The sequence below is a fragment of the Streptomyces sp. CNQ085 genome (assembly GCF_022614595.1).
Classification (GTDB): Bacteria; Actinomycetota; Actinomycetes; order Streptomycetales; family Streptomycetaceae; genus Streptomyces.
The window spans coordinates 1-42407 of sequence record NZ_JAJFAU010000023.1; the positions used below are offsets into that span (position 1 = coordinate 1).

A 42407-nucleotide genomic window follows, 5' to 3' on the forward strand; every position below is an offset into this window, starting at 1 on the left:
TCCTCTCCCATCTGCCACAGCATCCAGCATGTACTCGCCTGGTCCCTATGGCGAAGAAAAAGCCAAGCCCGAACCCGCATCAGTCACTACAGACGCAGGCAACGTCACGGAGTGTCGTTGCAGTAGTAGGACATGTTGGCCTGGAGCGCCAGGTACCACATCAGGGCGTCCTTGACCTGCGGACTGTTCGACAGCCGGGCCAGGCCGGTGACCGCCTGCACCTGTGTGGCGACCTGGTCCGAGCCGTCCGTGCCGTAGCGGTGACGGGCCTGCAGGAGCGTGGTGGTGGCCCCGAGGTAGAGGTTGCCCGCGGCCCGCCACTTGCCGTTCCCCGGCATGAGCATTCCCAGGCTGCAGGCCACGCGCGTCGCGTGCAGGGCCAGAGTGGTCCGCCTGCCGCTCACGGCGCTGGTGAGCTTCTGGACGGCGGGAATCCTGCTCTCCGGGGTCTGCTTCATGATCTCCCAGTCGTTGAGACCACCCGGACCCAGATTCCGATGCTGGTGAAGATATTCCAGGGAGGAGGAGAGACTGGAAAGGGCGGCGAGACGCTCTGATACGCCTATCGCGCGGTCCCTGGAAATCGGAATCGGTGAGAACAGCGAAGAAGAGATCTTCTTTAGCATCTTCATGCCGAGGCTTTCCTCTGCGTCGAGCCGGCCGAGGGTAGGATCGCGAGGGCTGCCGGGCCGCGATTCCGCCGCGGCCCGACAGCTCTCTCAGCTCCCGGGGAACGGCCCCCGGAAGTATCCTTCAGAAGCCCGTGGGGCCTCCGAACAGATGGTGCTCAGCGGCAGAGCGGGTCAGCCCGCGGTCGGCCGGCCTCGTACGCCTGGACGGTGACCCACGCGGCGCCGGCGCCGCTGGCGAACCCGACGCCGAAGGCGACCAGGCCCGGGGTGGCCTGGATGGGCATCATCGCGCCGAACTCACCGTGGGTCTCGTCCGTCAGCTCCTCGGGGGTGACGGCGACGACGCTCTCAACGATCTTGCTCATTGCGTTCTCCTTCGGGAATCGACTGTCGTACGACAGGTCAGCCGACGACGCGGCCGGTGACGTAGGCGCCCACCACGGAGCCGGCGCCGAAGACGGCACCGCCGACGTACCAGCAGGTGGCGACGGCGCCGGGGGTGGCCAGCACCGGGGCCGGGGTGTCGTCCTGGTAGCCCTGCTCCAGCGGACCGAAGTCCTGCTCGTTCATGAAGGCGGCGACCTTCTGCTCCATTTCTTTCCTCCTGTTTCTCAGACTTACGTGGAATACACTCGGGATGTTGCACGGTGGTGCTTCCGGACCGATGAACGGGTCCGGTCGTGCCCGGCGGAAAACACCGGGCAGATCATGGAGGGAGACACGACTCCCGATATCCGGCGGAAAGTATCCGAGCAGCACCGCACCCCGGACGCTACGCGCGTCACACACGGGAAAGAGAAAATTCCACCCATGCGTTCGCAACCCAGGCAGCGGATGAAGCGGAAATTGATCCCGTCTCTGCCGCGGGCGAATCACATCGCCGCCGGAAATGGAATACCCTGCGAAATGCCCGCAAGGCGCGCAGCCGGCACCGGCCCTCGGCGGCAGGGGCCGCGCACGCGTGCGGCACCCCAGGGACCGTGAGGCCGGTCGAACGGGCAGGACGGAACTCGGCGCAGACCGGGGTGGCGCTCGCCCGCCACCGGGGGAACCGGTGGCTCACAGAAGGGCAGGACCGCCCGGCAGCACGGCCGAGGGACTCGGAAAGAGGCTCTCGTTCACTTCCGGCCGGGCGGTCGGGCCCGTCCGGTGGAACCAACATCGGCACAGAAGGACCTCTGTCGCCGGTACTTACTTCTCGCATGCTTCCCCCTGGCCGGTTTCCATATGCCTGCTTTACGGTTCCGAGGATTATCCACTGCTCCCTGCCGGTCGCGCAGGGACCGCAACATGCTTGCCTTTCGGGATATACACACGCGTCACAGAATAACCAGGGGAAAGGAAAGGAATGTTCGATTCCTCTTCTCGGTCGAAAAGGTCATGACGCCTCCGGCGGAGGCCGGCCACCCGAGGCAAAAATTTGGCCACTCCACACCGAAGACGATTACCTGAGACACCGTCCGCCATCTTCGACCGAAACCCTCAAATACGAATCGAAGACATTTTGCCACTATGCCCGTCTTGTCGATTTCCGGTGCCCGTCCGCGGCATTCCCTCCCCCGGCCCGTGGATCCCGGGCCCACGGGCGCCCGCGGGTGACGGGCGTCATGTCGCAGGTCACGGCCGCCTTCCGGGAGGATGACCGGATGCGCGTGCTCTTCGTCGGCGACTCCATGACCATCGGCAGCGCCGGTGAGCACACCTGGCGCCACCGCATGTGGCGGCATCTGGAGCGCGCCCGCGGGCCCCACGGCGCCGCGTACGAGATCGTCGGCCCGCGCGAGGCGCTGTACGACAAGGCCGTCGGCGCCCCTCTCTCCCACGACTACGCCGACCCCGCCTTCCCCGCCGCCGCCCGCCGTCATCTCGCCGGCTGGGGCGAGGGCTGGCTGCACATGGCGCCGGTGATAGCCGGCGCGGTGCGCGAGCACCGCGCCGACACCCTGCTGGTCTTCCTGGGCCTGATCGACCTCGGCTTCTACACCGGCTCCGACGCCACCGCCGCCAGCGTCCGCCACTTCGTCGCCGAGGCACGCTCCGCCGAACCGCGGGTGCGGATGGTGCTGCTGCCGGTGATCCCCAACACGAGGGCGCGGCACGACATATTCTTCGCCGCCGAGTGCGAACGCTTCAACGAACTGCTGACCGAGGCCGTGGCCGAGCTGTCCACCCCCGCCTCGCCCCTGCTGACGGCCACCCCGCCGCACGACTGGGACCTGGCCCACGACACCTACGACGGCACCCACCCCACCGCCCGTGGCGAGCACCGCATCGCCGCGGCCTTCGCCGACGCGATGCACCGGGCCTGGGACGTGGGCGGCCCGTACGCCGCGGGCGTGGTGGGGGCTCAGCCGGGCACGCTCCGCGCCCGCCGCCCGGCCGGGCGGGCCGCCGCGGGGTGACGGGGCACGCTGCCGCCCCCGCCGCTCCCCCGCCCCCGGCTCAGGTCGTGTACTGGGAGTTCAGGCGCACGTATCCCTCGGTGAGGTCGCAGCCGTAGACGGTGAAGCGGCCTTCCCCGATGCCGAGGTCGATGCCGATCACGACCTCCTCGCTGCCCTTCAGGTAGGCGGCCACCGACTCGCGGCGCCGGTCCTCGTCCGGCCCGGGCGGGTAGACGCCGATGTCACCGAACCGCACGGTGACATGCTCCGGGGCGATGTCCAGGTCCTCCTGGCACTTCCCGATGGCCATCACGACCCGTCCCCAGTTCGGGTCGGCTCCGTGGACGGCCGTCTTGACCAGCGGGGAGTTGACCACCGTCTTCCCGACGCGCTTGGCCTGCGCCGTGTCGCGGGCGCCCTGCACCTCGACCTGGATCAGGGTGGAGGCCCCTTCGCCGTCGGAGGCGATCATCTTCACCAGTCCCAGTGCGACCGTGTGGAGAGCCTGTTCGAAGGCCTCGGGATCGACCGGACCGGCGAGCCCGTTCGCGAAGAGGGCGGCGGAGTCGGAGGTGGAGGTGTCGGTGTCGATGGACACGGCGTTGAACGTGGTGTCCATGACCCGCTTGAAGACCGCCTTCAGTGTCTCCCCGTCCAGCTCGGCGTCGGTGACGAAGAAGGTCAGCAGGGTCGCCATGTCGGGCTCCAGCATGCCGACGCCCTTGGCGATGCCGGTCAGGGTCGCGTCGCCGATCCGTGCGGTCAGGCACTTCGGGTGGGTGTCCGTGGTCATGATCGCCCGCGCGGCCGCCTCCATGTCCCGCGATCCGGTCGGCGGCGGCCACGTGAGCCCGTCCAGGTGACCGACGATCCGCTCCATGGGGTACTGGCGCCCGATGACCCCGGTGGAGGCGATCAGCAGTTCGTCGGGGGCGATCCCGAGGGCGCGTGCGGTGGTGTCCCGCACCACGGCGGCGTTCCGCGCCCCCTGCGCGCCCGTGGCGACATTGGCGTTGCGGGCGATGACGACCACACCGCGCGCCACGCCGTCCTCCACCGCGGCACGCGAGAGGGCCACGGACGGACCGGCGAACCTGGACCGGGTGAAGACCGCCGCGGTGCGGGCCGGGACGTGCGAGGCGATGACGCACAGGTCGTCACGCCCGTCGTCGTCGATTCCGACGGGAGCGGTGTGGATGTTGAATCCGCGGGGTACGGCGCCGTGCATGGCGAGATCCGCCTTTCGATATCGGTTCGGGCACCCGAGTGGTGTGCGACGACGGGGCGGGCAGGAGGCCCGCGGCCCGTCGTCCCATGCCCTTGGTACCAGACGACGCGTGCGTCGCACTCCCGGAAACGTGCGCCGTGTGGCAGGTATGCGCCCCTCCCCGCCGCGCCGGGGGCGGCCCCGACGGGCGCGCCCTCCCGCCCGCTACACGGAGCCCTCGTCCACGACCGACAGCACCGCGTAGTCGTACATCCCGTATGCCGGGGACATCCTGACGTTCGCGGCCCTCCGCCCCCGGAACACGACCGATTTGACGTACATGTAGGGGCACATGACGGCCTCGTCCATGGCGGCACGGTCCACGGCGGCCCAGATCCGGGCCCGCTCCTTGTCGTCGCGCGTCGCCGCGCCGGCGTCGAGGAGCGCGTCGATCCGCGGTGAGGCGAGCTCTCCGAGGTTCTGGTTCCCCCTCTCCTTGATCGCCCGCGAGTCGGCGATCTGCTGGAGGAAGCCGTAGCCGTCGGGGAAGTCGGCGGCCCAGCCGAACATCACGATCCCGATCCCGTGTTCCCGCACGTACTCGGGGACGCCGACCGCCTTGGTGAAGTAGTCACCGGAGGAGAACGGGATCACCTCGGCACGGATGCCGGCGCGCGCCAGCCCGCGTGACAGGGCGAGCGCGGCGTTCCACTCCTTGGTGCGGTCCTCACGGGCGGCGATCCTGGTGGTGAAGCCGTCCGGGAGGCCGGCACGTGCCAGCTCGCGCCGGGCCGCCTCCAGGTCCCCCGTGCCGTCGGGGCCGACCGGGTAGCGGTCGAAGGGGTCGTACCCCACCACGGAGGCGGGCAGGAGGGTGGTGGCGATCTCCCCCGCGGCGTCGCCCCCGTAGGCGGCGAGCATCGCCGCCTTGTCAGTGGCGTACTGCACGGCGCGCCGGGCGTGCACGTTCTTCAGCGGGCCGATGTTCTGGTTGAGGCAGTAGAGCCAGACGAAGCCCGTCCGCGGATTGTCCACCCGCTGCCGCAGCTCCGGATCGGACAGGATCAGCGCCTGGGTCTCGGGCTGCACTCCGACGCCGGCGAGGTCGATGTCCGCCTCTCCGTCGAGCAGGACGCGGTCGACCTCCGGGCCGCTCATGCCGAGCCGGACCGTGATCCGGTCCGGCAGGCCCGTCCGTACGGGATCGGTCGCGGCCTCCCAGTGCGGGTTGCGGTGGAGCGTGAGCCGGGCGCCAGGTGTGTAGGTGTCGATGCGGTACGGGCCCGAGGACACCGGGTGGCGGTGGTACTCGGGGAAGCTGTCGCGCTCACGCGGCACCGCTATCGTGGTGGGCAGCGCGGCGAGGTAGTCGAAGGCCGCGAAGGGCTCGCGCAGCCTGAAGACGATGGTGCGGTCGTCCGGGCACTCCATCCCCCCGGGACCGGTGAGGTACTGGCGGAAGTACGCGGGGCCCCCGCGCGTGGCCGGCGCGCCGTAGACCTCCTCGGGGTAGGCGGCCCGCAGCACCGCGTACCTCACGTCCTCCGACGTGACGGGCGTGCCGTCCTCGAACCGGATCCCCTCCCGCAGCCGGTAGGTCCAGGTGCGTGAGTCCTCGGACGCCTCGCCGAGTGCCTCCGCCAGGTCCGGCACGAGGCGCGGGCCGCCCTCCGCGTCGGTCGTGTAGCCGACGAGCGGACGCCCGATGAGCCGGATGAAGTTCCAGGTGTACGCGTAGTACGTGTCGGCGGGATCGAGCGAGTCGAAGTCGTCGGTGCGGACGTATCTGAGCGTCCCGCCCCGGTGGTCGGACGGGTTCACGGTGTCGTGGGCTTTCGCGTTCGGTGCCACGGGGGTCCCAGCGCCTCTCTCGTCGTACGGGTGGTGTGGAAGGCTCGTGCGCCCGGCCTAGCTCTCCCCGTCCGCGTCCGGCGGCCGGCGGATGCTCAGTTCCCACATGCTCCGCGTGCCGGCGTGGGCGAACCCGAAACCGGCGTTGATGCGGAGCATGTGCGCGTTGTCCGACGCGTTCCAGGTGTCCACCTGGGCCAGCCGGGGCTCGGCGGCCCTGCACACGGCCAGGTTGTGCGCCTTGACCAGCAGTCCCAGGCCCCGTCCCCGGTAGGCGGGGTCGACCACGGTGACGGCCTGGAGTGCGTTGTCCGGGTTGCTCCGCGTCATGGACAACGCGGTCCAGGCGGCCATCTGCCCCGTACGGGTGTCGATGATGCCGCACTGGTAGGCGCGTCGGCCGCGGGCGATGCGCATCCGCTCGAAGTCACGGATACGGCTCACCGCGCTCGGCTGGGGTTCCCAGCCGAGCTGTCCGGTGGGGGCGTCGGAGGAGAGTGTGGCCTCCAGCCGGGCGGCCTGCACCACCAGGTCATCGGGAACCGTCGATCCCCAGAAGCGGAGACTCAGGGGTTCGGGGAGCGGGGCGGGGGCGGGTGCGGCGTCGACATGGAGCCGCAGATGCTGGAAGGAGGCGAGGTGCCGGGCTCCCAGGCCGGTGGCGAAGCGGTGCCCGGGGGTCGCCGCGGGGTCGCCCGGCCCGGCGTCCCCGACCAGCAGGATGCGCGAGCGGCCGTGAGCGGTGGCGCGCTCCCGGACGAGCTCCGCGACCCGTGCCCCCACGCCCTGTCCGCGGAAGGCGGGATGGACGAGGAGGACGCTCGCGGTGACGGTTCCGGAGTTCTCCTCCAGCGGGAACTCCAGGCGCAGGGACGCGACGCAGTGCCCGTCCGCGTCGTAGGCCGCCCACTCCTCGATCCCGGTGGCCGGGGGGGCGACGGAGAGGGAGCCCTCCAGGTCGGCCGGGCAGGGAGGAGGCAGATGGGGGAGGTCGGCGGCGTGTCCGGCCAGGCGCAGGCCGTGCACGTCACCGACCGCGCGGCGGTCGGCGGGGTCGACGGCTGTGAGGGATATCTTCATCGGGCCACTCCCATTGCCTGGACGTCGTACAGACCGAACGCGGGATGCACGTAGGCATCGGTGACGTCGGGGTGCCGGTAGTGCAGTGTGCGGTCGTGGGCCATCGGGAGGATGACGGCCCGCTCCATGACCGTCTCCTCGACGCGTTGCCAGAGCCGGCTCCGGGCGACGGGGTCGGCGAGGGCCTGGGCCTCGTCGATGAGGCGCCGGACGAGCGGGTCGTCGAGTTCGGCGAAGTTGAAGTTGCCGCCGCCGTGCTTGATCTGGCGTCCGTCCACCAGGGGGGCCAGGAAGCCGTACTCGGTGGGGTAGTCGGCTCCCCAGTCGGTGACGCCGAGGCCGAGACCGAGAGCACGCACGGTCTCGGGGTGGCCCAGGCCGGAGCGGTAGTACGAGGCGGTGTCCAGGACTTCGACGTGGGCGCGGATGCCCACCCGGGCGACGGCGTCGGCGAGGGTCCGGGCGACGAGCTCGAACTTGCCCGGCTGGGTGGCGATCCTGGTCTCGAAGCCGTCGGGAAGTCCCGCGGCGGCCAGTTCGGCGCGGGCGGCGGCCAGGTCGCCGGTGGAGTCCGCACCGCAGGGGTAGCGGTCGTGGCCGGTGTGGGAGGGCAGGGTGGGGGGGATCAGGCTGGTGGCGAGCGACCCGCCCACCCCGTCCCCGCCGCGTGCCTCCAGGAGTGCGGCCTTGTCGGCGGCGTAGAACACGGCGCGTCTGGCGTGGACGTCGCCGAAGGGGGGCACGCACGTCTGCACGGTGATGTACTGGAGGAAGCCGGTGGCGGGGTTGTCGGCCCGGGCCCGCAGCACGGGGTCGGCGAGGATCATGTCGCGTGCGGCGTGCTGGATGCCGCGGCCCTCGACGTCGATGTGGAACTCGCCGGCGATGAGGCGGCGGTCCATCTCGTCGACGTCCACTCCGAAGGTGACGGTCATGTCGTCCGGCAGTGCGGGGCGGACGGGGTCGGTGGCGCGGTCCCACACCGGGTTGCGTACGAGGTGGAGGAAGTCTCCGGCGCGGTAGTGGCCGATGCGGTACGGCCCGGAGCACACCGGCGCCTTCTCGTAGTCTTCCCGGGTGTCGTGACGGGCCGCCACCGGTGCCGTGTTGGGCTGCGCCATCACGTAGTCGAAGTCGGCGAACGGCCGCTTGAGGCGGAAGCGGAGAGTGCGGTCGTCCGGGACCTCGACGGCCCGGCAGCGCTGCCCGTCGTAGGGGCCCCGGTAGCCGCCGTGGTCGAGCAGGTCGAGGAGGTAGGTGGGGCCGCCGGGGAGGGTGTCCTGCGCGAAGACCCGCTCCACGGCGTGGGCGATGTCACGGGCGCGGACGAGCTCACCGGTCTCGAACCGGACGCCGTCGCGTATCCGGTACGTCCACGTCAGACCGGCGTCCGACACCTCGCCCGGGCCGGTCGCCAGGTCCGGTACGACCCCGGGGGTGACCGGATCGGTGCCGAAGGCCATGAGGGTGCGGTGCATGGTCCGCTGCAGCAGCCAGGACCACACGTAGTAGGTGCGGGCGGGATCGAGCGAGTCGACGTCGGCCGAGGCCACCATGGCCAGCCGGCCTCCGGGCTTGCCTCCGGGGTTCGCCACGGCCCTGACGGCGCCGTTCCAGCCGGACATCAGCTGAGCTCCTTCACATACAGGTACTGCGCGGAAAGGGAGCATCCGCGGGACACCTTGGCGTCCGTGGAACCTATGCCGTGGTGGACTGTCCTGACACCGTGTCGCGGAGCGTGGTCGGCGAGCGTGTAGTACAGCAGCTCGTAGTAGAGGGGCAGCTTGCCCACGGCCTCGTAGTCGAAGCCGGCGCGGTGGGCGAACCAGGCGCGGTCGTGGGAGAGGACCAGGGCGAAACCCACGACGGTCCCGTCCAGTACGGCCCTGGACACGAGCGCGCCGTCGCCGAGGCGCTCCGCGGCGGCCCGCAGGACGGCCTCGGAGCGTTTCGGGTCCCAGCCCGTCATGCCGTACTTGGCGAACAGCCTCGTCTCCAGGGCGGCGAGCCGGGGGATGTCGGCGGCGTCCAGGGGGGCGAGGGTGATCCCGACGTCCGAGGCCTCGATGCGGCGCCGCTCGGCGCGCACCCGGCGCGAGCGCCGGGCGGGGAGTGCGAGGGCGTAGTCCATGAAGCCCTCGCCGGGCAGGGCGAGGGAGGCGAACTGCCCGGACAGGTGGGAGATGTAGCCGCGTTCGCGGAGCACGTCGCGCTGGATCCGGTCGGACGCGTCCACGTACGGCAGGCAGATCGACCGGCATCCGTCGCGGGAGGCGAGGCGCTCGGCCTGTTCGAGGACCTGGTGCGCCGTTTCCGCGCCGGCGTCGGGGTGCAGCATCAGCCGGGTCCGGCCCAGGTGCCGGCCGCCGCACATCATCGACGGCATGAGGCGCTCCACCTCGCCGAGTCCGGTGAGGATCCCCGCGGCGCCGTCCATGCCCTCCTCGGCGCAGTGCCGGATCAGCAGATCGGTACGGCCCAGCGACCAGGGGGAATCACGGGTGGCCCGCACCATCGGCAGCGCCGCCAGCACACGGCCGTCCGCCCGGGCGGTGAGGTACCCCATCCACGCTCCGGCGGAGTCCTGCAGAACACGCATCCAGTCGGGGCGGAGGAAGAAGTCCTCCGCCCCGACGAGCGCGTCCCAGCCGGCTTCACGCGCCTCCTCGGGCGTCTGCCATTGGTTGATCACAGCTCCACCGCTCACAGAGCAGATGCTCGGGCGTGGTGGTCTCCGCCCACTCTCGACGCACTCCCTGATAGCCGCTGGAGAGAAAGGCGAGAGAGCTCCGCCGCAGGGTTCTTCCTGCCTTTCGTCGTCCCGTGAACAGGAGACCCGTCCCATGTCCCGTGTATCCACCGGCCCGAGTGGGCAGCCGACCACCGCACACGCCCTCCTCAAGCGCCTGCGCGAGCACGGTGTCGAGAAGGTGTTCGGCGTCGTCGGCCGTGAGGCCGCCTCGATCCTGTTCGACGAGCAGGACGGCATCGAGTTCGTCCTGACCCGCCACGAGTTCACCGCCGGGGTCGCCGCCGACGTGCTGGCCCGCATCACCGGCCGTCCCCAGGCATGCTGGGCCACCCTGGGGCCCGGCATGACCAACCTGGCCACCGGTATGGCCACCAGTGCCCTCGACCGCTCCCCGGTCATCGCGATGGCGGCCCAGTCGGAATCGCACGACATCTTCCCCAACGACACCCACCAGTGCCTCGACCTGGTCAGGATCGCCGAGCCGGTCTCGAAGTACGCCGTCGAGCTGCAGCGCCCGCGCGAGATCACCGACCTGGTCGACTCGGCCGTCACGACCGCGATGACCGAGCCGGTCGGCCCCTCCTTCATCAGCCTCCCGGTGGACCTCCTGGGCTCCTCCGAGGGCATCGACCTCGACGAGGACCACGGTCCCGCGCTCACCCCCGGCAAGCCGATCACCGCGGTCCAGCCCGGCTGGGAGGAGCGCGCGGACCAGGCCGTCGCCCTCCTGCGCGAGGCCGCCAACCCGGTGTTCGTCGTCGGCGCCGCCGCGATCCGTGCCGGAGCGGTACCCGCGATCCGGGCACTCGCGGAGCGCCTCAACGTCCCCGTGATCACCACGTACATCGCCAAGGGCGTGCTGCCGCACAAGCACGAGCTGAACTACGGCGCCGTCACCGGCTACATGGACGGAATCCTGTCGTTCCCCGCGCTGGAGTCCCTCTTCGGCCCGGCCGACGTCATCCTCACCCTGGGCTACGACTACGCCGAGGACCTGCGCCCCTCGATGTGGGAGCGGGGCAGGGAGAAGCGGACCGTCCGGGTCTCCCCGACCGCCAACCCCGTTCCGCGGATCTACCGGCCGACGGTGGACGTGGTCACGGACGTGCTCGCCTTCGTCGAGCACCTGGACGCCGGCACCGCGGACGTGCGGCCGAAGGACCGGCACGAGATCACGGCCGTGCGGGAGCGGATCGGTGAACTGCTGTCCGACCCGAAGGCGTACGACGACGGCATGCGCGTCCACCAGGTGATCGACTGCATGAACACCGTCATGGACGAGAGCGCGAACGACAGCGAGGGAACGATCGTCTCGGACATCGGTTTCTTCCGGCACTACGGCGTGCTCTTCGCCCGCGCCGACCAGCCGTACGGGTTCCTCACCTCGGCCGGCTGTTCCAGCTTCGGCTACGGCATCCCCGCCGCCATCGGCGCTCAGCTGGCCCGGCCCGGTCAGCCGACGTTCCTGATCGCCGGCGACGGCGGTTTCCACTCCAACAGCGCCGATCTGGAGACCATCGCCCGGCTCGGCCTGCCGATCGTCACGGTCGTGGTGAACAACGACACCAACGGCCTCATCGAGCTGTACCAGAACATCGGACACCACCGCAGCCACGATCCGGCGGTCAAGTTCACCGGGGTGGACTTCGTGCAGCTCGCCCAGGCCAATGGTGTTGAGGGGGCCAGAGCGACGACACGTGACGGCCTGGTCGCCGCGCTGCGCAAGGGCGTCGAGCTGGGCCGGCCCTACCTGATCGAGGTCCCGGTGAACTACGAGTTCGCCGCGGGCGGCTTCGATGCGCTGAAGATCTGACATGACCCAGACCGACCTTCCCGCAGCCTTCGGTTTTCTGGCCTCCGCCCACACCGGCGGAGGCCCGATCCCCACGGCGGTGTTCGCCACGCGCGGCCGGCACACCCGGTTGTCCGAGCGGTTGCGCGCGCAGACCGTGGACGCCGTTCTGGTCCATCCCGACGCCGGTCCGCGCGGGGCGCACGCTTCCGACGGGGACATCCTGGTGCTGTTCGCCGGGGAGATCTACAACCGTGACGAGATCGACGGGACTCTGAGCTCCTCCTCGAACGCCTCGGAGGTCTCGGACGCCGAGCTGGTCTCCGCCCTGTTCGAGAAGTACGGTCCCCACGCGTTCCGGATGATCAACGGCCGGTACGCCGCGCTGCTCGTCGCGGGCACCCGCGTGCTGGCGGCCACGGACCACGCGGGATCGGTCCCGCTGTACGTACGCCCCGAACCGGGGCACGTGCTGGCCGCCACCGAGGTGAAGGTGCTGGCTTCGGCCGGTGCGGCGGTCCGCGGTGCCCCGGTCCCGGGGGCGCGCCGCATCCGGGGGCTTCCGGGGCTCCACCAGGTTCCCGCCGGGGCGGTGTTCGACATCCGTGCGGACACCGGTGAGGTGACGGTGCACCGGACCTGGACACCCCCGGTGCACCGGCTCCTGGCCGAGGAGGGCGAGGCCGTCAACAGTGTCCGCGCGGCGCTGGAGAAGGCCGTGGTCCGGCGCCTCCGCGGCGGCAGGCCGCTGGTGGTCCTGTCGGGAGGAATCGATTCCTCCGCCGTGGCCGCGCTGTCCGCCGGCGCGGCCACGGCGGGGATCGACACCCTGTCGATGGGGACGGACGTCTCGGACGAGTTCCCCCAGGCCCGGGTGGTCGCGGAGCATCTGGGCTCACGGCACCGGGAGATCACCGTCGGCTCCGGGGACCTGCTGGCCCTGCTTCCGCACACCGTTCACGCCGCCGAGTCCCTGGACCCGGAGGTCATCGAGTACCTTCTGCCGCTGACCGCGCTGTACCGCCGGATCCACGGATCACCGCGGAGAGTGCTCACCGGGTACGGAGCCGACATCCCTCTGGGCGGCATGCACCGGGAGGACCGGCTGCCGGACCTGGACACCGCGGTGGCGGTCGACATGGACACCTTCGACGGGCTCAACGAGATGAGCCCGGTGCTGTCGGCGACGGCCGGCCACTGGTCCACCCATCCTTACTGGGACCGCGAGGTACTGGAGTTGCTGACCGTGCTGGAGGCCGGTCTGAAACGCAGGTACGGGCGGGACAAGTGGGTGCTGCGCACCGCCATGTCCGACCTGTTGCCCGCCGAGACCGTCAACCGTCCCAAGCTCGGTGTGCACGAGGGCTCCGGGACGACCACGTCCTTCTCCCTGCTGGTCCGCCGGGCGGGCGCGGCTGAGGACGAGGTCGCGGCCGTCAAGGCGCGGGTCGTCCAGCGGTTGTTCGACCTGACCGTGGTGGGCCGTGTGCACCCGGACGATGTCGAGGTCGAGCAGATCATCGGGAAGATTCTGGCCGAGGGCGGACGATGACCACATACGAGCGGTTCCGGGGCAAGCGGCTCGCCGTCGTCGAGTCGATGCTGCACGACGCCTTCTACTCCGGCATCCACCGCGCACGGGACTTCGGCTGCGAGGTGTGGCTGCTGGTACAGGGAGAGGAGTGGTACACCGGGGGCACGCGGCCGTTGGCCGAGCATCCGCTGGGCCGGGTCGACCGCGTGCTGCACGTCGACACGCACGACTGGCGTGCCGTGACCGATGCCCTCACCGACGAGGAGGGCAAGCCCCTGGTGGACGGGGTGCTGTCGTTCTCCGACTACCACACGGAGGTGACCGCCCGCGCGGCCGAGGCCCTGGGGCTGCCCTCCCAGGGGCTGGAGGCGGTGCGCGCGGCCAACCACAAGCACCTGCTGCGGGCCGCACTGGACGGGGACCCGGCCAATGTGCGGTGGCGGCTGGTGACCCGCGCCGGGGAACTGGACGAGGCGATGGCCCATGTCGGGTTGCCCCTGATCGCGAAACCCCCCTCCGAGGCCATCTCCTACGGGGTCCGCAAGTGCGCGACCCGCGAGGAGGCGGTCGAGGCGTGGCGGGAGCTGTCGGGCATCCGGCAGTCCCTGCGGGGGCAGCCGCGCCCCGGGCACGTGCTCCTGGAGGAGTACGTGCGGGGCACCGAGATCAGTGTCGAGTCGATGACCGTGGGCGGAGTCACCCACTTCTTCGGCGCCACGTCCAAGTACCTGCACGGACGGACCATGCTGGAGGAGGCCCACTCCTTTCCGCTCGCCCTCGAAACCGGTGTCTGGGACGGGATCCGGTCCTGCGTGGACCGGGCCCTGCGGGCGATCTCCTACCGGCAGGGCCCGGCCCACACCGAAGTGATGATCACCGAGGACGGGCCGCGCGTCATCGAGGTGAACCCGCGTCTGCCGGCCCACATGATCTCCACGATGGTCACCGACGTCTGCGGGACCAACCCCCACCTGGACGCGAAGCTGCTCGCCCTCGGTCTGGAGTGCGTGCCCAAGGGCGCTCCCGGCCGGGGTGTGGCGGGGGGCGCCGCCGTGGTGGTGCTCTTTCCCGACGAGAGCGGCGAGTTCACCCGTATCGACGGCCTGGACGAGGCCGAACGGCTCGGTGCTTCGGTCCGCCTCCACCACGAGCCGGGCGATCTGGTCGCCGAGAGGCTGGACAACTCGGCCTCCGTGGGCTTCGTCTACGCGCACGGCCGCACCGCCGAGGACGCACTGGCCAGGGCCCGGCACGCGGCAGGACGCATCCGCATCCACACCCGGAGGGCTGCACCGTGAGCGGTCAGATCAACTCGAGTGTCTCGCCCCGGTACGCGCAGGTCCCGACGTTCATGAGGCTTCCGTACGATCCGGCCCCCGAGGGGATGGACGTCGTCGTGGTCGGGGCCCCCTACGACGGCGGCACCAGCTATCGTCCCGGCGCGCGTTTCGGGCCCCAGCAGATCCGCTGCGAATCCGGGCTCATCCACGGGGTCGGCATCGACCGCGGCCCCGGTGTCTTCGACCTGATCAGGGTGGTGGACGGCGGCGACATCAACCTGACGCCCTTCAACCAGCACATCGCGATCGAGGCGGCGCGGGACCACTTGTCGGCGCTGCTCGCGAACAACTCGGCCTTCCTCATGCTCGGCGGCGACCACTCGCTCACGCTGTCCGCGCTGCGTGCCGTCCACGGCCGTCTCGGCCCGGTGGCCGTGCTCCACCTCGACGCGCACTCGGACACCAACCCCGCGATGATCGGCGGGGAGTTCCACCACGGGACACCCTTCCGGCACGGCATCGACGAGGGGCTCGTCCAGGCGGACGCCATGATCCAGCTCGGTATCCGCGGACACAACCCCAGGCCCGACAGCCTGGACTACGCGCGCGGCCACGGGGTGCGCATCGTCACCGCGGACGAGTTCGCCGACCTGGGGGTGAAGGCCACATCGGACCTGATCAAGGAACGGCTCGGAGACCGCCCGGTGTACGTCTCCGTGGACATCGACGTCTTCGACCCCGCGTTCGCCCCCGGTACGGGCACGCCCGCGCCGGGCGGCCCCACCAGCCGGGAGGTGCTCGCCCTGCTGCGCACGGTGGGTGAGCTGAACCCGGTCGGATTCGACGTGATGGAGGTGTCGCCCGTCTACGACCACGCCGGGATCACCAGCGTACTGGCCACCGAAGTCGGCGCGGAGCTGCTCTTCCAGTATGCCCGCGCGCACCGGACCAAGAAGGAAGAGGAGAGGTAGCATGGCCACTCTGGACGCCACCGAGCACCGGGAACACCTGTCGTCGCTCGCGTCACAGCTTCCCGCCGTCCCCCGTCAGGACATGTACGGCTTCCTGGACTCGGCGCACAAACTCGCGCAGCAGTTGCCGTACGAGATCAGCGACGCTCTCGACGCCTTCAACCGGGTCGGCAACGAGGACGGGTACCTGCTGCTCCGCGGACTTCCGGTCGAGGCGGACGACGAACTGCCCCCGACGCCGACGAGCACGCCGGCTCCCGTCGAGCGGGGGCGTCTCTGCATGGAGGCGTTTCTCGCGATCATCGGCCGGCGCCTCGGCCTGCACACCGGATACGCGGAGCTGCGTTCGGGGACGGTCTTCCACGACGTGTACCCCTCGCCGGGCGCGCACCACCTGTCGTCGGAGACCAGCGAGACCCTGCTGGAGTTCCACACCGAGATGGCCTACCACACGCTGCAGCCCAACTACGTCATGCTGGCGTGCTCCAGGGCCGACCACGAGCGCAGGGCCCAGACCCTCGTGGGTTCGATACGCAAGGCCGTCCGGCTCCTGGACGAGGAGACGATCGACCGGCTCCATGACAACAGGCAGCCCTGCGAGGTCGACGTGGCGTTCCGCGGCGGGGTCGAGGACCCGGGGGCCATCGCGCAGGTGAAGCCGCTGTACGGGCCCAAGGACGACCCCCTCCTGGGGTACGACCGTGAACTGCTCAAGCCCGTGGAGGGGCCGGACACCGAGGCCGTGGCGAAGCTGTCCCAGGCGCTCGACGATGTCACCGAGGGGATCTTCCTCACCCCCGGCGATGTCCTGATCATCGACAACTTCCGCACCACGCACGCGCGTACGCCCTTCTCGCCGCGCTGGGACGGCAGGGACAGGTGGCTGCACCGGGTGTACATCCGCACCAACTCCTACGGCCAGCTCCCCACCGGCGGCGAGCGCGCCGGTGACGTCATCACCTTCACCCCGCGCCGGTAGGTCCGCCGTGAGGACGTCCCGTCCGCTGCGGGCCGGGCCTGCGGCGGACGGGACCACCGGCATCGCCCCGGTTCGCGTCGCGGCGAAACACCACCGCACGCGGCCGGAAGCCTGTGATTCTCGGATCTCCCGTCCTGAAGGGACGCCAAGGGGCCGAGCGGAGGGGCGGGGGGCATGACGCACCGGGCACCGCCCGGTGCGTCATGCCCTCACGACCGCCATGCCCTCACGACCGCCATGCCCTCACGACCGCCATGCCCTCACGACCGGCTCCGGGGCCGTGAACGGACGGCCGGGGAACGGGAACCCGCTCAGGAACGGGGTGCGGACAACGCCGTGTGCGGGGGCGGCTGGTTCGTCGCCGGCCGGGGTGCCAGCCTGCTGTCCTGGCGGAGGATCGCCTGGGCCAGGGTGCGCAGTCCGGGCCCCGGGTCGATGCCGAGCTCCTCGGCGAGGGCCTGCCGCACGTCGTGGAAGACCTTCAGGGCGTCCGCCTGACGGCCCGAGCGGTAGAGCGCGAGCATGAGATCGGCGTGGAGACTCTCCCGCATGGGGTAGTGGTCGACGAGTTCGAGCAGGTCGGGGATGACCTCCTCGTGCCGCCCGAGCTGTAGTTCGAGGGAAGCCCGGTACTGCAGCGCGACGGCGTGTTCCTCCTCGAGCCGGGCGGCCCAGCCACGCAGACCCCGATGTGTGATGTCCACGAGGGCGGGGCCGCGCCACAGCTCGTGGGCCGATCGCACGAGCCGCACCGCCTCGTCGAGCCGGCCTCGTCGCTGCATGGCGCGGGCGTCCGCGATCTTCGTGCGGTAACTCGTCACGTCGACCGAACACAGCTCACTGTTCAGCCGGTATCCGGTGGCACACGACTGAACCGCCTCCGCCGGGCCTCCGGCGTTGACGAGGGCCGTCCGGAGCATCCAGATGCCGGTCTGCACCTGGCCCATCGCGGTTCGGGGAGGCTTGTCGTACCAAACGGCTTCGATCAGGTGGTCGGTGGCGACGATGCGCCCCGGCTGAAGCGCCAGAGTGGCTAAGATCCCCCGCTGACGGTGGCCCGGCACGGTCACGGGTTTCGGACCGACTCCGACCTCGAGCGGGCCCAACACAGCGATGCGGACGGGTCGAGATGTGTCATCTCTGTCATCTGTGAACATCCTGGGATCCTTCACGTGGTGACGCGCGTCGACTTTTGGTCGGACTGTGCGTCAGAAGTAGACGGAAGGCGTAAGGGTTGTGTCAATGGAGGCCTCAGCCTGCGGGTTGATTGGCTGGTTTCACTCAGAACTTCACGTTCGCCCCCGCGGCACCGGATGGCGGACACCGCTCACACAGGAGCGGACGCCCGGCACGGGACGCGGCGTTCGCCGGCCGGCGTCGCGGAGCCGGCGGGCGACCGCGCGGAGCGACACGCATGGAGCGCGGATACGGTTCGCGTCCGGAAACGGCCACGGAAGACACCCCGAGTCCCCCACCGCGGGCCGCGCGCCGGCGCCGGACGGACCGCGGCAGCCCTCTCTCCCCGAGGACGGCCGGAGCGAAGGCCAGTACTTTTTCGGACATTCGACGGCCCGAGTCGCAACCAAAGGTGCGCTTCCCGCGCACCACCCCGGCACATACACCGCACCCCACGCCGATTCCTGTTCGAACCCCGGGCTTCGAATCGGGTCGCGAGCGCGTCTCTTCGCCCGTGGACCAGCGAGAAAACCGGGCCGCGTGGATGTATTTCATGTTTTATGAGGAGGTGGTGTGTCTCTCTCACCCTGCGACGCGTATGACCGGAAACCACAGCCTCCCACCGCACTCTGTGTACCTTCTCGGTTTCAGGTTGTCATCAAGGGAGGGTGTGTGCAGCGGCGACGGCGGATGCTCCTCGGGAGCGCGGTGGCGATCGGCTCGTCGGGGCTGATGGGGCGAAGCGAGCCGAAACACGTCGGCGCCCGCGCCCGGCGCCCCTCCCTGGAGGGGCTGTTCCTCCAGTGGCTCGGGGTGGCCGGCTGGGAACTCGGTTTCGGGGACATCAGGTTGCTCTTCGACCCCTACCTGAGCCGTATGCCCTTCCAGGCGTCCGACGGGTCCCTCGACCCGTCGCTCCCCCTGCGGCGGGACCCGAGGACCGTCGCGGCCGTGGCGGATCGTAACCTATCGGGTCCTCCGGCCCTGATCCTGGTCAGCCACGGACACTTCGACCACCTGGCGGACGTGCCGCAGCTGCTGGCCCACCGGGGGTGGGACGGGCACCGGATCCGCACCCTGTGTGACGAGACGTCCCACCACCTGCTCGCCGCCATGGGCACCCCGGACCGCAGGCTGGCCGATGTGATCCGGGTCCGGGGCGGGGAGTACCTGAGGTTTCCAGGCTTCACCGTCGAGGTGCTGCGCAGTCTGCACAGCCAGTCCGGCGACCACGGCTACTTCGCGCCCGGAACGCACACCGGCCCGCCCCGGACACCGCGGACGATCGGGGATCTGGTCGAGGGCCTGACCCTGGCCTACGTGGTGTCCTTCGACGACGGGCCGTCGGTCTACCTCTCCGGCACCAGCAACCTCGCCGAACGGGAACTCACCGGCCTGCGACCGGACGTCGCCATCGTGGGCATGACCTCGCACAGCGCCGTCCACCGGTACCTGGACCGGCTGCAGAACGCGCTGGGCGAACCGGCGGTACTGTTGCCGAGCCACCACGACGACATGGTCTCCCCGCTCCTCGGGGCGGGCGCCGCGCAGCGGACGGGTGAAAGCACCGGCCGTTCGGCGGCCGCCGTCACACTGGAGAACGCGGCAGCGGCGCGCGGGGCGCGGGGGACGAGGGTCGTCGACCCCGCCCCGCTGCGTCCCTTCGACCTGGCCGCCCCGGCCGGGGGCTGACGGACGGGCCGCGCCCGGCCCGCTGTGACCGGCGGGCCCCGCGAGGAGCCGGCGGATTCACCCGCCCCCGCCGGGCACACCACCGGATTGGTCCCCTCCCCTTCCGTCGCTTCGCCGGGCGACAGTGCCCCGGACACGGAGGTGCTCGCGGGCAGGCTCTTGCCGAACTCTCCGTCGGCTCTCGCTTCGCCGGGCTCACGGCGCCGCACGACACTCGCTCCAGGGCGATGACCTGCGTGAACGCTGGGAACAGCTCAGCGCACCGCCTCGCGGGAACGTTGCGGGGCAGGCGCGGGACGCATAACTTCTGCACGTCCCGACGCCTCCCCCTCCGCGGTGCCCGACCCCCACACGACTTCACGGCGGTGCCATGCAGTTCAGCAAGTTCCGCAGCGGTGTGCCCCGAACGGCCCGGCCGCCCGGGCGGTTCCCGGGTCTCCGTCAGCTGCTGTTCGCACACTCGCTGAGCCAGGCCGGATTCGTGGTGCTGAACCTCGCGATGCCACTGCTCGCGGCGACCAGCCTGCGGGCCACGCCCTTTCAGGTGAGTCTGGTGTCCGCCTCGCAGACGGTCGCCTTCCTCCTGATCGGACTGCCCGTCGGCGTCTGGGTCGACCGGATGCGCAAGCGTCCGACCATGATCGTGGCCGACCTCGTCCGGGCCGCGGTGCTCACCGCGGTGCCCGTCCTGTGGATGCTGGACGCGCTCACCGTCACCCATGTGTGCGCGGTCGCGTTCGTGGTGGGCCTCGCCACCGTCTTCTTCGATGTCGCGGATCAGAGCTACCTTCCCCATCTGGTCGGCTCCAAGGGGCTGGTGACGGCCAACTCGCGCCTGGTCGTCGTGGACCAGACGGCCGCGGTGGCCGGGCCCGGCGTCGCGGGCCTGATCGTGCAGGCCATCACGGCGCCGCTGGCCGTGGTGGTGTCGGCGTTCGCCTATGTGGGCTCGGCCCTCTGCGTGGCACGCATCGAGGACCGGCGGCCCGAGGCGGTCGACCGCGGGCCGCGTGAGCCCCTCGGCCGCTCGGTCCTGCGGGGCGTCCGGTATCTGTGGGACCACCCGGTACTCCGCTGGCTGGTGGCGTGTTCCACGACCATGACGTTCTGCTGGAGCATGGGCTACGGCATGCTCCTGGTCCTGCTGGCCCAGGACCTGGGAGTGTCCGCCGTCACCATCGGGCTCCTGTTCACGGCAGGGGGCGTGGGGGGCCTGTGCGCGACCATGCTGGTGCGGCCCATCGTCGAACGGCTCGGCGACGGACGTGCCGTCGTCCTGAGCGTGACCCTGACCGCCCCGTGCACCCTGCTGGCGGGGCTGGCGGAGTCCGGGGCACGGCTCGCGTTCGTGGTGTGCGCGCAGTTCGCCTTCGCGGCGGGGCTGGTCGTCTACAACGTCGCACAGGTGAGTTACCGCCAGCGAACGGTGCCCACGAACCTGCTGGGCCGGGTGAACGCGACGGTTCGCTTCTTCGCCTGGGGGGCACGCCCGCTGGGCATGCTCCTGGGAGGTGTCCTCGCGGAGTTCCACGGCGCCCGGTCCGCCGTCTGGGCGGGAGCCGTCGGGACGGCCCTCGCCTCCCTCTGGCTCCTCTGCTCCCCGCTGCGCGGCATGCGCGTGCTCGCGCGGCCCTCGTCCGACTCCGACTCCTCCGTCACCAAGGAAGTCCTGTGAACGACAACCTCGCCGAACCCTCCGTGCCGCCGAAGCTGGTGTGGATCACCACCCCCGACAACTACGACCCGCACCTGCAGGAGCGGCTGCGGCGCAAGGGCTCCGAGCGCGTCGACACGCTGCGCGCGGCGGGCTTCGACGTGCGCATCGCCCACTCCTGCGACATCGTCCCGGTCTGGAACGGCTCCCCGCGCCTGCTGTGGGAGAAGGAGGACCTGCTCGCCGAGTACGCGGGGTTCCTGGTCACCTCCTGGTCCTGGGATCCGGCCATCATCCGGCACATCGAGGCCATCACACGGACCATCAGGGCCTCCGACTGCGTCCTCCTCACCGACGGGACCCGGGATCCCGAAGTCCTCGGCCTCGACAAGCTGGCGATGTACCACCACGCGGCCGCGCAGGGCGTCCCCGTGCCGCCCACCGTCTCGGTTCCCTTCGGACGCTACGCCCGGCGTGCTCTGGAGGCCGTGCGCACGGAGCTGCCGGCCGGGCCGTACGTGGTGAAGCCGCGCTCCATGGCCATGGGTTTCGGAGTGCTCAAGGCCGACACCTCCCAGCACCTCTCCTCCACGATCGACCTGCTGACGCCCGGCGGGCTGGGCTGCCTGATCCAGCCCCACGTGCCCAACGACGGCGACGTGCGGGTCTACGTGCACGAGGGCAAGGTGATCGCCGCACTGCTGCGCGAGCCGGCCGGGAAGTCGTACCTGGCCAACGTGAGCCGGGGCGGAAGCGGTTCCGGCTACGAGCCACCGGCCGACGTGGTCGAGTCGAGTGAGCGGCTGGCCCGGAGTCTGGAATCGGACTACCTGTGCGTGGACTGGCTGCTCACCGGGGACGGCCACGTGTTCAACGAGTGGATGACCGTCTCGGCCGCCTACGAGGACCTGCCCGAACCGGACCGGCGGCGTGTCGCGGACGCCCTGGTTCAGTACATACGCGGTCGTCTCGACGAGGGGGCGCGCCGTCCGCTGTGACGCGCGGAGCGCCGCTCCCGGCGCTGCTCGGCAGCCGCCCCGGGCCGGGGCGGAAACGGCGGGGGCGTCGCCTCCCGCTCGCCTCGGAAGCCGAGCGGAAGGCGACGGCCCGGGGCACAGGTCCGTCACCTCACCACGCGAAGGCCTCGGGAGACGGTCCGGGACCGGGGAAGATCTCGTCCAGCGAGGCCAGCAGCTCCTCGCCCAGCTCCAGCTCCACCGCGCGCAGCGCCGAGTCGAGCTGCTCACGCGTGCGCGGGCCGATGATCGGGCCGGTGACGCCGGGCTGGGCCAGGTGCCAGGCCAGGGCCACCTCGCCGGGCTCCAGACCGTGCTTGTCCAGCAGGTCCTCGTACGCCTGGACCTGGTCGCGCAGTCCGGGGTTGTTCGCCAGCGCCCGCGACGAACGCCGCTCGGGGTTCTCCCGCTCCTTGCGGAGCACGCCGCCCAGCAGCCCCCCGCCCAGCGGGGACCACGGGATGACGCCGAGTCCGTAGCCGCGCGCCGCCGGGATGACCTCCATCTCGGCGCGGCGCTCGACGAGGCTGTACTTGCACTGCTCGCTGACCAGACCGAGGCGGCCGGTGCGGGCGGCGGCCTCGTTGGCCCGGGCGATGTGCCAGCCGGCGAAGTTGGACGACCCGACGTACAGGATCTTGCCCTGCTGGACCAGGACGTCCATCGCCTGCCAGATCTCCTCCCACGGCGTGTTCCGGTCGACGTGGTGGAACTGGTACAGATCGATGTGGTCGGTGCGCAGCCGCTTCAGGCTGGCGTCGACGGCGCGGCGGATGTTCACCGCGGAGAGCTTGTCGTGGTTGGGCCAGACGTCGCCGTTCGTGGCCGCCATGTTGCCGTAGACCTTGGTGGCGAGGACCACCTTGTCGCGGCGGTCGCCGCCCTTGGCGAACCAGTTGCCGATAATCTCCTCGGTGCGGCCCTTGCTCTCGCCCCAGCCGTAGACGTTGGCCGTGTCGAAGAAGTTGACGCCCGCGTCGAGCGCGGCGTCCATGATGTCGTGGCCGGCGGGTTCGTCTGTCTGCGGACCGAAGTTCATCGTGCCGAGAACCAGGCGGCTGACCTTGAGTCCGGTGCGTCCGAGCTGCGTGTACCTCATGAGTCACAAGCCAACTGCCTCGAGCCCGCTTCGGGCAAGCGCGAAACGGCTCGCGCCGGCCTCCGGCCCCGCGTCTCACCGTCCGGCCGCCGGTCACCGCGGGCCGTCAGGCCCCGTGCGGTCCTGTGGGCCCGCTCCGCCACCGGGCCGGAACCCGGTGGCGGAGCGAACCGACCCGGTGGCTCAGTCCCCGGTGTTCGTCGCCCACACCGGGGCGCCGTTGCCGTCGTAGACGACGACATTGCCGTCGTCCTGGACCGCGAGGGTCTCGCCCCGGCTCCAGGTGTTGGAGTGCCACAGCGGCCTGCCGCTGATGTCGTAGAGCACGAAGTTGCCGTCCTCCTGGAAGACGGCGCAGTTGCCGTTGGGCCAGGCGTTCGGCGCCTGCCACACCGGGCGGCCGTCCTTGTACAGAACGAAGTTGCCGTCCTCCTGCACCCGCAGCACGGCCCTTCCGTTGCCCGAGGTCAGTGCCTGGTTCCTGCAGAACTCCGTGCCCTTGCCGAAGTGTGCGTCGGCCATCGTCCCGGACTCGCCGGGCACCTGAGCCGTCCGCGACTGCTGCTGCGCGGCGGGTGCGGGGGCCGCGACGGCGGCGGTGGTTCCGCCGACCATCAGCGTGGCCGCTGTGAAGGCGATGGCCAGACGGCTGAAGCTCTTACTCACGAAAACCTCCTCGGTACGGTCAGCACTTCGGAGTGAAGCGCCCGAGAACCAAACTTCCCAGGAGCCGGAGAGCAGAATCCGCCGCCCTTTTCAGGAGAAAAGAACAAGACATCGGAAAATTTTCAGGAGAAATGTTTTCCCTCGGTCGACACCGCGAGAAAAGTCACTCCACCCCCGAGAATAATGGCGGATTATCGCCCGACGAGAAAGATTTAAATCATTTTATCGCAATCTTCTGAGGCCCCACCCTTAAGAGTTCTCCTATTTTCCGATCTGCCGACGAAATCGGGGACAGCCCGGGAGCACACCGGGAAGACACCGGCGGGAAGACACCGGCGGGAAGGGGCCCGGCCCGTGGTGTCCGGCGGGCGACGGCCGACCGCAGGGCGCGGGAGAACGTTCCGCCGGACATCCCCGATGTCGCGGCCGCCACGGTCCCGTCGGCACTCTCCGCTTCTCTCCTCCTCGCCGTGGCCGGGCACGCACCGCCGGAAGGCCCCGCAGGGCGCTCGCCTGTCCCGGGGAGGAAACCGGCGGCGGGCCCGGCGCGGCCCGCTCAGCCGATGAGGGCCGCCAGCATCACCACGACGAGCATGAGCACCAGGGCCCCGCTGACGATGCGGGTACGGGTCTTCGGGTCCACGCCCCAACGGTAGCCCGCCCGGCCGGCGGCCCGTCGGCGGGTTGCCGGCCGGATGCCGGCAGCTCGTCAGCGGCCCAGCGACCAGGCCGCCGACGTCTCGTAGCGGGGGTGCTCCCCCGGCGTCCCGGAGCGGGGCAGCCGGCTGCGTACGAGGGCCAGCTCCTCGGCCCTCCAGAGGCTTCCCTCGAAGCTCTCCAGGGCCGACGCCAGGGGACGCAGGCCGGGACCCGGTCCGCGGCGGCCGGCGCGGGCCAGGGTCAGATGCGGCTTGTAGGGGCGGTCATCGGTCGGCACCCCGGCCCGGTCGATGCCCGCCGTGACAGAGGCGGCCAGCCGCCGCAACGGCTCGCGGCCGTCGTCCACCCCGGCCCACAGCACCCGGTCGCCGAACCGGCCGCCCCCGGCCAGCCGCACCTCGAAGGGGTGGTGGCGGTGGGCGGCGCGCTCCAGGCGCTCGCACAGCGCGGGCAGGAGGTGGTCGTCCACCTCGCCCAGGAAGGCGAGCGTGAAGTGCCAGCCCTCGGGGAGGGCCCAGCGCAGCCGGTCCGCGCCGGGCAGCCCCCGCAGCCGCTCCACCTCCTCGCCGAGTTCCGCGACGGCGGCGGGCGGCGGCAGCACGGCGGTGAAAAGCCTCATGGGGAGAGTCTCACGCGAGCGGGCCCCTCACGCGAGCACGTCCCTGCGGTGGTTCCGCTCCTCGCCCGGCGCGGAGGCCGGGGCGCTGGGGGGCGCGGTGGCCGGGGCGGCGGCGGGGACGGTCCGGCGCGGGGAGACCGGGGTGCGGTCCTGCGGGGCCGGGCCGTCCCCGGCTATGCCCTCCGGCCCCTCCGTGCCCGCCGCTCCGGCCGCCCGTACGCCCCGCGCCACCGGGACGAGCGTCAGGCCCCGGCGTCCACGGCGCAGGCCCACCCTCGGCCGCAGCCCGCCGATCCGGGCCAGCACCAGGGCGGTGGCGACGGCGGCCGCGGCCGAGACCAGGCCGCCGGCCAGGAAGCCGACGCGGGCGCCGTGGGTGTCGGTGATCCAGCCCATCAGCGGAGCGCCGAACGGGGTGCCGCCCATGAACACCATCATGTACAGGCTCATCACCCGGCCGCGCATCGCCGGATCGGAGGCGAGCTGGACGGTGGAGTTGGCTGTGACGTTGAAGGTCAGGCCCACCGCGCCGATGGGCGCCATCAGCAGGGCGAAGACCCAGAACGACGGGGAGAGAGCCGCGGTCATCTCCAGCACGCCGAAGAGCAGCGCGGCGCCGACCATCACCCGCATCCGGCTCACGCCGCGCCGGGCGGCCAGCAGCGCGCCGGCGACCGAGCCGACGGCGATCAGGCTGTTGAGCAGGCCGTAGGTGCCCGCGCCCTCGTCGAAGACCTTGTCGGTGAAGGCGGTGAGCCAGATGGGGAAGTTGTAGGCGAAGGTGCCGACGAAGCCGACGAGCGTGATCGGCCAGATCAGCTCCGGCCGGCTCGCGACGTACCGCAGGCCCTCGCGGAGCTGGCCCCTGGCGCGCGGGGCGCGGTCGATGACGTGCAGCTCGGCGGTGCGCATCATCAGCAGACCGGTGATCGGCGCGATGAACGACAGCCCGTTGAGCAGGAACGCCCAGCCGCTTCCCACGGCCGTGATCAGCACACCGGCGACGGCCGGGCCGACCAGGCGGGCGGACTGGAAGTTGGCGCCGTTGAGGGAGACGGCGTTGGTGAGCTGCTCGGGGCCGACCATCTCCGAGACGAAGGTCTGCCGGGCGGGGTTGTCCACGACCGTCGCCAGTCCCAGGACGAGGGCGAGGGCGTAGACGTGCCAGACGTGGACGTGCCCGCTGAGGGTCAGCGCGGCGAGCGCGAGCCCGGTCAGGCCCATCGCCGTCTGGGTGATCAGCAGCAGCCTGCGTTTGGGGTAGCGGTCGGCGATGACGCCGCCGTACAGCCCCAGCAGCATCATGGGGAGGAACTGCAGCGCCGTGGTGATGCCGACGGCCGTCGCGGATCCGGTGAGGCTGAGGACCAGCCAGTCCTGGGCGATGCGCTGCATCCAGGTGCCGGTGTTGGAGACGAGCTGCCCCGCGGCGAACAGCCGGTAGTTGCGGATGCGCAGTGAGCTGAACGTCGAGGGCTTCGCGTTCTTCGCCGGCTTCCCGTTCCTCGCGGGCTTCGTGCTCTCCGCGCTGTCGGCGGGCTCCCCGGCCTCGGCGGGGTCGTTCGGGTTCTCGTCGGGTGCGGGTGCGGGTGCGGAGTGTGCTCCGGGTCCCGGACTCAATCGGTTTCGCCTCCTCGTGGCACTGCTCCTTACAGTTGCGCGAGCTTCTCCAGGACGGGGGCCGCCGCGCGCAGCCGCGCCCATTCGTCCTCGTCGAGCCGTCCGGCGAGTTCGGCGAGCCAGGCGTCGCGCTTGGTGCGGCTCGCGGCGAACATCGCCTCGGCCTGCTCGGTCTGGGTGACCACCTTCTGGCGGCGGTCGTCCCTGTGCGGTTCCAGCCGGACGAGTCCCTTGGCCTCCAGCATCGCCACGATGCGGGTCATCGACGGCGGCTGCACGTGTTCCTTACGCGCCAGCTCGCCGGGCGTGGCGGAGCCGCAGCGCGCGAGGGTGCCCAGGACCGACATCTCGGCCGGGCTCAGCGACTCGTCGACGCGCTGGTGCTTGAGGCGGCGCGCCAGGCGCATCGTGGCGGAGCGGAGGGCGCTGACGGCTTCGGCGTCCTCGCCCTGGGTCAGATCCGGCATATTCATTAGCCTAACTCATTACTTCTCCTAAGGAGCGGTTCACAAGGGTGCGGAGGACGTGTCCTTGCTCACCCGTACGGGTGAGCCGGCAAGGAAAGCCGACGCGCTCCTCCGCCTGCCCTGCCACCGCGTCCCCGTGGAGACCGCGGAGACCGCGGGGACGGGGGCTCTGAGCCCGCGGGTGGACGGTGCGCCGCTCGAACGGCTCCGCCGCCGTGCCGCGGAACGCGGAGCGGGCGTCCGGGACCGCATGGTCCCGGACGCCCGTCCGTGTCGGCTTCGACGAGCGCCCCACCCCGTCCGCGGACGGGACGGAACGCCTCCGCGCGGGCGGAGCCCCGGTCCCGTCACCCGATCCCGAGCACCTGCTGGATCGGGTCCAGCAGGAAGTAGACCAGGAAGCAGGCGCCGACGGCGTTCAGCAGCCACGGGATCTCGCGGAAGCGCCCGGTGGCGGTGCGCAGCAGGATGTAGGAGAGCACGCCGATGCCGATGCCGTTGGTGATGCTGTAGGTGAACGGCATGGAGATCAGCGTCAGGAACGCCGGGACGGCGACGGTCTGGTCGCTCCAGTCGATCTCCCGCACGTTCGAGGCCATGATCAGGAAGCCGACCACGACCAGCGCCGGGGTCGCCGCGTGCGAGGGCACCACGGTGGCCAGCGGCGTGAAGACCAGGGCCAGCAGGAACAGCGCACCGGTCATGATGTTCGCCAGGCCGGTACGGGCCCCCTCGCCGACACCGGCGGTGGACTCCACGAAGCAGGTGTTGGCCGAGCAGGAGCCGAAGCCGCCGCCCGCCACCGCGACGCCGTCCGTCATCAGGATGCGGCCCATGCCGGGCAGCCGGCCCTGCTCGTCGGTCAGCCTCGCCTCGTGGCCGACGCCGATGATGGTGCCCATCGCGTCGAAGAAGCCGGACAGCAGCACGGTGAAGACGAACAGCGAGCCGGTCAGCACACCGACCTCCGCGAAGCCGCCGAAGAGGCTGACCTCACCGATCAGGCCGAAGTCCGGGGTGCTCACGATACTCCCGGGCATGTCCGGCACGGCCAGGCCCCAGGCAGCGTCGGGCACGTCGGCGACCACGTTGATCACCACGGCGACCACGGTCATCACGACGATGCTGATCAGGATCGCGCCCTTGGTCCTCCTGGTGACCAGGACGAAGGTCAGGGCCAGGCCGAGGACGAAGACGAGCACCGGCCAGCCGGCCAGGTGGCCGCCCTGCCCGAGGCCGAGCGGCACGGTGGTGTGCGCGGAGTCGGGGTTGCGGGTGACGAATCCGGAGTCCACCAGGCCGATGAGGGTGATGAACAGGCCGATGCCGATCGCGATGGCCCGGCGCAGCCCGCCGGGGATGGCGTCCATGACGCGTTCGCGCAGTCCGGAGGCGACCAGCAGCATCAGCACCAGCCCGGCCAGGACCACCATGCCCATGGCGTCGGGCCAGCTCATCCGCGGTGCGAGCTGGAGGGAGACCACGGCGTTGATGCCGAGCCCGGCGGCCAGCGCGATGGGCACGTTGCCGATGACGCCCATCAGGATGGTGGTGAGACCGGCCATCAGCGCGGTGGCGGTGACGAGCTGGGCGTTGTCGAGCTGCTGGCCGAACTTGTCCGTGCCCGCGCCCAGGATGATCGGGTTCAGCACGATGATGTAGGCCATCGCGAAGAAGGTGGCGAGTCCGCCGCGCAGTTCGCGGCCCACGCTCGAGCCCCGCTCGGAGATCCTGAAGAAGCGGTCGAGGCCGCCCCCGGGCGCCCGGGTCCCGGTTTCACTGCCGGGGGTGCCGGGGGTGTCTGGCGTGGCCGGGGTGTCGGTGGCCGGAGTGGGCATGCGTGACCTTCACTGGGCGGTTCGGGGACGGTTTCGGAGGTTCCTCCAACAGGAACCAGCCAATCCAGGATGCTTTCAGTATGAACGCACCACTGTGGAAAAGGCCATTCGCGGGCGGGGGCATTCCCCGGGCACGGCCGTGACGCTTCCCACACGCCGTCCCCCGCACCGCCGCCACCCGGACGCCGCTCCCGGGCCGACCCCGTTCCCCCTCCTCGTTACGCTGGTGCGGAACGCCGCGGCACGGGCGGGCGACGGGGTGACGGGAAACGAGAGGGCCAGGCCATGGGCTGGAGCAGGTGGACGAGCGGCGAGCGTGAGGCACCCGAACCCCTGGAGGGCAACGTCGTCGCCACCGTCGTGGGCGGCACGGTCATCTGGTTCACGCTCTTCCTGGTCCAGCTCCCCTTCTACGGCTGGTTCGACGAACACGACCGCACCTGGTGGCTGTGGACGTGTCTGGCCGGCGGCGTCCTGGGCCTCTACGGCATCTGGTTCGTCCGCCGTCGCGAGGCGGCGCTGCGCCGCGAACGCCTCGTACGGGAGACCGGGGCGGACTCCGGACCCGGCACGGAATCCGGCGCAGGCGCAGGCCCCGCCCCGGAGGGCCCCGCCCCCGCCGAGTGACCCTCGGCCGGGTGCTCCTCCACCTCGGCGGAAGCCGTACAGCTTTCCCTGACTTCTCCCTCATCACGTCTGCATCCGTGCCACGGACCGCGCGCGAAGGCGCGTTCGCCTCGTAGCGCCTGGGGCATGACGGAACGTACTGAGGCAGTACGGGGCGAGCGGGGTGAACCCCGGCTTATGCGGCACTGGCTTGTCGATCTCGTTGGCCAGGCCCCCGGAGGTGTCGCGAGCACCTGTCGGGGGCCGTTGCTTGTACGGGACGCGACACCGCATCGCCACGCCGAAGCGTGGCGCTCCGGTCACCAAAAGTCGACTCGCCTGTTCACGGCCTCACTCGCGGAGGGAGGGCGGGTGGGTCCGCGACCCACCCGTTCCACCCGTTCCACCCGTTCCAATGAGAGAGCGCTCGAATCCCGCATTCCGGAACCCGAGATCCGGTAGGAGTGAGGGCATGACCTCCACCAGTGACGAGCCCGCCGGGCTGCCGTTCCCGATGCCGCAGGCCGAGTACCTGGCCACCCTGCCCAAGGCCACCGTCTATGCCTGCGTGTACTTCACCGACGAGCGCGGGTGGCCGGTGCAGCTGCGTTCGGTGTACGGCAGACGGGTGTGGCAGCTCCCGGGCGGCAACATGGATCCGGGCGAGGACCCGTTCCAGGCGGCGGTGCGGGAGACGTACGAGGAGACCGGGCTGCGGATCGAGGGCCCGCGCCCGCTGATGCTGGCGCACTACATCCGCTCCGACCCGGCCGAGGCCCCGCTGGCGAAGGTCGGCTTCTGCTTCGACGGCGGCACGCTCGGCCACGAGGAGATCGCCTCCATCCGGCTGGACCCGGAGGAGCACGACCGCTGGGCGGTGGAGGACTGGCCCGTCTGGGAGCGGCTGATGACGCCCGAGGGCTACCGGCGGCTGGCCGCCCTCGCCGATGCCCGCCGCACCGGCCGCGCGGCCCTGCTGGTGGACGACCCGATCCTCGGGGGGCGTGCGTGACGGTCCCGTCCGGGCCGGCGGCCCGAGTGACGGCGTGACGGCTTGACGGCGTGACGGCGTCGGCCGCCGGGGGTCAGTCGAACCAGCGGTCGCGGGCCAGTTCGGCGACCCGGGAGGGGTCCTCCAGCAGGGCGGCGGCCTCGAAGCGGCGCGGCCACTGGCCTGCCGCCCAGGCCAGGCCCGCCGCGACGCCCTCGACGGTGGCGGCGTGGAGGGTGCCGTCGGGGGTGAGCCGCCAGTCCAGCTCCACGCCGGCGAGGACGAGTTCGTCGTGCTCGACGTAAGTGGCCGGGGCGCCGGGGAGCAGGACGCGTACCGCGTCGGGTACCTCTCCCACCTCGCCCGCTCCGGCCCCGGGGGCGGGCAGACCCGCGCCGACGGCCTCGCTCAGGCGGCGGACGTCGAGGACGGCGGCCAGGGACGCGGACAGGGCCGGGCGTACCGGCAGCAGCGGGCGGCCGGTGGCCAGGGGCAGCAGGTCGGGGGCGTCGGCGACCAGCGCGTCGGCGGCGTCCACCAGGTGTACCCCGCCGTCGGTCACGGCGCGCAGTTCGTCCGGCAGCGTGACCTCGTCCGGGTCCAGCTCCGCCAGCAGGCTGTACAGGCCGTGGAGCTGGGCGGGGGTGACGGGCAGGCCGGGGTCGGCGAGGCGGCCCAGGAGTTCGGAGGCGCCGCCGGGTTCGTCCAGCAGGGCGGCGGCGGAGGTGCGGATGCCCAGGGCGCGCAGCACCTGCTCGTCCAGGCCCGAGGTGGCGGCGGGCGCCTCCTCGTACAGGCCCGCCAGCAGCGGGTCGCCGCCGGCCGCGCGCAGTCCGGCGGGGCGGCGGCCGTCCAGGACGGGGTGGTCGCGCAGCCACCAGGCGGTGTAGGGGCGGACGGTCCGCACCGTGCCGTCCGGCAGCAGGACGCGCACCGGGGTGGTGAGCGCGTCACGGAGCGGGGGGCGGGAGAGCATACGCAGGGCCTGCGGCCAGTGGTCGTCGTCGACGAGGTCCAGGTCGCGTACGGCGATCAGTTCGGAGACCACCGGCGGGACGGCCGTTTCGGGCAGGGTGTCGAGGACCTCCTCGCACCACACGTCGACGGCGTCCAGCAGGCCCGCGTCGTCGGGTTCGGGGAAGTCGGTGTCACGGGGCTCGAGTTCGTCCGGGTCCAGGACGACGTCGGTGGCGCGCACCAGAGTGAAGTCGGCGAGCACGCCGACCGCGGCGAGGGTCTCCTCGCCCCACCGCTCGGCCAGTTCGGCGTCGCAGGCGGGCAGTTCGCCCTCGCGGACGACGCGCTCGAAGGCGCTGCCGGGGAAGACGAGTTCGGCGGCCGGGGCGAGTTCGCCGTCCTCGTCGGGGAGGGCGAGGGCGCCCAGCCAGGGCTCGTCGCCGGGTGAGAGGCGTGCGTCGCGGACGAGGGCGAGGACGGTGTCGGCCAGTTCCTCGGCGTCCGGGGGACCGCCGTCCTCGTCCTCGTCGCCGTACCAGCTCTCCTCGGCCTCCAGCGAGGCGGCGACGGCCGCCCGTACCTGCGGGGTGGTGAGCACCGCGCGGGGTGTGGCAGGGGTGGCGCCCAGCCTCTCCAGCAGGGGGTGGGCGGCATCGGGGTGGGCGACCTTCAGGCCGAGGCGGGTCAGCGAGCCGGCGCCCGTGGTGTCGGGCAGGGGCAGCAGCACTCGGCGCGGTCCGATGGTGGTGCGGCCGTCGGCGAGGGGGACGGGCAGGCCGGTGAGCCGGTCGGGGTCGGTGCCGGCGAGGGCGTCGTACAGCCTGCGCCACCAGGACGGTTCCCGTTCCACGCCGGCCAGCCGGTCGATCAGCTCGCCCAGCGGCGCCCGGGGGACGCCGAGGGTGCGCAGTCCGGTGCGGCGTTCCAGTCCGGCGGGCAGCAGGGCGGGGAACAGCTCGGCCAGGACGGCGACCGTCTCGGCCCCGGCGCCCTCGGCGATCTCGGCGTCGGCGGGGCGCAGTGCGTGGGGCTCGCCGCCTTCGTCGGTGGCGGCGCTCGCCAGGAAGGGGGTGCGCCGCAGGCGCTCCAGGACCAGGCGGCGCAGTTCCCCGTCGAGCTCGGCCCTGCCCAGCGGGCCGGGTACGAGGCCGGTGGTGGCGGTGGCGACCGGCCGCCAGTCGCGCAGCAGGGTGGAGTAGGCGTCGGCGGCGCGCTCCAGCAGGAAGTCGGCCAGCGGTCCGGGGGCGATGCGGCGGCGGGAGGGATCCAGCGGGAAGGAGGCGATGAGCAGGGCGGGCAGGCCGACCGGCTCGTCGGTGGGGGTGGGGGCGTGGACGACGGGCACGGTGCGGAGGGGGGCGGGGGCGCCGTCGGCGTCGACGGGGACGGCCCAGGTGACCGACCAGTACGGCCGCCGCCGCTCCTCGACGGGGCGGTCGGCGAGCAGAGCGGGGTCGGTGCGTCCGGCGTCGGCGGCCACGCGCCAGCGGGTGGCGCCCTCACCCCCGGCACCGGCCGTGCCGCTGTCCTCGACCACGACGTAGGCGCCGTCCTGGCGGCGGGTGAGCGTACGCACCCCGCCGTCGGTCTCGGTCACGACCTCGGTCAGGCCGGGGAGGGTGAGCAGCAGGGCGTCGTCGACCGCGGTGAGCAGCCGGACGGCCAGTTCCTCGGCGGCGCCGTCGCGCAGCGGCAGCACGACGGCCGTGTCGTAGCCCTGGGGTGCGGTGCCCTGGGCGGGCATCGGCAGGCGCAGCAGGGGGACGTGGCCCTCGCGGCGGCGCAGCTCGTCGGCGAGGCCGGGGTTGCGGGCGGCGGCCTCGGCGGCCGTCTCGCGGGCCTCGGCCAGCGACCAGCGGGCCCCGCCGGTACGGCAGACGATCGCGGGTTCGTCGCTGACGGCCAGGACGGCGGCGAAGCCGACGCCGAAGCGGCCGACGGGGCCCGCCTGAGGACCGTCCCCCGTCTCCTCGTCGCGTTTGGCGGAGGCGCGCAGGGTGGACAGGGACTCCACGCCGGCCGCGTCCAGGGGTGCTCCGGTGTTGGCGGCCACCAGCACCTTGCCTCGCAGGGTGAGCCGCAGCCGTCCGGGGACGCCCGCGCGGGCGGCGGCGTCGGCGGCGTTCTGCGCCAGCTCGACCACCAGCCGGTCGCGGTAGCCGCCCAGGGCCAGGTCCTCCTCCGCGTTGGCGTCCTCGCGGAAGCGCGCGGGGGAGGCCGTCCAGGCGTCGAGTACGCCGCGGCGCAGCCGGGCGGTGTCGAAGGGGTCCGCTCCGTCGTCCGTGCCCTGTACCAGCACCGTGCCGCTCACGTGTCCGTCTCCTCCGCCACGTCCAGTCACGGGACGAGCCCGATTGCCTGTCTGCGGGCGACGGTACTGCGTCCGGCGCGCCCGGCGCGCGCCGGGCCGCCCGTGGCGCGGGTCGGCCGCCCGCCCGTGACCAGAGAAGGGGCGATTCCGGACATTAGGGTATACAGGGAGGAAAGGGGATCGCGTCTCGGTCCACGGTCCCGTCCGGCGGGAGCGTGGCGGACAGGAGGGCCCGATGAGTACGAGGGTCACGACCGCTGTACGGGCTTCTGGCGGCAGCCCGGGTCCCGGGGCGGGTGCGTGATGCGCAGCCGTTTCGAGCCCGACCGGCGGCTCACCGGGCGCATGGTGCTCACGATGTTCCTGCTGGGGCTGCTGTACGTGGGATTCGTCGCCGCGCTGATCGTGCTGCTGGACTCCCTCGTGCTGGTCGTCGTCATCGCCGCCGTCCTGCTGGGCGCGCAGTTCTGGTTCTCCGACCGGATCGCCCTGTACGCCATGCGCGGCCGCCTGGTCACCCCGGAGGAGGAGCCGCGGCTGCACGGGGTGGTCGACCGGCTGTGCGCCACCGCGGACATGCCGAAGCCGCGGGTCGCCGTCTCCAGCATGGACCTGCCCAACGCGTTCGCCACCGGGCGCGACGCCGACCACGCCGTGGTCTGCGTGACCACCGGGCTGACGCGGCGCCTGGAGACCGAGGAGCTGGAGGGCGTACTCGCCCACGAGCTGTCCCATGTCGCCCACCGCGACGTGGCGGTGATCACCATCGCCTCGTTCCTGGGGGTGCTGGCCGGGCTGGTCGTCCGCTTCGCCTTCTACTCCCAGCTGTTCGGCGGAGGCCGCCGCGACCAGAACACCGCCGCCGTGTTCGCGATGGTCATGCTGGTCTCCGCGGTCGTGTACGCCCTCAGCTTCCTGCTCATCCGGGCACTGTCGCGCTACCGCGAACTGGCCGCGGACCGCGCGGCGGCCATGCTCACCGGGAAGCCCTCCGCCCTGGCCTCGGCGCTGACCAAGGTCAGCGGGGACATCGCCCGGATCCCCACCCGGGACCTGCGCACGGCTCAGGCGTTCAACGCGTTCTTCTTCACCCCCGCCCTGGGGGCCGGCAGCGCGGTGGCCGGGCTGTTCTCCACCCACCCCAGCCTGGAGAGCCGTCTGGAGGCACTGGCGGAGATCTCCGAGCGGCTGGGCGGCGAGGCACCCTGAGGACCGGATCCGGGAAGGAGTCGCCGTGGGTCTGCTGGACATCCTGTTCGGCCGGAGCGAACCGGCCCGACCCGATCTCGACCGGCTCTTCGGCCTGCCCTCGGCCGCGATCACACTCCAGGCCGCCGCGGGCCTGACCCCCACCGGGGCGGGCTCGGTGTGCTTCGCGAGCGTCGAGGGCGGCGCCTTCACCCGGATCCGGCAGGAGGTGGAGGCTCTGCTGGGCGCGGACTCCGGGCGCGGGAGCGGGACGGTGGAGTTCAGTGAGGACGGCTACGGGTACTCCTGGCTGCTCTCACGCCGCGCCCCCGAGGAAGTGCCCTCCCTGGTCAACGACCTGCACGCGGTGAACACCACGCTGCAGGGCAGCGGTTTCGGCCCGCAGCTGCTGTGCTCGCTGGTCGCCTTCCGCGCTCCCGACCGGCACCCCCTGGCGCTGGTCTACCTCTACAAGCGCGGCACCTTCTACCCCTTCGCCCCGCTGCCCGGCCAGAAGCGCGACAACCCGCTGGAGCTCCAGGTCAGGGCGGCTCTCCAGGACGACCTGAACATCGAGCCGGAGCTGGGCCGCTGGTTCCCGCTCTGGGGCGCCCCGGGTCTGTGAGCCTACGACGACGGCCGGAGCCACCCCCGGCCCGGTTCGTGTACGGCCCGGATATCACCTAGCTCACGTGGAAAGCCCGGCCCGCGACCTGAGCCGGCGGGACGCCGGCCGGGTGAGGGGGGTGTCGTTCCAGCGGGTGTCGCAGTCGCTCGGTTCGGCATCCGCGGCCCACCGGACGAGCCGGAGGGAGAGCCCGCACCGGACTCCGGGTCCAGCGCTGACCGGGCCCCGGCGGGGCCGGGACAATCAGCCTCGCGGCGGTCCGGAACCCGCTACGCCTCCGGGTCGCCCGCGCCGCCGTCCAGGGGCATCTCGTCCACCCGCGTCTCGTCGATCACCGGCGCCGGCGGGCGCGGTGTCTTCGGCATGACGGCCGCCTCCGAGTGGCCGCCGCAGCCGAAGGCGAGGGAGACCACACGGCCGTCGGCGGGGGAGAACTCGTTGGCGCACACCCCGAAGGCCTGGCGCAGCGAGCCCGCCATCGGCACCAGGAAACCACAGCTCACGCAGGAGGCGGGGGCTGCCTGCGCCACGGGCGTCCGGGGGCCGAACTCCTCCTCCCAGCGGTCCGCGGCCTCGTGCAGGCCCTGGCGGGACAGGACCCGGGGGCGGCCCATTCCGATCTCCTCGGCGACCGCCGCGATGCTGCCGCGCGCCGGGGCGCCGGGGAGTTCGCCGGGCTCGCTGGTGACGACGTCGGCGTCCTCGGCCTCGGCCGGGCCCTCGGCGCCGGCGTCCTCCCAGGCCGACCCCACGACCGCCGCGTGCGGGGAGGGTTCGCCGCCGCCGGTGTGGCCGGGCTCCAGGCGCGGGTCGTCGGCCTCGGTGGGCAGCAGGTCGCCGGGGCCGAGGTCGCCGGGGCGCAGGCGTTCGCTCCAGGGCACCCACTCGGGGGCGAGCAGCGCGTCGGGGCCGGGCAGCAGCACCGCCTCGTCGACGGTCACCGCCCGCGCCCGCGAGGCCCGCGCGACGGTGGCGGCCCAGCGCCAGCCGCGGTAGCCCGGCTCCAGGCACTCGAAGAAGTGCGTGACGACGCGGTCCCCGTCGGCGACGGCACCCAGATGGTCGCCGACCCGGCCGGGGAAAGCGGCCTCCCGAGCCGCCTCCCGAGCCAGTTCAACCGCCTCGGCGCACAGGCGATCAGGGGTACGGCCTCGCATCGCAGCACTCACAAGAATCGATTCTCTCCTACGCCGTTTCGCGAGTGCGCCTACCGTACGCCCAGGTCAGACAGGTGAGGACGGAGCGGACCGGGGGACCGCTGCGACGTCCGGACCCGAGCTTTCCCGCCGGGCGGAGCGCACCATCCCTCCACGCTACCCCACGCACGCGCACCACCGGCCGTCGCACCTTCGACCACAACGTTCAACCGAAGGAGCCGGGCTAGGCGACGGGCGGTGGGGCAGACTGACGACGTGGCTGCCTTGAGGACGCCCCAGCACGGCGAGGGGCGATTCCGACGTACGGCGCGGGCGATCGCCCGCGCCGTACACACGCCTCCCCGCGCGCTGGGCAGGCGCATCCGGAAGGCCACCCACGCCCAGGGGGCTGGCGAGTCCGGGCTGGGCAAGCTCATCGAACTGCACGCGGTGAACTCCGCGGGCGACATGATGATCACCGTCGCCCTGGCCTCCACGATCTTCTTCTCCGTGCCCACCGGCGAGGCGCGCGGGCGCGTCGCGCTCTACCTGGCCGTCACCCTCGCCCCCTTCGCCCTGCTGGCGCCGGTCATCGGGCCACTGCTGGACCGCGTCCCGCACGGGCGCCGCGCCGCGATGGCCGGGTCGATGCTGGGCCGGGCGCTGCTGGCGCTGAGCATGGCCGGGGCGGTGGCCACCGGCAGTCTGGAGCTGTATCCGGCGGCGCTGGGGGTGCTGGTGGCCTCCAAGGCGTACGGGGTGGTGAGATCGGCGGTCGTGCCCCGGCTGCTGCCGCACCGGATCTCGCTGGTGAAGGCGAACTCGCGGGTGACGCTCGCCGGGCTGCTGGCCACCGGGGCCGCGGCCCCGGTGGGAGCCGCGCTGCACAGCCTGGGGCCGTCCTGGCCGCTGTACGGGGCCTTCACCGTCTTCGTCATCGGCACGTTCCTGTCCTTCTCGCTGCCTCACAAGGTGGACTCGGCCAAGGGCGAACGGCGGGCCCTGCTGACCGCCTACGAGGCCGCGCACAGCCAGGACGCCGTCGGCGGTGGCACCGACAACGGCGGAGACGCGACCGGGAACGCGACCGGCGACGCCGCTGGGAAGGGCGGCGGTGGCGACGGAGGTGGCGGCAAGGACGGGAGTGGGAACGGGAACGGCGGCGGCAAACCCCGGCGGCCCGGTCTGCGCACCGTCGGCACCTCCGTGTTCAACGCCCTGCTCGCCAACTCCTCCCTGCGCGCCCTGTCCGGCTTCCTCACCTTCTTCCTCGCCTTCATGCTGCGCGAGCACCCCCTGGCCGGCCTGGACCCCGTGGTCTCGCTGGGGGTGGTGGCCGTGGCGGCGGGCGGCGGCAACGCGCTGGGCACGGCGCTGGGCGCCTGGCTGCGCGACCGCGTGCCGGAGGCGATCATCGCGTCGGTGCTGGCGCTGGCCCTGGCCGCCACCGCGGTGGCGGCGGTGTTCTACGGCACGGTCACCGTGCCCGTCGTCGCGGCCGTCGCCGGGCTGGCGCAGGCGCTGGGCAAGCTGTCGCTGGACGCGCTGATCCAGCGGGACGTGCCGGAGCTGGTGCGCACCTCCGCCTTCGCCCGCTCCGAGACCCTGATGCAGATGTCGTGGGTGGCCGGCGGCGCCGTCGGGATCGCGCTGCCGCTGATCGGGCCGGTCGGCATGGGGGTGGCCGGGGTGATCGTGGCGGTGGGCGCGCTCGCCACCGTCAGGCCCCTGTTGTCGGCCGCACGGCACGGCACGCCCCACCCGCGCGTCGTCTGAGTGGAACCGCCGGGTAGCCTGCCTGCTATGACCCACACGATCTCCCGGGGCAAGGGCAGCCGCACCATCCGCACTGCCGTAGCCATCGGTGCGGCCTCCCTCGGGCTCGTCGCCCTCTCCGCCTGCGGAGAGAAGCCGACTCCCCGAGCGACCGTGACCGTCGGTTCCGACAGCGTGTCCACGGAAGCCGCCTGCTACGAGGACAACGGCAAGATCTCGCAGGAGCGGGTGCTCTCCTGCGCCGAGGAGGACACCGACACCTCCATCAGCGTCGACCAGGGCGACCTGCTGCGCATCGGCGTGGACCCCGAGATCGCCGAGGACGGCTGGGTGCTGTTCCTCAACGGCCAGCCCGCGGTCACGGACCGGATCACCAAGACCTACCGCAGCTTCTCCGGTGACGCCTTCTTCCAGAACGGCGGCGAGCAGGGCGGCGAGGCGCGGTCGGTGCATCTGAGCATCGTCGAGTACGACGGCGGCGACTACCGGGGCGTGTGGAACTTCGAACTCGAGCGGGAGAGCGAGGGCTGAGCACCGCACCGGCCCGCCGTCCCGCCGCGTCCGCCGTACGGACCGCGCCGGTCCTGGTCGTCACGGCCGTGCCCGCCGAGCGTGACGCGGTGGCGGTCGCCTGCGCGCCCGCGGGCATCGACGTGCTGGTCGCGGGCGCCGGACCCGCCGCTGCGGCGGCCCGTACCGCCGCGGCGCTGGAGCGGGGTTCGGCGCGGGGACGCCCGTACGGCCTGGTGGTCTCGGCGGGCGTCGGCGGCGGCTTCGCCCCGTCCGCTCCGGTCGGCTCGGTGGCCGTCGCCTCCGAGATCGTCGCCGCGGACCTGGGCGCCGAGACCCCGGCCGGACCCGAGCCCTTCGCCTCGGTGGCCGAGCTGGGCTTCGGCACCACCGCCCGTCTGCCGCCCGAGGCGCTGTCGCGGGCCGTCGCCGAGGCGGCTGGCGCGGCGCTGGGCCCGGTGCTGACGGTCTCCACGGCCACCGGCACCGCCGAGCGGGCCGCGCTGCTGGCCCGCCGGCACCCGGGCGCGCTGGCCGAGGCGATGGAGGGCTTCGGGGTCGCGGAGGCCGCGGCGGCCTGCGGCGGGGTACCCGTACTGGAGGTTCGCGCCGTCTCCAACGCGGTGGGCCCGCGCGACCGCGCAGCCTGGCGGTTCGCGGAGGCGCTGGACGCCCTGACCGCGGCCTTCGGCGAAATCGTTCCCGTACTCGACGGTTGGAGGGACCTTGACCGGCGCCAGGACTGAGCCGCCGCTGCGGATCGCCCACTCCCCCTGTCCCAACGACACCTTCGTCTTCCACGCCTGGTCGCACGGCCTGGTGCCGGGCGCGCCGGAGCTGGAGGTGACGTTCGCGGACATCGACGTCACCAACGGCATGGCCGAGCGCGGCGAGCTGGACGTGCTGAAGGTCTCCTACGCCGTTCTGCCGTGGGTGCTGGAGGAGTACGCGCTGCTGCCGTGCGGCGGCGCGCTGGGACGCGGCTGCGGTCCGCTGGTGCTCACCCGCGGGCCGGGCACGGAAGCGGATCTGCGCGGCGCGACGGTCGCGGTGCCCGGAGAACGCTCGACGGCGTACCTGCTGTTCCGGCTGTGGGCGGCCGAGCGGGTGCCGGGCGGGGTCGGGGAGATCGCCGTGCTGCCCTTCCACGAGATCATGCCCGCCGTGCGCGCCGGCCGGGTGGATGCCGGGCTGGTCATCCACGAGGCCCGCTTCACCTACCAGGACTACGGTCTGCACCGGCTCGCCGACATGGGCGAGTACTGGGAGGGCACGACCGGGCTGCCGATCCCGCTGGGCGCGGTCGTCGCCAGACGCTCGCTGGGCGCGCCTGTGCTGCGGGGGCTCGCCGCGGCGGCCCGTGCCTCGGTGCGGATGGCCTGGGACGACCCCGCGGCCTCACGGCCCTACGTGCTGGAGCATGCCCAGGAGATGGACCCGTCTGTCGCGGACCGGCACATCGGGCTGTACGTAAACGAGTTCACCGCCGACCTCGGCGAGAGCGGATACGCGGCGGTGCGCGGGCTGCTCACGCGCGCCGCGGCCGAGGAACTGGTGCCGCCCCTGGGCCCCGGCGCGCTGGACTTCGTGTAGAGACGGGCCGGGCGCCCGGTCAGACGTCGAGCTGGTCGGCCACGACGCGGAGCATGTCCGCGATCTTGTGGCCGTGCTGGCGGTCGGGGTAGCGGCCCCGTTCCAGCTGCTGGGCGACCCCGTCCAGCAGGGTGGTGAGGTCCTGCACGATCGACGCCAGCTCGTCCGGCTTGCGGCGCTGGGCGGCGGCCACGGAGGGCGCCGGGTCCAGCAGGGTGACCGAGAGCGCCTGGTCGCCGCGCTGGCCCGCGACGACCCCGAACTCGACGCGCTGGCCGGGCCGCAGCGCGGTCACCCCGGACGGGAGCACCGACGAGTGCACGAAGACGTCGCCGCCGTCGTCGCGGGAGAGGAAACCGAAGCCCTTCTCACTGTTGAACCACTTGACCTTGCCGGTAGGCACGTCCGTCCTCGTCCTCGTCCTCGTAATTCGTCCGGATGACCGGGCTACGACCTGCTGGGAAAACCACGACCGTTTGAAAAAGGCAACGATTCCGCACAAGACCGCGGCGGGCCGAATGACCCGCCGTCACCAAGACTAATGATCCGCTCCCCGGTGACAAGGCGCCCCCCGGCCGCCTCCCCCATGTCCCGCGCATGTCTTCACACGGAACTACCCTGTCCTGGTGACCAGTGAAACGTCCCGCGCGGGAGATCTGCTCGTCCGTACCGGCGCCGTCGTCTTCGTCGTCGGCGCGGTGGCCACTCTCGCGACCATCACTCCCCTGTTCCTGGGCTCCGACCCGCTGCCCACGGCCGCGTACCTCATCAGCATGCTGATGGGCGTCGGCTTCGCCGTCGCCGGCGCGGGGGTGCTGCGGTCGATCGCCGTGCAGCGCCGCGAGGCGCGTTCGGCGGCCCGCCGTTAGCGCCTGAGCGGCCCGGGCCGCTCAGACCGCGCGGGCCGCGTACTCCTCCAGCCAGGCGGGGAAGGCCGTCAGGTCCTCCAGCACCACATCGGCCCCCGCCTCCCGCAGCTCCGCCGCGCCGCACGGTCCCGTCGGCACCGCCACCGACAGGGCCCCGGCCGCCCGCGCCCCCCGCACGTCGCCCAGGTGGTCCCCGACGTAGACGCCCGCGCCGTGCTCGACCAGCGCCTGTGCCTTGGCCTCCGCCCACAGCCAGCCGACCACCGCGTCCGGCGCGATGCCCAGGTGGTCGAGGTGGAGCTTGGCGTTGGGCTCGTGCTTCGCGGTGACCACGACCGCCGCGCCGCCCGCCCGCCGGACCGTCTCCACCGCCTCCCGGGCGCCGGGCATGGGCAGGGTCGGCTCGATGGCGTGGCTCATGTACAGCTCGCGGTAGCGGGCGCCGACCTCGTCGATCTCCTCCTCGGGAAACCAGTGCGCCAGCTCGGCCTCCAGCGGCGGCCCGAGGCGGGTGACGGCCAGATCGGCGTCGATGTACACGCCGGTCTCGGCGGCCAGGGCCAGATAGGTCGCCCGGATGCCGGGGCGTGAGTCGATCAGCGTCATGTCCAGGTCGAAGCCGACCGTCACAGCACGAGAAGCCATGCCCCACATTGTGCACTCCGCGGCATAGATGATTAGGCTCACCTAACCCGAGTCGGCCGGTTCTGTGGCTTCCGTGGCGCGGAGCCAGTCCTGTCCTGCCATGCCCTGCCCCTGTCAGCCCGCACACCCTTCGAGGTCGCAGATGCCCGCCGCCCCAGCACCCGCCGTGCCCGGCCGGCCGGCGGCCGGTCCGCGCCGCGCGCGTACGGCCCGCCGGCTGGGCGCGGT

Annotated in this window: 37 protein-coding genes; 18 read left to right on the plus strand and 19 right to left on the minus strand. The window is 72.0% G+C overall.

Going from position 1 to position 42407, the window contains the following annotated elements; all coding sequences use genetic code 11:
• Nucleotides 1-104: 104 nt before the first annotated feature.
• The 3 genes from LJ221_RS06780 to LJ221_RS06790 form a co-directional block, all read right to left on the minus strand.
• Nucleotides 105-458: a hypothetical protein gene (locus LJ221_RS06780; RefSeq protein ID WP_241714621.1), complete on the minus strand. Its 354-nt coding sequence runs from the start codon at nucleotides 456-458 to the stop codon at nucleotides 105-107.
• 329 nt (nucleotides 459-787) lie between these two features.
• Complete coding sequence (locus LJ221_RS06785) at nucleotides 788-997, minus strand: hypothetical protein (RefSeq protein WP_241714623.1); 210 nt, start codon at nucleotides 995-997, stop codon at nucleotides 788-790.
• 37 nt (nucleotides 998-1034) lie between these two features.
• Entirely contained in the window at nucleotides 1035-1226 is a 192-nt protein-coding gene (locus LJ221_RS06790; RefSeq protein ID WP_241714626.1) for a hypothetical protein, read from the minus strand.
• Nucleotides 1227-2278: 1052 nt separating this feature from the next.
• Here LJ221_RS06790 and LJ221_RS06795 point away from each other — a divergent pair.
• Nucleotides 2279-3034, plus strand: a complete 756-nt coding sequence (locus LJ221_RS06795) for a GDSL-type esterase/lipase family protein (RefSeq protein WP_374228396.1) — start codon at nucleotides 2279-2281, stop codon at nucleotides 3032-3034.
• A 40-nt stretch (nucleotides 3035-3074) separates the two neighbouring features.
• Here LJ221_RS06795 and argJ read toward each other — a convergent pair whose 3' ends face one another.
• The 5 genes from argJ to LJ221_RS06820 form a co-directional block, all read right to left on the minus strand.
• A complete protein-coding gene (gene argJ, locus LJ221_RS06800; protein ID WP_241714631.1) occupies nucleotides 3075-4244 on the minus strand; it encodes a bifunctional glutamate N-acetyltransferase/amino-acid acetyltransferase ArgJ in 1170 nt (389 codons plus the stop codon).
• A gap of 204 nt (nucleotides 4245-4448) precedes the next feature.
• Complete coding sequence (locus LJ221_RS06805; RefSeq protein WP_241714633.1) at nucleotides 4449-6074, minus strand: ABC transporter substrate-binding protein; 1626 nt, start codon at nucleotides 6072-6074, stop codon at nucleotides 4449-4451.
• A gap of 57 nt (nucleotides 6075-6131) precedes the next feature.
• Nucleotides 6132-7154, minus strand: coding sequence for a GNAT family N-acetyltransferase (locus LJ221_RS06810; protein WP_241714635.1), 1023 nt, complete (start codon nucleotides 7152-7154; stop codon nucleotides 6132-6134).
• Nucleotides 7151-8779: an ABC transporter substrate-binding protein gene (locus LJ221_RS06815; protein ID WP_241714637.1), complete on the minus strand. Its 1629-nt coding sequence runs from the start codon at nucleotides 8777-8779 to the stop codon at nucleotides 7151-7153. Before LJ221_RS06815 ends, LJ221_RS06810 begins: the two co-directional genes overlap by 4 nt.
• Entirely contained in the window at nucleotides 8779-9861 is a 1083-nt protein-coding gene (locus LJ221_RS06820; RefSeq protein ID WP_241714638.1) for a GNAT family N-acetyltransferase, read from the minus strand. Before LJ221_RS06820 ends, LJ221_RS06815 begins: the two co-directional genes overlap by 1 nt.
• Nucleotides 9862-9997: 136 nt before the next feature.
• Here LJ221_RS06820 and LJ221_RS06825 point away from each other — a divergent pair, with 136 nt between their 5' ends.
• Genes LJ221_RS06825 through cs1 form a run of 5 tightly spaced genes read left to right on the plus strand, consistent with a single transcriptional unit; the run spans nucleotide 9998 to nucleotide 16462 of the window.
• Complete coding sequence (locus LJ221_RS06825; protein ID WP_241714640.1) at nucleotides 9998-11719, plus strand: thiamine pyrophosphate-binding protein; 1722 nt, start codon at nucleotides 9998-10000, stop codon at nucleotides 11717-11719.
• Nucleotide 11720: 1 nt separating this feature from the next.
• Nucleotides 11721-13250 carry an asparagine synthase-related protein gene (locus tag LJ221_RS06830; protein ID WP_241714642.1) on the plus strand — a complete coding sequence of 510 codons (1530 nt, stop codon included), beginning with the start codon at nucleotides 11721-11723 and terminating at the stop codon, nucleotides 13248-13250.
• A complete protein-coding gene (locus tag LJ221_RS06835; protein ID WP_241714644.1) occupies nucleotides 13247-14530 on the plus strand; it encodes an ATP-grasp domain-containing protein in 1284 nt (427 codons plus the stop codon). The genes LJ221_RS06830 and LJ221_RS06835 overlap by 4 nt, the downstream gene beginning before the upstream one ends.
• A 53-nt stretch (nucleotides 14531-14583) precedes the next feature.
• On the plus strand, nucleotides 14584-15483 hold the full coding sequence (speB, locus tag LJ221_RS06840) for an agmatinase (RefSeq protein ID WP_241714646.1): 900 nt from the start codon (nucleotides 14584-14586) through the stop codon (nucleotides 15481-15483).
• A gap of 1 nt (nucleotide 15484) precedes the next feature.
• The gene (cs1, locus tag LJ221_RS06845; RefSeq protein ID WP_241714649.1) at nucleotides 15485-16462 is read left to right on the plus strand and encodes a clavaminate synthase Cs1; all 978 of its coding nucleotides are present in this window, start codon (nucleotides 15485-15487) and stop codon (nucleotides 16460-16462) included.
• 311 nt (nucleotides 16463-16773) lie between these two features.
• Here the strand turns inward: cs1 and LJ221_RS23265 are convergent, their stop codons facing one another.
• A complete protein-coding gene (locus tag LJ221_RS23265) occupies nucleotides 16774-17526 on the minus strand; it encodes an AfsR/SARP family transcriptional regulator (RefSeq protein WP_241714651.1) in 753 nt (250 codons plus the stop codon).
• A 784-nt stretch (nucleotides 17527-18310) separates the two neighbouring features.
• Between LJ221_RS23265 and LJ221_RS06855 the strand changes: the two genes are divergently transcribed.
• From LJ221_RS06855 to LJ221_RS23645, 3 genes are all read left to right on the plus strand, one after another.
• Nucleotides 18311-19330: an MBL fold metallo-hydrolase gene (locus LJ221_RS06855; RefSeq protein ID WP_241714652.1), complete on the plus strand. Its 1020-nt coding sequence runs from the start codon at nucleotides 18311-18313 to the stop codon at nucleotides 19328-19330.
• 370 nt (nucleotides 19331-19700) lie between these two features.
• Nucleotides 19701-21005, plus strand: a complete 1305-nt coding sequence (locus LJ221_RS06860; RefSeq protein WP_241714654.1) for an MFS transporter — start codon at nucleotides 19701-19703, stop codon at nucleotides 21003-21005.
• Complete coding sequence (locus LJ221_RS23645) at nucleotides 21002-21982, plus strand: RimK family alpha-L-glutamate ligase (RefSeq protein WP_241714656.1); 981 nt, start codon at nucleotides 21002-21004, stop codon at nucleotides 21980-21982. Before LJ221_RS06860 ends, LJ221_RS23645 begins: the two co-directional genes overlap by 4 nt.
• A gap of 130 nt (nucleotides 21983-22112) precedes the next feature.
• Here the strand turns inward: LJ221_RS23645 and LJ221_RS06870 are convergent, their stop codons facing one another.
• The 6 genes from LJ221_RS06870 to LJ221_RS06895 all read right to left on the minus strand — a co-directional run bounded on the left by LJ221_RS06870 (nucleotide 22113) and on the right by LJ221_RS06895 (nucleotide 28969).
• On the minus strand, nucleotides 22113-23099 hold the full coding sequence (locus LJ221_RS06870; RefSeq protein WP_241714657.1) for an aldo/keto reductase: 987 nt from the start codon (nucleotides 23097-23099) through the stop codon (nucleotides 22113-22115).
• A gap of 183 nt (nucleotides 23100-23282) precedes the next feature.
• Nucleotides 23283-23765: a hypothetical protein gene (locus LJ221_RS06875; RefSeq protein ID WP_241714659.1), complete on the minus strand. Its 483-nt coding sequence runs from the start codon at nucleotides 23763-23765 to the stop codon at nucleotides 23283-23285.
• A gap of 709 nt (nucleotides 23766-24474) precedes the next feature.
• Nucleotides 24475-25044 carry an RNA 2',3'-cyclic phosphodiesterase gene (thpR, locus tag LJ221_RS06880; RefSeq protein ID WP_241714661.1) on the minus strand — a complete coding sequence of 190 codons (570 nt, stop codon included), beginning with the start codon at nucleotides 25042-25044 and terminating at the stop codon, nucleotides 24475-24477.
• Between the two features lie 27 nt (nucleotides 25045-25071).
• Nucleotides 25072-26664 carry an MFS transporter gene (locus LJ221_RS06885; RefSeq protein ID WP_241714663.1) on the minus strand — a complete coding sequence of 531 codons (1593 nt, stop codon included), beginning with the start codon at nucleotides 26662-26664 and terminating at the stop codon, nucleotides 25072-25074.
• A 29-nt stretch (nucleotides 26665-26693) separates the two neighbouring features.
• The gene (locus tag LJ221_RS06890; protein WP_241714666.1) at nucleotides 26694-27131 is read right to left on the minus strand and encodes a MarR family winged helix-turn-helix transcriptional regulator; all 438 of its coding nucleotides are present in this window, start codon (nucleotides 27129-27131) and stop codon (nucleotides 26694-26696) included.
• A gap of 347 nt (nucleotides 27132-27478) precedes the next feature.
• Nucleotides 27479-28969, minus strand: a complete 1491-nt coding sequence (locus LJ221_RS06895) for an NCS2 family permease (RefSeq protein ID WP_241714667.1) — start codon at nucleotides 28967-28969, stop codon at nucleotides 27479-27481.
• Between the two features lie 285 nt (nucleotides 28970-29254).
• On the opposite strand from LJ221_RS06895, the gene LJ221_RS06900 reads away from it, so the two are divergent.
• Together LJ221_RS06900 and LJ221_RS06905 are read left to right on the plus strand one after the other, a co-directional pair.
• A complete protein-coding gene (locus LJ221_RS06900) occupies nucleotides 29255-29596 on the plus strand; it encodes a DUF2530 domain-containing protein (protein ID WP_241714669.1) in 342 nt (113 codons plus the stop codon).
• A 451-nt stretch (nucleotides 29597-30047) separates the two neighbouring features.
• A complete protein-coding gene (locus LJ221_RS06905; RefSeq protein ID WP_241714672.1) occupies nucleotides 30048-30587 on the plus strand; it encodes an NUDIX domain-containing protein in 540 nt (179 codons plus the stop codon).
• Between the two features lie 73 nt (nucleotides 30588-30660).
• Here LJ221_RS06905 and LJ221_RS06910 read toward each other — a convergent pair whose 3' ends face one another.
• On the minus strand, nucleotides 30661-33834 hold the full coding sequence (locus LJ221_RS06910) for a sacsin N-terminal ATP-binding-like domain-containing protein (RefSeq protein WP_241714674.1): 3174 nt from the start codon (nucleotides 33832-33834) through the stop codon (nucleotides 30661-30663).
• 303 nt (nucleotides 33835-34137) lie between these two features.
• On the opposite strand from LJ221_RS06910, the gene htpX reads away from it, so the two are divergent.
• Together htpX and LJ221_RS06920 are read left to right on the plus strand one after the other, a co-directional pair.
• Nucleotides 34138-35043, plus strand: coding sequence for a zinc metalloprotease HtpX (gene htpX / locus LJ221_RS06915; protein ID WP_241714676.1), 906 nt, complete (start codon nucleotides 34138-34140; stop codon nucleotides 35041-35043).
• A gap of 25 nt (nucleotides 35044-35068) precedes the next feature.
• On the plus strand, nucleotides 35069-35647 hold the full coding sequence (locus LJ221_RS06920) for a hypothetical protein (protein ID WP_241714678.1): 579 nt from the start codon (nucleotides 35069-35071) through the stop codon (nucleotides 35645-35647).
• Nucleotides 35648-35919: 272 nt separating this feature from the next.
• Here the strand turns inward: LJ221_RS06920 and LJ221_RS06925 are convergent, their stop codons facing one another.
• Nucleotides 35920-36807, minus strand: coding sequence for a DUF3027 domain-containing protein (locus LJ221_RS06925; RefSeq protein WP_241714688.1), 888 nt, complete (start codon nucleotides 36805-36807; stop codon nucleotides 35920-35922).
• A 255-nt stretch (nucleotides 36808-37062) separates the two neighbouring features.
• Here LJ221_RS06925 and LJ221_RS06930 point away from each other — a divergent pair, with 255 nt between their 5' ends.
• Genes LJ221_RS06930 through LJ221_RS06945 form a run of 4 tightly spaced genes read left to right on the plus strand, consistent with a single transcriptional unit; the run spans nucleotide 37063 to nucleotide 40665 of the window.
• Nucleotides 37063-38562 carry an MFS transporter gene (locus LJ221_RS06930; protein ID WP_374228395.1) on the plus strand — a complete coding sequence of 500 codons (1500 nt, stop codon included), beginning with the start codon at nucleotides 37063-37065 and terminating at the stop codon, nucleotides 38560-38562.
• A 27-nt stretch (nucleotides 38563-38589) separates the two neighbouring features.
• Nucleotides 38590-39093 carry a DUF2771 domain-containing protein gene (locus LJ221_RS06935; RefSeq protein WP_241714681.1) on the plus strand — a complete coding sequence of 168 codons (504 nt, stop codon included), beginning with the start codon at nucleotides 38590-38592 and terminating at the stop codon, nucleotides 39091-39093.
• Entirely contained in the window at nucleotides 39090-39818 is a 729-nt protein-coding gene (locus LJ221_RS06940; protein WP_241714692.1) for a futalosine hydrolase, read from the plus strand. Before LJ221_RS06935 ends, LJ221_RS06940 begins: the two co-directional genes overlap by 4 nt.
• Nucleotides 39799-40665 carry a 1,4-dihydroxy-6-naphthoate synthase gene (locus tag LJ221_RS06945; RefSeq protein WP_241714683.1) on the plus strand — a complete coding sequence of 289 codons (867 nt, stop codon included), beginning with the start codon at nucleotides 39799-39801 and terminating at the stop codon, nucleotides 40663-40665. Before LJ221_RS06940 ends, LJ221_RS06945 begins: the two co-directional genes overlap by 20 nt.
• Nucleotides 40666-40684: 19 nt before the next feature.
• Here LJ221_RS06945 and LJ221_RS23405 read toward each other — a convergent pair whose 3' ends face one another.
• Nucleotides 40685-41068 carry a cold-shock protein gene (locus LJ221_RS23405; protein WP_308314733.1) on the minus strand — a complete coding sequence of 128 codons (384 nt, stop codon included), beginning with the start codon at nucleotides 41066-41068 and terminating at the stop codon, nucleotides 40685-40687.
• 223 nt (nucleotides 41069-41291) lie between these two features.
• Here LJ221_RS23405 and LJ221_RS06955 point away from each other — a divergent pair, with 223 nt between their 5' ends.
• On the plus strand, nucleotides 41292-41534 hold the full coding sequence (locus LJ221_RS06955) for a hypothetical protein (RefSeq protein WP_241714684.1): 243 nt from the start codon (nucleotides 41292-41294) through the stop codon (nucleotides 41532-41534).
• Nucleotides 41535-41555: 21 nt separating this feature from the next.
• On the opposite strand, the gene LJ221_RS06960 is transcribed toward LJ221_RS06955, so the two are convergent.
• A complete protein-coding gene (locus LJ221_RS06960; RefSeq protein WP_241714686.1) occupies nucleotides 41556-42179 on the minus strand; it encodes an HAD family hydrolase in 624 nt (207 codons plus the stop codon).
• Nucleotides 42180-42407: the final 228 nt, after the last annotated feature.

Excerpts from the sequence above, each read along its gene's own strand:
- LJ221_RS06810 (WP_241714635.1), bottom strand. The coding sequence starts at position 7,154 with ATGAAGATATCCCTCACAGCCGTCGACCCCGCCGACCGCCGCGCGGTC.
- LJ221_RS06785 (WP_241714623.1), bottom strand. The coding sequence starts at position 997 with ATGAGCAAGATCGTTGAGAGCGTCGTCGCCGTCACCCCCGAGGAGCTG.
- LJ221_RS06960 (WP_241714686.1), bottom strand. The coding sequence starts at position 42,179 with ATGGCTTCTCGTGCTGTGACGGTCGGCTTCGACCTGGACATGACGCTG.
- thpR (WP_241714661.1), bottom strand. The coding sequence starts at position 25,044 with ATGAGGCTTTTCACCGCCGTGCTGCCGCCGCCCGCCGCCGTCGCGGAA.
- LJ221_RS06835 (WP_241714644.1), top strand. The coding sequence starts at position 13,247 with ATGACCACATACGAGCGGTTCCGGGGCAAGCGGCTCGCCGTCGTCGAG.
- LJ221_RS06890 (WP_241714666.1), bottom strand. The coding sequence starts at position 27,131 with ATGCCGGATCTGACCCAGGGCGAGGACGCCGAAGCCGTCAGCGCCCTC.
- LJ221_RS06780 (WP_241714621.1), bottom strand. The coding sequence starts at position 458 with ATGAAGCAGACCCCGGAGAGCAGGATTCCCGCCGTCCAGAAGCTCACC.
- LJ221_RS06830 (WP_241714642.1), top strand. The coding sequence starts at position 11,721 with ATGACCCAGACCGACCTTCCCGCAGCCTTCGGTTTTCTGGCCTCCGCC.
- LJ221_RS06925 (WP_241714688.1), bottom strand. The coding sequence starts at position 36,807 with ATGCGAGGCCGTACCCCTGATCGCCTGTGCGCCGAGGCGGTTGAACTG.
- LJ221_RS06860 (WP_241714654.1), top strand. The coding sequence starts at position 19,701 with ATGCAGTTCAGCAAGTTCCGCAGCGGTGTGCCCCGAACGGCCCGGCCG.
- LJ221_RS06935 (WP_241714681.1), top strand. The coding sequence starts at position 38,590 with ATGACCCACACGATCTCCCGGGGCAAGGGCAGCCGCACCATCCGCACT.
- LJ221_RS06815 (WP_241714637.1), bottom strand. The coding sequence starts at position 8,779 with ATGTCCGGCTGGAACGGCGCCGTCAGGGCCGTGGCGAACCCCGGAGGC.
- speB (WP_241714646.1), top strand. The coding sequence starts at position 14,584 with ATGAGGCTTCCGTACGATCCGGCCCCCGAGGGGATGGACGTCGTCGTG.
- LJ221_RS06825 (WP_241714640.1), top strand. The coding sequence starts at position 9,998 with ATGTCCCGTGTATCCACCGGCCCGAGTGGGCAGCCGACCACCGCACAC.
- LJ221_RS06900 (WP_241714669.1), top strand. The coding sequence starts at position 29,255 with ATGGGCTGGAGCAGGTGGACGAGCGGCGAGCGTGAGGCACCCGAACCC.
- cs1 (WP_241714649.1), top strand. The coding sequence starts at position 15,485 with ATGGCCACTCTGGACGCCACCGAGCACCGGGAACACCTGTCGTCGCTC.
- htpX (WP_241714676.1), top strand. The coding sequence starts at position 34,138 with ATGCGCAGCCGTTTCGAGCCCGACCGGCGGCTCACCGGGCGCATGGTG.
- argJ (WP_241714631.1), bottom strand. The coding sequence starts at position 4,244 with ATGCACGGCGCCGTACCCCGCGGATTCAACATCCACACCGCTCCCGTC.
- LJ221_RS06795 (WP_374228396.1), top strand. The coding sequence starts at position 2,279 with ATGCGCGTGCTCTTCGTCGGCGACTCCATGACCATCGGCAGCGCCGGT.
- LJ221_RS06790 (WP_241714626.1), bottom strand. The coding sequence starts at position 1,226 with ATGGAGCAGAAGGTCGCCGCCTTCATGAACGAGCAGGACTTCGGTCCG.
- LJ221_RS06895 (WP_241714667.1), bottom strand. The coding sequence starts at position 28,969 with ATGCCCACTCCGGCCACCGACACCCCGGCCACGCCAGACACCCCCGGC.
- LJ221_RS06905 (WP_241714672.1), top strand. The coding sequence starts at position 30,048 with ATGACCTCCACCAGTGACGAGCCCGCCGGGCTGCCGTTCCCGATGCCG.
- LJ221_RS06870 (WP_241714657.1), bottom strand. The coding sequence starts at position 23,099 with ATGAGGTACACGCAGCTCGGACGCACCGGACTCAAGGTCAGCCGCCTG.